Here is a 57,671-nt window from a genome sequence, read left to right as displayed (position 1 = left end):
GCAACGGCGGGCGTGTTCGGTAACGCCACCGGTGGACGCCGCGGGGCAATGATTGGCGCCTTTGCTAACGGCCTGCTGATCACCTTCCTGCCGGTCCTGCTGCTGCCTGTTCTGGGCGCAATTGGCTTTGCGAATACGACCTTCTCGGACGCTGATTTTGGTGCGGTCGGGATTGTGCTGGGCAACCTGGCACGCTTCCTGTCGCCGCTTGCCATCACCGGACTGGTTGTTGTGTTGTTCGCGCTGCTGGTGGCCTACAACGTCTTCGCTAAAAACAAACCTGCCAGCGGTAACGCGCAGGAAAACCCCGGAGCCAAATCATGAATGAGAATGAAATAACCGACCTGGCGCGTCAGATCCGCCTTGAGACGCTGAAATCCCTTACGCAGCTGGGTTTTGGTCACTACGGTGGCAGCATGTCAGTCGTTGAAACGCTGGCCGTTCTGTACGGCGCGGTGATGAAAATTGACCCGGCCGATCCGGACTGGCCAGAGCGCGATTACTTTGTGCTGTCGAAAGGCCATGCGGGGCCGGCGCTGTACAGCACGCTGGCGATTAAGGGCTACTTCCCGATTGAAGAGCTGAGCACGCTGAACCAGAACGGGACGCGTCTGCCAAGTCACCCGGATCGCCTGAAAACACGCGGCGTGGATGCCACCACCGGTTCACTGGGGCAGGGGATCTCTATCGCTGGCGGCATGGCGCTGTCGCACAAGCTGGCAGGAAGGCCAAACCGGGTGTTTTGCATCGTTGGCGACGGAGAACTGAATGAAGGACAGTGCTGGGAAGCCTTCCAGTTTATTGCTCACCATCGACTGAACAACCTGACGGTATTCGTGGACTGGAACAAACAGCAGCTCGACGGTGAACTGGACGAAATCATCAGCGCCTTCGACCTGGAAGGCAAATTCCGCGCCTTTGGTTTTGACGTCGTGACGGTGAAAGGGGATGACATTCCGGCGCTGCTGGAGGTGACCGCGCCGATCCCTGAGGCCGATGCGCGTCCGCGGGTGGTGATCCTCGACAGCATCAAAGGGCAGGGGGTGCCATATCTGGAACAGCTCAGCAACTCGCATCACCTGCGATTAACCGAGGAGAGCAAAGCGGCGCTTAACGAGACGATTCGCCAACTAGAGGCTTCACATGATTAAGGTTGCACCGACAGGACAGAAAGATGCCGTTGAGATGCGTAAGGTCTACGCGGGTTTTGTGGCAAAACAGATTGAGGCCGGGAGCGAGATCATTGCGCTCGAAGCGGATCTGATGAGTTCGATGGCGATGGACGGCGTAGCGCGTGATTATCCACAGCACGTCATCAACTGCGGAATTATGGAGGCCAACGTGATTGGGACGGCCGCCGGGCTGTCGCTCACCGGACGTAAGCCGTTCGTCCATACCTTTACCGCCTTTGCCAGCCGTCGCTGCTTCGACCAGCTGTTTATGTCCCTGGACTACCAGCGCAATAACGTGAAGGTGATTGCCTCGGATGCGGGCGTGACGGCCTGTCACAACGGCGGGACGCATATGTCGTTTGAGGATATGGGCATCGTGCGCGGTCTGGCGCATTCAGTGGTGCTGGAGGTGACCGATGCGGTGATGTTCGAAGATGTGCTGCGTCAGCTCATCGACCTGGAAGGCTTTTACTGGGTAAGGACCATCCGTAAACAGGCGCCGAGCGTGTATGCCCCGGGGTCAACCTTCACCATCGGCAAGGGCAACGTGCTGCGCGAGGGAACCGATATTACCCTGATTGCTAACGGCATTATGGTGGCGGAAGCGCTGGAGGCGGCGCGCCAGCTGGAGCAGGAGGGGGTAAGCGCAGCGGTCATCGACATGTTTACCCTGAAGCCCATCGATCGGATGCTGGTGAAAAACTATGCCGAGAAAACCGGGCGTATTGTGACCTGCGAAAATCACAGCATTCACAACGGGCTGGGGTCGGCGGTGGCGGAAGTGCTGGTGGAAACCTGTCCGGTGCCTATGCGGCGGGTGGGGGTGAAGGAACGGTATGGTCAGGTGGGTACGCAGGACTTCTTGCAGAAGGAGTATGGCCTGACGGCACATGACATTGTGTCGGCGGCGCGGGAGCTGCTGTAATAAAAAAGGCGACCATTTGTGGTCGCCTCTCTTGCCGGATGGCGCTTCGCTTATCCGGCCTATAAAACCGTAGGCCCGGTAAGCGCTAGCGCCACCGGGCTTTTTAGCTTACTGCTGCTGCGAAGACTGGATCGCGGTCAGCGCGATGGTGTAGACGATATCGTCAACCAGCGCACCACGGGACAGGTCGTTCACAGGTTTGCGCATGCCTTGCAGCATTGGCCCGATGGAGATCAGGTCTGCTGAACGCTGTACCGCTTTATAGGTGGTGTTTCCGGTGTTCAGATCCGGGAAGATGAACACGGTAGCGCGACCTGCAACCGGCGAGTTCGGCGCTTTGGATTTCGCCACGTCAGCCATTACCGCGGCATCGTACTGGAGCGGGCCGTCGATCATCAGATCCGGACGTTTTTCCTGTGCAATGCGGGTCGCTTCACGGACTTTCTCTACGTCACTACCTGCACCAGAGGTGCCGGTGGAGTAGGAGAGCATCGCGACGCGTGGTTCGATACCGAAGGCAATCGCGGAGTCCGCAGACTGGATAGCGATTTCTGCCAGCTGCTCTGCGGTTGGGTCCGGGTTGATCGCACAGTCGCCGTAAACGTAAACCTGTTCAGGCAGCAGCATGAAGAACACGGAGGAGACCAGAGAGCTGCCCGGTGCAGTTTTGATCAGCTGCAACGGTGGACGGATGGTGTTCGCGGTGGTGTGAACCGCACCGGAAACCAGACCGTCAACTTCGTCCTGCTCCAGCATCAGCGTACCCAGCACCACGTTGTCTTCCAGCTGCTCGCGCGCAACGGCTTCGGTCATGCCTTTGTTCTTACGCAGCTCAACCAGACGGGCAACGTAGCTTTCGCGGACCACGTCAGGATCAACGATTTCGATGCCCGCGCCGAGCTCAACGCCCTGAGACGCCGCAACGCGGTTGATCTCATCCGGGTTACCCAGCAGCACACAGGTCGCGATACCGCGCTCTGCACAGATGGCTGCCGCTTTAACGGTACGTGGTTCGTCGCCTTCTGGCAGAACCACGCGTTTGCCCGCTTTACGCGCCAGCTCGGTCAGCTGGTAACGGAAGGCTGGAGGAGACAGACGACGGCTGCGCTCGGAGGTCGCCGTCAGGGATTCGATCCAGTCTGCGTTGATGTAGCCCGCAACGTATTCCTGAACTTTCTCGATACGCTCGTGGTCATCAACCGGCACTTCGAGGTTGAAGCTTTGCAGGCTCAGGGAGGTCTGCCAGGTGTTAGTGTTCACCATGAAGACTGGCAGGCCAGTGGCGAACGCACGTTCGCACAGCTTGCTTACGCGTGGGTCCATCTCGTAGGCACCGGTCAGCAGGATCGCGCCGATCTCCACGCCGTTCATCGCGGCCAGACAGGCTGCAACCAGCACGTCCGGACGGTCTGCGGAGGTTACCAGCAGGGAACCTGCACGGAAGTGCTCCAGCATGTGTGGAATGCTACGTGCGCAGAAAGTTACGGACTTCACGCGGCGGGTGTTGATATCGCCTTCGTTGATCACGGTGGCGTTCAGGTGACGCGCCATATCGATTGCACGGGTGGCAATCAGATCGAAGCTCCATGGCACCGCGCCCAGAACAGGCAGCGGGCTGGAATCCTGCAACTTAGCCGGGTCAACTTTAATGACTTTCGCTTTGGAAGAGTCGTCAAAAATTTCGGACAGGTCAGGACGCGTACGGCCCTGCTCATCTACTGGCGCGTTCAGCTTGTTAACAATCACGCCGGTGATGCTGGTGTTTTTCGCACCGCCGAAGCTGCTGCGCGTCAGTTCGATACGCTCTTTCAGCTGCTCTGGGGTATCCGTGCCCTGAGACATCACGAAAACGATCTCTGCGTTCAGGGTTTTCGCGATTTCAAAGTTCAGAGACTGGGCAAACTGGTGTTTACGGGTTGGGACCAGGCCTTCAACCAGCACCACTTCCGCGTCCTGCGCGTTTGCGTGGTAGTTGGCAATGATCTCTTCCATCAGCACGTCTTTCTGGTTGCTGGAGAGCAGAGATTCAACGTGGCTCATCTTCAGCGGTTCAGCCGCTGGCAGATTGGAGTTCTTGCGAACGATGGTGGTGGTCTGGTCTGGCGCATCGCCACCGGCACGTGGCTGGGCGATAGGCTTAAAGACGCTCAGACGAACGCCTTTGCGTTCCATAGCGCGGATCACGCCGAGGCTGACGCTGGTCAGGCCGACGCTGGTTCCGGTAGGGATCAGCATAATAGTACGGGACACGGTTTATCCTCTTTCGTTACCGCCGCGTTGGGCGGGTTACAAAACAGCACCGCCAGCATTGCTGGCGGTGTGGAATCAGGCAGTCAGGCGGTGCGCGTCTTGCGCGATGACCAGCTCTTCGTTAGTTGGGATAACGATAGCAGGGCGGGTGCCTTCTTTGTTGATGAAGCCAGACTTGCCGAAGCGGGCAGCCAGGTTACGCTCATGATCAACTTCGAAGCCCAGAACGCCCAGTTTGCCCAGGGACAGTTCACGTACCATTGCCGCGTTCTCACCGATACCGCCGGTGAAGATAACAGCATCCAGACGGCCTTCCATCAGCGCGGTGTAAGAACCGATGTACTTCGCCAGACGGTGGCAATAAACGTCCATTGCACGTTTAGCGTCAGCTTTTTCTGCGTAGTTGTCTTCAACGTAACGGCAGTCGCTGGTGACCTCGGTCAGGCCCAGCAGGCCAGACTCTTTGGTCAGCATTTTGTTGATGTCGTCAACGCTCATGCCCAGGGTGTCGTGCAGGTGGAAGATGATCGCCGGGTCGATATCACCGGAACGGGTACCCATCACCAGACCTTCCAGCGGGGTCAGCCCCATAGAGGTGTCAACACACTTACCGTTGCGGATAGCGGAAACAGAACCACCGTTGCCCAGGTGGCAGGTGATGATGTTGACTTCTTCAACCGGCTTGTTCAGCACTTTTGCGGCTTCCTGAGTCACATAGAAGTGGCTGGTGCCGTGTGCGCCGTAACGACGGACGCCGTGCTCTTTGTACAGGCTGTATGGCAGGGCATAGAGGTAAGACTCTTCCGGCATGGTCTGATGGAACGCGGTATCGAACACGGCCACGTTTTTGTCTTTCAGACTCGGGAAGGATTTCAGTGCTTCAGCGATACCGATCAGGTGCGCCGGGTTATGCAGCGGTGCGAAAGACGCAGAGTCTTTGATACCCTGGATCACGGAGTCGTCGATTACCACGGAACTGGTGTATTTTTCGCCGCCGTGGACGATACGGTGACCAATTGCGGTCAGCTGAGCAGACAGTTCTGGTTTTTGTGCCAGAATAGTGTTAACGATAAAGTTCAGCGCTTCACTGTGAGCGGCGCCTGCACCTAAAGCCGCTTCTTGTTTGCTGCCGTCCATCTTCCACTTGATACGTGCTTCAGGCAGATGGAAACATTCGGCCAAACCAGAGAGGTACTCGTCACCGTTGAGCGCATCGATGATGGCGAATTTCAGTGAGGAGCTACCGCAGTTCAGAACCAGTACTAACTTACTCGACATGGAAGTACCTATTATTGATACGTGGCTAAAAAAACGTCAGTGAGTCTAAAAGCGTAACGCATGCTGACCCAGACATTTATGATTAACATCATGCCAAACAAACATTCTGGCAGGATGGAAGAAATACCTATGATTTTAAGCCATTTTGAACATTTTTCAGACAATGGCATAATATGCGATAATTTGACGAGTTAACGCTTATCGTCTACGGCCCTATCAGGCTGGCACAGGATACCCGATACGGGGTAGCGATGACAAAATATTTTGAACGTTGTCATAGCCTGTTGTGGTTTTGCACGAAAATTTTAATTTTTATATGTGAAGTTGAGGTACAGCCATGTCGACACCCGAAATCCCGTCCGTGAACTTTTTTAGTCTGTTTCGTCGGGGACAGCATTACGCAAAGACATGGCCGATGGAAAAGCGCCTCGCGCCCATGTTTATTGAAAATCGCACTATTCGCGCCACGCGCTATGCGATTCGCTTTATGCCCCCGATTGCCGTTTTTACCCTGTGCTGGCAGATAGCGTTAGGTGGACAGCTTGGCCCTGCCGTCGCGACGGCGCTTTTTGCGTTAAGCCTGCCGATGCAGGGGCTATGGTGGTTAGGCAAACGTTCCGTCACGCCACTTCCGCCTTCTGTTTTACACTGGTTTTATGAAGTGCGTGGAAAACTGGAGGAGGCGGGCCAGGCGCTGGCACCGGTTGAAGGCAAGCCAGACTATCAGGCGCTGGCGGATACCCTCAAGCGTGCGTTTAAACAGCTTGATAAAACATTCCTCGATGACTTGTGATTGATCATCGAAACGACGACCAAAAGAAGGCACAGTAACAATCAGTTACCGTGTCTTTTTTTTACAGTGCAATGCGCTACAGGAGTCGAAAGATGGAAATGACCCATGCTCAACGTCTGATTTTGTCTAACCAGTACAAGATGATGACTATGCTTGATCCCGATAACGCTGCGCGCTACAGCCGCCTGCAAACCATTGTTGAACGTGGTTTTGGCTTGCAGATGCGCGAACTGGATCGCGAATTTGGCGAACTGAAAGAGGAAACCTGCCGTATCGTTATCGACATCATGGAGATGTACCATGCGCTGCATGTGTCCTGGACCAATCTGAAGGACCAGCAGACCATTGACGAGCGCCGCGTGACGTTCCTGGGCTTTGATGCTGCGACGGAAGCGCGCTATCTGAGCTATGTACGCTTTATGGTGAATACCGAAGGGCGTTACACCCATTTTGATGCGGGTACGCACGGCTTCAACGCCCAGACCCCGATGTGGGATAAGTATCAACGTATGCTGAGCGCGTGGCACGCCTGTCCGCGTCAGTACCATTTAAGCAGCAACGAAATTCAACAAATCATTAATGCCTGACGGAGGTGTGTGTGCAGTGTAAAGGTTTTCTGTTTGATCTGGACGGTACGCTGGTGGATTCGCTACCGGTGGTGGAGCGCTCGTGGTGCCACTGGGCCGACCGGCATGGCATCGACCATCAGGACGTACTGAATTTCATCCATGGCAAACAGGCCATTACCTCATTGCGGCACTTCCTTGCGGGACGTTCTGAGGAAGAGATTCAGGCGGAGTTCCGCTATCTTGAGCAGATTGAAGCTACCGATACCGAAGGCATCACCGCGCTGCCCGGTGCGCGTGAACTGCTTGAGCACCTGAATGAAGCGCAGATCCCGTGGGCTATCGTCACCTCCGGCTCGGTTCCCGTCGCGCATGCCCGTCATAAGGCGGCAGGTTTACCGACGCCGGACGTCTTCATTACCGCTGAGCGCGTGAAGCGCGGCAAGCCTGAACCGGATGCGTTTCTGCTCGGCGCAGAACTGCTTGGCCTTGCGCCAGCGGAGTGCGTGGTGGTGGAAGACGCGGCGGCAGGCGTGCTGGCCGGGCTGAACGCCGGAAGCCACGTCATTGCCGTTAACGTCCCGGCGGGTTCCCCCCGGCTGGAAGAGGCGGATTTCGTGCTTAACACCCTGACCGCCATCGACGTCTCGAAGGCGTCAGACGGAGTTGTAACCGTCTCGCTAAAAATGTAATCCCATGATATAGCCCCGCATTACCGGGGCTTTTTTATGGCAGAATTGCTTCTCCTCCACTGACAAGGACATGTTGTGAACGGTGAACTGATTTGGGTCCTGAGCCTGCTGTTAATCGCCATCATTCTTTTTGCCACGGGCAAGGTGCGCATGGATGCCGTCGCCCTGTTTGTGATTGTCGCATTCGTTCTGAGCGGTACCCTTTCCCTGCCGGAAGCCTTTTCCGGGTTTAGCGATCCCAACGTTATTTTGATTGCCGCCCTGTTTATTATTGGCGACGGGCTGGTACGCACCGGCGTGGCGACGATGATGGGGTCGTGGTTGGTTAAGGTGGCGGGCAGCAGCGAAACCAAAATGCTGATTTACCTGATGCTGACGGTCGCCGGGCTGGGCGCGTTTATGAGCTCTACGGGCGTCGTGGCCATCTTTATTCCGGTCGTGCTGAGCGTCTGCATGAGGATGCAGATCTCCCCGTCGCGGCTGATGATGCCGTTGAGCTTCGCCGGGCTCATCAGCGGCATGATGACGCTGGTCGCAACGCCGCCGAACCTCGTCGTGAACAGCGAACTGATCCGTGAGGGGCTTGAGGGGTTTAGCTTTTTCAGCGTTACGCCGATCGGGCTGGTGGTACTGGTGATGGGCATTATCTATATGCTATTGACCCGTTTCGCGCTGAAAGGGGAGAAGCAGGATAAAGCCAAAGAGGGCTGGAAGCGGCGCTCTTTCCGCGATCTGATTAAAGAGTATCGTCTGACCGGGCGTGCCCGACGTCTGGCTATCCGCCCGGGATCGCCTATGGTGGGGCAGCGGCTGGATGACCTTAAGCTACGCGAACGCTATGGCGCGAACGTCATCGGGGTTGAGCGCTGGCGTCGTTTTCGTCGGGTGATCGTTAACGTGAACGGGGTGTCAGAGTTTCGCGCGCGTGACGTCCTGCTGATTGATATGTCCACCGCAGACGTGGATCTGCGGGAGTTTTGTAGCGAGCAGCTGCTGGAGCCGATGGTCCTGCGCGGCGAGTATTTCTCTGACCAGGCGCTGGATGTGGGAATGGCCGAGGTGTCGCTGATCCCGGAATCGGAGTTATTGGGCAAAACCGTGCGTGAAATCGGCTTTCGTACCCGCTATGGCCTCAACGTGGTGGGCCTGAAGCGCGATGGCGTAGCCCTTGAAGGGGCGGTGGTGGATGAGCCGATCCTGCTGGGGGATATCTTCCTCGTGGTCGGCAACTGGAAACTGATTAGCCAGCTCGGGCAGAAAGGCCGCGATTTTGTGGTGCTGAATATGCCGATTGAAGAGAACGATGCATCACCGGCGCACAGCCAGGCGCCTCATGCGATTTTTTGCCTGGTATTGATGGTCGCGCTGATGCTGACGGACGAGATCCCTAACCCGGTGGCGGCGATAATCGCCTGTCTGTTAATGGGCAAATTCCGCTGTATTGACGCCGAAAGCGCTTACAAAGCGATTCACTGGCCGAGCATCATTCTCATCGTCGGGATGATGCCCTTCGCCCTGGCGCTACAGAAAACCGGCGGGGTGGATTTGATCGTGAAAGGCTTAATGGACGCGGGCGGGGGATATGGTCCGTACCTGATGATGGTTTGCCTGTTCGTCATGTGCGCCACCATTGGTTTGTTCATCTCCAATACCGCAACGGCGGTGCTGATGGCGCCCATTGCGCTGGCGATGGCAAAATCGATGGGCGTTTCGCCGTATCCGTTTGCGATGATGGTTGCGATGGCGGCGTCCGCGGCATTTATGACGCCGGTCTCTTCCCCGGTCAATACGCTGGTGCTGGGGCCCGGGAATTATAGGTTCAGTGATTTCGTGAAGCTGGGTGTACCGTTCACCGTGCTGGTGATGGTGGTGTGCGTGGTATTGATACCGGTCCTGTTTCCGTTCTGAGCATTTTGCCGGGTGGCGGCAACGCCTTACCCGGCCTACAACCCCGTAGGCCCTGCAAGCGCAGCGCCGCTGGGCGAAAATCAGAGTGGCGAATCCTGGCTAATCTCATCCAGCGACAAATGGAAGCTCGGCACAAACACGCGCATAAAGTAGTCCATCTCTTCGCTGCGACGGGATTCCAGCGTTTTTTCCAGACGCGTTTTTGCCAGTAAAAATTCGTTATTCCCGGCGGATAACTCTTCCAGACACTTCAGGTAGGCGCACAGCGCATCGGCCTGCTTAACCAGGGATTTCTCCTCTTCCGTATACTGATGCTCATCGATCAGCGGCCCGAAGATATCGCGCAGCTCTTCAGGCACCATGTCGATCAGCTTCTGCTGGGCAATCTTCTCAATGGCCTTATATTCCTGGGCAATCTGCGAGTTGAAATATTTCACCGGCGTAGGCAGATCCCCGGTCAGCACTTCCGATGCATCGTGATACATCGCCAGCAGGGCGATACGTTCGGCATTCACCTGCCCGTTGAATTTGCGGTTTTTAATCGCGGCCAGCGCGTGCGCGACCATGGCAACCTGCAAACTGTGCTCAGACACATTTTCAGTACGCACATTGCGCATCAGCGGCCAGCGGTTGATGAGTTTCAGGCGGGAGAGGTGGGCAAAGAAATGACTCTGACTCATAGGTTACCTTATGTCTTCACTGCGACAGACTTCATTGTGCGGGGAGGGGAGGGAAGATGCAAATTTGCGGATGGTGAAGCCGGGTAAGCGCAGCGCTACCCGGCGGAAAGCCAGCGTTACTGATGGTACCCGGAGAGGAAGCGCCCGAAGCGGCTGATGGCCATCTCGAGATCGTCTTCGCGCGGCAGCGTCACGATACGCACGTGGTCCGGCCACGGCCAGTTAAACGCCGTCCCCTGAACCAGCAGCACTTTTTCTTGTAGCAGGAAGTCGAGCACCATTTTCTGATCGTCGTGAATATTGAAGCGCTTCGCGTCGATTTTCGGGAACATATACAGCGCGCCGTTAGGCTTCACGCAGGAGACGCCCGGAATATCATTAATCAATTCCCATGCGCGGTTGCGCTGTTCATACAGGCGGCCGCCTGGAACGATAAACTCGCTGATGCTTTGATAGCCGCCGAGAGCTGTCTGGATCGCATGTTGCGCCGGTACGTTGGCGCACAGACGCATGGATGCCAGCATCTCCAGCCCTTCAATGTAGCCTTTCGCATGTTTTTTCGGACCGTTCAGTACCATCCAGCCCTGACGGAAACCGGCAACGCGGTAAGTTTTAGACAGTCCGTTAAAGGTGACCGTCAGCAGATCGGGCGCCAGCGCGGCGATAGAGTGGTGCTGCGCCGCGTCGTACAGGATCTTGTCGTAAATCTCGTCGGCAAAGATGATCAGGTTGTGCTGGCGGGCGATCTCGACGATCTCCATCAGCAGCTCTTTTGAATAGACCGCACCCGTCGGGTTATTCGGGTTAATGATCACGATACCCCGGGTGCGCGGGGTAATTTTGGCGCGAATATCATCCAGATCCGGGAACCAGTCAGAGGATTCGTCGCACAGGTAGTGCACCGCTTTACCGCTGGACAGGGACACCGCAGCCGTCCACAGCGGATAATCCGGGGCAGGAACCAGCATTTCATCGCCGCTGTTCAGGAGCGCCTGCATCGCCTGAACGATCAGCTCCGAGACACCGTTGCCAATGTAGATATCTTCAACGGTGACGTCGCGCATACCGCGAGCCTGATAGTGCTGCATGATGGCTTTACGGGCGGAATAAAGCCCTTTTGAATCGCAGTAGCCTTGTGCAGTGGGCAGGTTACGGATCACATCCACCAGGATCTCATCCGGCGCTTCAAAACCAAATGGCGCGGGGTTGCCGATGTTGAGTTTCAGAACCTTATTGCCTTCCTCTTCAAGGCGTTTTGCCTCTTTGAGTACCGGGCCACGGATGTCGTAACAGACGTTGTCGAGCTTGCTGGATTTTTCGATAGGGGACATGAACCTTTAACCTTTTCGCTATTATTGCAACTTCCTGCCGTGGAAGTGAGCACGGAACAATGTACTCCCACCGCGCTTCGTTTTGAAGGGCGCACAGAAGAAGATTTCGTCCAACCGGGCAATGCCGCGGTGATCGCTTACTCTAACGACGGAGTGATTTTGTGCCTGAATTTATCGTGATAAAGAGGGAGGTTGGGTTGTTTGTGCTAAAAATTTCATATAAAGATGAATATTATTCTGGGATAAATAAAAAGACGATTCGGGCTGATGCATTAGTCCCCCTGAGTGACCATTCGTAAAACCTGAATGCTGAGATACCGATTGCCATATTAGCAAAGCCAGGTTAAAAGTTACTCATGTGAAATTAATGTTAAGGGTTATTAATGAATGGCCTGAATCTAAATTAAACTTTATTTATTATTAACGACGAAAATGCAACTTTCGTTAATTTTAATAAAAAGAGTGTAGTTGCTTATCATTGGCGGTAAATCCTTAATATTGCAATAAGACTTATAAATATAGTGGATTTGGGTTAAGATGTGTTTCGGGAATGCAGCATAGCGATAGGCCTGTTACGTATATCGGATACTGCTTTCCTGTATTAATCGATTGTTATTGTTAAAATTATCTCTGGCTGATTGGGTAAGTCACATCTTGCTACGTTGCCAACGCTGCGATATAGATGGCAGAAAACATGTCTTACTCTTTATGGTATTAACATCGACCTGCAAACAACGAAATATCCTGGACGCAAGAGAATAAAAATAACGTCATGAAACGTGATTTCTGACTGGTGATATACCGCAGTACAATAACTATCTGTCAGGCAGTCTGCCGGGCCGGGATGCGAGGGAAACTCTTCAGAAGGAATTGCTTAACTGTTACACACAGCTTCAACCCGGGCAGCTCCGCACGAGCAACCTGAAAGTGAAAAGATATGATAAATGCAAATCGTCCGATAATGAATCTCGACCTCGATCTGCTGAGAACGTTTGTTGCGGTCGCCGATCTCAACACTTTTGCAGCAGCTGCTGCCGCCGTTTGCCGTACCCAGTCCGCCGTGAGTCAGCAAATGCAGCGGCTGGAACAACTGGTTGGTAAAGAGCTTTTTGCGCGTCATGGACGTAATAAGCTTTTAACAGAACATGGTATTCAGCTTCTGGGTTATGCCAGAAAGATACTGCGCTTTAATGATGAAGCCTGTATGTCATTAATGTTTAGCAACCTTCAGGGAGTGTTAACATTAGGGGCGTCAGATGAATCAGCAGATACCATTTTACCCTTCCTTCTCAACCGAATTAGCTCGGTTTATCCGAAGCTTGCCCTGGACGTTAGCGTTAAACGCAATGCTTTCATGGTTGAGATGCTGAAAGAAAACGAGGTTGACCTGGTGGTCACCACGCATCGACCTGGCCAGTTTGACAGCCTGACGCTGCGTACTTCTCCAACGCACTGGTACTGTGCCGCGGAGTATGTATTGCAGAAAGGTGAGCCGATACCCCTGGTCCTGCTGGACGATCCGAGTCCGTTCCGCGATATGGTGCTGGCTGCGCTCAACGAAGCCGGTATTCCATGGCGCCTGGCGTACGTGGCGTCAACCTTGCCCGCAGTGCGAGCGGCGGTGAAGGCCGGGCTTGGCGTAACGGCCCGTCCGGTGGAGATGATGAGCCCCGATCTGCGTGTGCTGGGTCAATCCGAGGGACTCCCGTCGTTGCCGGATACGGAGTACCTGCTGTGCCATAACGCCGCCAGCAACAACGAGCTGGCAAAAGTGGTGTTCGAGGCAATGGAAAACTACCACAATCCATGGCAGTACGCGCCTGTTACTCCCGAAGGAGGGGACGACTCCCTGATCGTGGAAGGGGATTTTGAGTGATCATTCCCTCAAAATTCTCGTAACAAAATGTAAGTGCAAAAAAGAGCCACTCGCATGATTTTTTCCTGCGAGTGGTTTTTTTTGCTATTCATAACCGTGAACGGAGCAGGGATAAAGCAAATACCGCTTATTTATCAATGCAGAAATTGTTTTTGGTTAAGATGTAAACAATACCTGTTCTAACTTACCTCATACCCCGCCGATGTTAAAAAAACAGGAAATATGTTGCTGTTTTTTTGATTGAATTAACAAAAGCGTGTCTCAGATCAAGAAAATACTCCCATTTGGGGGGAGGAATCGTTGGCAAATCCTGTCAAAATAGGAGGGTTATTTTTTTTACTTCCAAAACGGACACGATTCAACAAGATGCATTTGACGGAAAGTCATGTACCCACCAGGGTTAAAGGGCACCAAATGTTAATGAGAATCGCACGTTGTAATTTAATGTGAAGAAACCTTTGTTAAAGTTGACAAAAGGTTATAGAAAGGAGTAAAAAACCCCATCATTTTGCTGTCTATGTCTCATTTCTGACAGTTAGTGTAAGGTTATTTTGTTCCTCCCCATGAATCGATGTGATGCCCATCTGCCAGCAAGAGCAGTGTCGTCGGTATCACTTTTGATGAGTAAGCAATGAGTATGTCAACATCCACAGAAGTCATCGCTCATCACTGGGCATTCGCAATCTTTCTTATTGTAGCCATTGGCCTGTGCTGCCTGATGTTAGTCGGCGGCTGGTTCCTGGGCGGTCGCGCCCGCGCAAGGCACAAAAACACACCTTTCGAATCAGGTATTGATTCAGTAGGTACCGCTCGCTTACGCCTGTCTGCCAAGTTCTACCTGGTAGCCATGTTCTTCGTCATTTTTGACGTGGAAGCGCTTTACCTCTTCGCGTGGTCTACCTCCATTCGCGAAAGTGGTTGGGTGGGCTTTGTCGAGGCCGCAATTTTCATTTTAGTGTTACTGGCCGGTCTGGTTTATCTGGTGCGTATTGGCGCGCTGGACTGGACACCTGTGCGTTCACGCCGTGAACACATCAACCCGGAAAACAGTATCTCTAATCGTCAGCAGTAACAGCGAGGCAATAAGATGGATTATACGCTCACCCGCATAGATCCTAACGGTGAGAATGACCGTTACCCCCTGCAAAAACAGGAGATCGTAACCGACCCCCTGGAGCAAGAAGTCAACAAAAGCGTGTACATGGGCAAGCTCGAACATGCCATGCACGACATGGTCAACTGGGGTCGTAAGAACTCCATCTGGCCATACAACTTTGGCCTTTCTTGCTGCTACGTTGAAATGGTGACGTCATTCACTGCGGTGCATGACGTTGCGCGTTTTGGGGCCGAGGTACTGCGTGCTTCTCCACGTCAGGCTGACCTGATGGTGGTGGCCGGGACCTGCTTTACCAAGATGGCACCGGTTATTCAGCGTCTTTATGACCAGATGCTGGAGCCAAAATGGGTTATCTCCATGGGCGCATGTGCAAACTCCGGCGGTATGTACGACATTTATTCCGTTGTGCAGGGCGTTGATAAGTTCATTCCGGTGGATGTGTACATCCCGGGCTGCCCGCCGCGTCCAGAGGCCTATATGCAGGCGCTGATGCTGCTCCAGGAGTCAATTGGTAAAGAACGCCGCCCGCTTTCATGGGTTGTTGGCGATCAGGGTGTCTATCGCGCGAACATGCAGTCTGAGCGCGAGCGTAAACGTGGTGAACGTATTGCCGTCACCAACCTGCGTACGCCTGACGAAATTTAATTTGCGCCTGTGGGCCTGGAGAACACCTTCGCATATCACTACTCAAATAGCGCGAAGCCAGGCTTAACAGTCACCACGGACCATTTGCAATGGTGAACAATATGACCGACTTAACCGCGCAAGAAGCCGCCTGGCAGACCCGGGATCATCTCGATGACCCCGTCATTGGCGAACTGCGCAACCGTTTTGGGCCGGATGCCTTTACTGTTCAGGCCACCCGCACCGGGGTACCCGTTGTTTGGGTGAAGCGTGAGCAATTACTGGAAGTTGTCGATTTCCTCAAGAAATTGCCAAAACCTTACGTCATGCTGTTTGACTTACACGGCATGGACGAACGTCTGAGAACGCACCGCCAGGGTCTCCCTGCTGCGGATTTTTCCGTTTTCTACCACCTGATCTCAATAGACCGCAACACGGATATCATGCTCAAGGTGGCATTGTCTGAAAACGACATGCATCTGCCGACGATCACCAAACTTTTCCCGAACGCCAACTGGTACGAGCGTGAAACCTGGGAAATGTTCGGCATGACCTTCGACGGTCACCCGCATCTGACGCGCATCATGATGCCGCAGACCTGGACCGGCCACCCGCTGCGTAAAGACTACCCGGCACGCGCCACCGAATTCGACCCGTTTGAGCTGACCAAAGCCAAGCAGGATCTGGAGATGGAAGCGCTGACCTTCAAGCCGGAAGACTGGGGCATGAAGCGCGGCACCGAAAACGAGGACTTCATGTTCCTCAACCTCGGTCCAAACCACCCGTCTGCGCACGGTGCATTCCGTATTATTCTTCAGCTTGACGGCGAAGAGATTGTCGACTGCGTGCCTGACATCGGCTATCACCACCGTGGTGCCGAGAAGATGGGCGAGCGTCAGTCCTGGCACAGCTACATTCCGTACACCGACCGTATCGAATACCTCGGCGGCTGCGTGAACGAAATGCCATACGTGCTGGCCGTTGAGAAGCTGGCAGGCATCACCGTCCCGGATCGCGTTAACGTGATTCGCGTGATGCTGTCTGAACTGTTCCGTATTAACAGCCACCTGCTGTACATCTCCACGTTCATTCAGGACGTCGGCGCGATGACGCCGGTCTTCTTCGCCTTTACCGATCGTCAGAAAATCTACGATCTGGTGGAAGCGATTACCGGTTTCCGTATGCACCCGGCCTGGTTCCGCATCGGCGGTGTGGCGCACGATCTGCCGCGCGGCTGGGACCGCCTGCTGCGTGAATTCCTCGACTGGATGCCGAAACGTCTGGCGTCTTACGAGAAAGCCGCGCTGCGTAACTCCATCCTGAAAGGCCGTTCTCAGGGCGTTGCTGCCTACGGCGCGAAAGAAGCGCTGGAGTGGGGAACCACAGGTGCAGGTCTGCGTGCGACGGGTATTGATTTCGACGTGCGTAAAGCCCGTCCTTACTCTGGTTACGAGAACTTCGACTTTGAAGTCCCGGTTGGCGGCGGCGTATCCGACTGCTATACCCGCGTGATGCTGAAAGTGGAAGAGCTGCGCCAGAGCCTGCGCATCCTTGAGCAGTGCCTCAACAACATGCCGGAAGGCCCGTTCAAGGCGGATCACCCGCTGACGACGCCGCCACCGAAAGAGCGCACGCTGCAACATATCGAAACCCTGATCACCCACTTCCTGCAAGTTTCCTGGGGCCCGGTCATGCCGGCACAGGAATCCTTCCAGATGATTGAAGCGACCAAGGGTATCAACAGCTACTACCTCACCAGCGACGGCAGCACCATGAGCTACCGCACCCGCGTGCGTACGCCAAGCTTCGCACACTTGCAGCAGATCCCGGCCGCCATTCGCGGCAGTCTGGTCTCCGACCTGATTGTGTATCTGGGTAGTATCGATTTTGTTATGTCAGATGTGGACCGCTAATTATGCACGAGAATCAACAACCACAAACCGAGGCTTTTGAGCTGAGTGAAGCAGAGCGTGCCGCCATTGAGCACGAGATGCACCACTACGAAGACCCGCGTGCGGCGTCCATTGAAGCGCTGAAAATCGTACAGAAACAGCGTGGTTGGGTGCCGGATGGGGCGATCTACGAGATCGCAAAAGTGCTGGGCATTCCGGCAAGTGACGTAGAAGGCGTAGCCACGTTCTACAGCCAGATCTTCCGTCAGCCGGTAGGCCGCCATGTGATCCGCTACTGTGACAGCGTGGTCTGCCACATCACCGGTTATCAGGGCATTCAGGCTGCGATTGAGAAGAAACTCAATATCAAGCCGGGCCAGACCACCTTCGACGGACGCTTTACTCTGCTGCCAACCTGCTGCCTGGGTAACTGCGACAAGGGGCCGACCATGATGATTGATGAGGACACTCACAGCCATCTGACGCCGGAAGCGATTCCCGACCTGCTGGAGCAGTACAAATGAAAACTGTAATTCGTACTGCTGAGACGCATCCGCTGACCTGGCGTCTGCGTGATGACAAACAGCCGGTCTGGCTCGACGAATATCAGAGCAAAAACGGCTATGCCGGCGCGCGTAAAGCCCTTGGCGGCATGGCGCCGGACGACATCGTTAACGCGGTGAAAGAGTCTGGCCTGAAAGGCCGCGGCGGCGCGGGCTTCTCCACCGGTCTGAAGTGGAGCCTGATGCCGAAAGATGAATCCATGAACATCCGTTACCTGCTGTGTAACGCCGATGAGATGGAGCCGGGTACCTATAAAGACCGCCTGCTGATGGAACAGCTGCCGCACCTGCTGGTGGAAGGCATGCTGATCTCCGCGTTCGCGCTGAAAGCGTACCGTGGCTACATCTTCCTGCGCGGTGAATACATCGAAGCGGCTGAAAACCTGCGTCGCGCGATTGCCGAAGCCACTGAAGCCGGTCTGCTGGGTAAAAACATCCTGGGCACTGGGTTTGACTTCGAGCTGTTCGTGCACACCGGTGCCGGGCGTTATATCTGCGGTGAAGAAACCGCGCTGATTAACTCCCTGGAAGGCCGCCGCGCGAACCCGCGCTCCAAGCCACCGTTCCCGGCAAGCTCCGGCGTGTGGGGTAAACCGACCTGCGTCAACAACGTCGAAACCCTGTGCAACGTCCCGGCGATCCTCGCGAACGGCGTGGAGTGGTATCAGGGCATCTCCTCAAGCAAAGATGCCGGTACCAAGCTGATGGGCTTCTCCGGTCGCGTGAAGAACCCTGGCGTCTGGGAGCTGCCGTTCGGCACCACCGCACGCGAAATTCTTGAAGACTACGCCGGCGGCATGCGCGATGGCCTGAAATTCAAAGCCTGGCAGCCGGGTGGGGCAGGGACGGACTTCCTGACCGAAGCCCATCTTGACCTGCCAATGGAGTTCGAAAGCATTGGTAAAGCAGGCAGCCGTCTGGGTACCGCGCTGGCGATGGCCGTCGACCACGAGATCGGCATGGTATCCCTGGTGCGTAACCTGGAAGAGTTCTTCGCCCGCGAGTCCTGCGGCTGGTGTACACCGTGCCGTGATGGTCTGCCGTGGAGCGTGAAGATCCTGCGTGCTATCGAACGTGGCGAAGGCCAGCCTGGCGATATCGAGACACTTGAGCAACTGTGTCGATTCTTAGGGCCGGGTAAAACCTTCTGTGCCCACGCACCGGGCGCCGTCGAGCCGCTGCAAAGCGCGATTAAATATTTCCGCGACGAATTCGAAGCAGGCATCAAGCAGCCGTTCAGCAATACCCATTCGATCAATGGTATTCAGCCGAACCTGCTGAAAGCGCGCTGGTAAAAACAGAATTTTGATTAACGCTCGGTTTCGGCCGAGCCAACTGGAAGCATGCTAATGGCTACGATTCATGTAGACGGCAAAGAATACGAAGTCAACGGGGCGGACAACCTGCTGGAAGCTTGTCTGTCTCTTGGCCTCGATATTCCGTACTTTTGCTGGCATCCGGCGCTGGGCAGCGTCGGTGCTTGCCGCCAGTGTGCGGTGAAGCAATATCAAAACGCGGAAGACACGCGTGGTCGCCTGGTGATGTCCTGTATGACGCCAGCCGCCGAAGGCACCTTTATTTCGATTGATGACGAAGAAGCCAAACAGTTCCGTGAAAGCGTGGTGGAGTGGTTGATGACCAACCACCCGCACGACTGTCCGGTGTGTGAGGAGGGCGGTAACTGCCACCTTCAGGATATGACCGTCATGACCGGTCACAGCTTCCGTCGCTATCGCTTTACCAAGCGTACCCACCGTAACCAGGATCTGGGGCCGTTCATCTCTCACGAAATGAACCGCTGCATCGCCTGCTACCGCTGCGTGCGTTATTACAAAGATTATGCAGACGGACAGGATCTGGGCGTATATGGCGCGCATGACAACGTCTACTTCGGTCGTCCGGAAGACGGTACGCTGGAAAGCGAATTCTCCGGTAACCTGGTAGAAATCTGTCCGACCGGCGTATTCACGGATAAAACCCACTCTGAACGTTACAACCGTAAATGGGACATGCAGTTTGCGCCAAGCATCTGCCAGCAGTGTTCCCTTGGCTGTAACACCAGCCCGGGCGAGCGCTACGGCGAACTACGTCGTATCGAAAACCGTTACAACGGTACCGTTAACCACTACTTCCTCTGCGACCGCGGTCGTTTCGGCTATGGCTATGTGAACCTGAAAGACCGTCCGCGTCAGCCGGTTCAGCGCCGTGGCGATGACGTCATTACCCTCAACGCTGAGCAGGCGATGCAGGGCGCGGCGGATATTCTGCGTCAGTCGAAGAAAGTGATCGGCATCGGCTCCCCGCGCGCCAGCATCGAAAGCAACTTCGCGCTGCGCGAGCTGGTTGGGGCGGAAAACTTCTACACCGGTATCGCCCAGGGCGAGCAGGAACGTCTCCAGCTGGTGCTGAAAGTGCTGCGTGAAGGCGGCATTCATACGCCTGCGCTGCGCGAAATCGAATCCTATGATGCGGTTCTGGTGCTCGGTGAAGACCTGACGCAGACTGGCGCACGCGCGGCTCTGGCGGTTCGTCAGGCGGTGAAAGGCAAAGCACGTGAAATGGCAGCGGCGCAGAAAGTGGCTGACTGGCAGATTGCGGCCATCCTGAACATCGGCCAGCGCGCGAAGCATCCTCTGTTTGTGACTAACGTTGACAACACCCGTCTGGACGATATCGCCGCGTGGACCTACTGCGCGCCGGTTGAAGATCAGGCGCGTCTCGGCTTTGCCATTGCCCACGCGCTGGACAGCAGCTCGCCGGCCGTTGAACTGGATCGCGACCTGCAAAACAAGGTCGACGTGATTGTTCAGGCGCTGGCGGGGGCGAAGAAACCTCTGATTATTTCCGGTACCAACGCCGGTAGCGCTGAAATCATTCAGGCCGCAGCGAACGTTGCCAAAGCCCTGAAGGGCCGTGGCGCTGACGTCGGTGTGACTATGATTGCCCGTGCGGTGAACAGCATCGGTCTGGGTATGATTGGCGGCGGCTCGCTGGAAGACGCGTTAAGCGAACTGGAATCCGGTGCCGCTGACGCCGTTGTGGTGCTGGAAAACGACCTGCATCGCCATGCTTCTGCCGCTCGCGTTGACGCCGCGCTCTCCAGAGCGCCGCTGGTGATGGTTATCGACCATCAGCGCACCGCGATCATGGACAAAGCGCACCTCGTGCTCTCTGCGGCAAGCTTCGCAGAAAGCGACGGGACGGTGATCAACAACGAAGGCCGCGCCCAGCGTTTCTTCCAGGTTTATGACCCGGCCTACTACGACAGCAACACTGTGATGCTGGAAAGCTGGCGCTGGCTGCACTCTCTGCACAGCACCGTGCAGAGCCGTGAAGTGGACTGGACGCAGCTCGACCACGTTATCGACGCGGTTGTTGAGAAACTGCCTCAGCTGGCGGGTATTAAAGACGCCGCGCCTGACGCAAGCTTCCGCATTCGCGGCCAGAAACTGGCGCGTGAGCCGCACCGCTACAGCGGTCGTACCGCGATACGCGCCAACATCAGCGTGCACGAACCGCGTCAGCCGCAGGACAAAGACACCATGTTTGCCTTCTCGATGGAAGGGAACAACCAGCCGTCTGCGCCGCGTTCGCAAATCCCGTTTGCATGGGCACCGGGCTGGAACTCCCCGCAGGCATGGAACAAGTTCCAGGCTGAAGTGGGCGGTCACCTGCGCCACGGCGATCCGGGCGTGCGTCTGATTGAAGCCTCCGAAACCGGTCTGGACTTCTTCACCACCGTTCCGGCGAGCTTCCAGGCGCAGGACGGTAGCTGGCGTATTGCCCCGTACTACCACCTGTTCGGTAGCGACGAGCTGTCCCAGCGTTCACCGGTCTTCCAGACCCGCATGCCGCAGCCGTACATCAAGCTCAACCCGGCGGACGCTGCGAAGCTTGGCGTTAACGCGGGCGCGAACATTGCCTTTAGCTATGACGGCCAGACCATCAGCCTGCCGCTGATTATTTCTGAAAGTCTGACAGCAGGGCAGGTCGGTCTGCCGATGGGTATGCCTGGCATCGCGCCGGTTCTGGCGGGTGCGCGTCTTGATAATCTGCAGGAGGCAAAAGCATGAGTTGGTTAACGCCGGATCTTATCGACATCCTGCTGAGCATTCTGAAAGCGATTGTTATCCTGCTGGTGGTGGTCACCTGCGGCGCGTTCATGAGCTTTGGTGAACGTCGTCTGCTCGGTCTGTTCCAGAACCGTTACGGACCGAACCGCGTGGGCTGGGGTGGTTCACTCCAGCTGGTGGCGGACATGATCAAGATGTTCTTTAAAGAGGACTGGATCCCGCGCTTCTCCGATCGCGTGATCTTTACTCTGGCACCGATGATCGCCTTCACCTCGCTGCTGCTGGCGTTTGCTATCGTTCCGGTCAGCCCGACCTGGGTGGTCGCTGACCTGAACATCGGCATTCTGTTCTTCCTGATGATGGCAGGCCTCGCGGTTTACGCGGTGCTGTTCGCAGGCTGGTCCAGTAACAACAAATACTCGCTGCTGGGTGCGATGCGTGCGTCTGCGCAGACCCTGAGCTACGAAGTGTTCCTGGGTCTCTCCCTGATGGGCGTAGTGGCGCAGGCCGGTTCATTCAACATGACCGACATCGTCAACAACCAGGCCGACATCTGGAACGTGATTCCGCAGTTCTTTGGGTTTATTACCTTTGCCATCGCGGGCGTGGCCGTGTGTCACCGTCACCCGTTTGACCAGCCGGAAGCCGAACAGGAACTGGCCGACGGTTACCACATCGAATATTCCGGTATGAAATTCGGTCTGTTCTTCGTGGGCGAGTACATCGGTATCGTCACCATTTCCGCGTTGATGGTAACGCTGTTCTTCGGTGGCTGGCATGGCCCGTTCTTACCGCCGTTCATCTGGTTCGCGCTGAAAACCGCGTTCTTCATGATGATGTTCATTTTGATTCGCGCAGCGTTACCGCGTCCGCGTTATGACCAGGTAATGTCCTTCGGCTGGAAAGTGTGCCTGCCGCTGACGCTCGTCAACTTGTTGGTAACGGCCGCTGTCATTCTCTGGCAGCAGCCATAAGGGGCTATAGACCATGACCTTAAAAGAATTACTGGTAGGCTTCGGGACCCAGGTACGCAGTATCTGGATGATCGGCCTGCACGCGTTTGCCAAACGCGAAACCCGGATGTACCCGGAAGAGCCGGTATATCTGCCGCCGCGCTACCGTGGACGTATCGTGCTGACGCGCGACCCGGACGGTTCCGAGCGCTGCGTTGCCTGTAACCTGTGTGCGGTAGCGTGCCCGGTCGGCTGTATCTCTCTGCAGAAAGCCGAGACGGTAGACGGCCGCTGGTACCCTGAGTTCTTCCGCATCAACTTCTCACGCTGCATTTTCTGCGGTCTGTGTGAAGAAGCGTGCCCAACCACGGCGATTCAGCTCACCCCAGACTTCGAATTGGGTGAGTACAAGCGTCAGGATCTGGTGTACGAGAAAGAGGATCTGCTGATTTCCGGTCCGGGCAAATACCCGGAATATAACTTCTACCGGATGGCGGGTATGGCAATCGACGGCAAAGATAAGGGCGAAGCGGAGAACGAAGCCAAGCCTATCGACGTCAAGAGCCTGTTACCGTAAGGAGAGGGCAATGGAATTCGCTTTTTATATCTGTGGCCTTATCGCCATCCTGGCTACGCTGCGAGTGATCACGCACACCAATCCGGTGCATGCGCTGCTGTATTTAATCATCTCGCTGCTGGCTATTTCCGGGGTGTTCTTTGCGCTTGGCGCGCACTTCGCTGGTGCGCTGGAAATCATCGTCTACGCCGGGGCCATCATGGTGCTGTTTGTGTTCGTGGTGATGATGCTGAACCTGGGCGGCTCTGAAATTGAGCAGGAACGTCAGTGGTTAAAACCGCAGGTGTGGATTGGTCCGGCAATTTTGTCGGCCATCATGCTGGCGGTGATTGTTTACGCCATTCTGGGCGTCAACGACCAGGGTATCGACGGGACGCCAATCAGCGCGAAAGCCGTGGGTATCACCCTGTTTGGTCCGTACGTTCTGGCGGTTGAGCTGGCCTCAATGCTGCTGCTGGCGGGTCTGGTTGTGGCCTTCCACGTTGGCCGCGAAGAGCGTGTCGGCGAGGTGCTGAGCAACCGCACTGACGACCGCGCGAAAAGAAAAACGGAGGAACGCGCATGATCCCCTTAACACATGGACTGATCCTCGCTGCGATTTTATTCGTTCTGGGCTTAACCGGTCTGGTTATCCGCCGCAATCTGCTGTTTATGCTGATCGGTCTGGAAATCATGATCAACGCTTCCGCGCTGGCCTTTGTGGTCGCCGGCAGCTACTGGGGCCAGACCGATGGTCAGGTGATGTACATTCTCGCCATCAGCCTCGCGGCTGCTGAAGCGAGTATTGGCCTGGCGCTGTTGCTACAGCTCCATCGTCGCCGCCAGAACCTGAACATCGATTCAGTAAGTGAGTTGCGTGGATGAACATGCTTGCCTTAACCATTATTTTTCCGCTGATTGGCTTCGTGCTGCTGGCGTTTTCTCGCGGCCGCTGGTCTGAGAATCTGTCTGCCACCGTGGGCATTGGCTCTATCGGCCTGGCTGCGCTGGTCACAGCGTATGCGGGTATCGACTTCTTTAACAATGGACGTCAGGCCTACAGCGTACCGCTGTGGAACTGGATGTCGGTCGGTAACTTCAACATCGGTTTCAACCTGGTGCTGGATGGTCTGTCTCTGACCATGCTCTCCGTAGTTACCGGCGTCGGCTTCCTGATCCACATGTTCGCCTCCTGGTACATGCGCGGTGAAGAGGGATACTCCCGCTTCTTCGCCTACACCAACCTGTTTATCGCCAGCATGGTGGTTCTGGTGCTGGCCGATAACCTGCTGCTGATGTATCTGGGCTGGGAAGGCGTGGGTCTGTGTTCTTACCTGCTGATCGGTTTCTACTACACCGATCCGAAGAATGGCGCAGCGGCCATGAAAGCGTTCGTCGTGACCCGTGTGGGTGACGTGTTCCTCGCTTTCGCGCTGTTCATTCTCTACAACGAACTGGGCACGCTGAACTTCCGCGAAATGGTGGAACTGGCGCCGGCGCACTTCGAAGCAGGCAACAACATGCTGTGGTGGGCAACGCTGATGCTGCTGGGTGGCGCTGTGGGTAAATCCGCGCAGCTGCCGTTGCAGACATGGCTGGCCGACGCGATGGCGGGTCCAACCCCTGTCTCCGCGCTGATCCACGCCGCGACCATGGTCACCGCCGGTGTCTACCTGATTGCGCGTACCCATGGCCTGTTCCTGATGACCCCGGAAATTCTGCATCTGGTGGGTATCGTCGGTGCGGTTACGCTGGTGCTGGCTGGCTTTGCCGCGCTGGTGCAGACCGACATCAAACGCGTGCTCGCGTACTCCACCATGAGCCAGATTGGTTACATGTTCCTGGCGCTGGGCGTTCAGGCGTGGGACGCGGCCATTTTCCACCTGATGACGCACGCGTTCTTTAAAGCGCTGCTGTTCCTCTCATCCGGTTCGGTGATTCTGGCCTGCCACCACGAGCAGAACATCTTCAAAATGGGCGGACTGCGTAAGTCTATCCCGCTGGTGTATGTCTGCTTCCTGGTAGGCGGCGCGGCGCTGGCGGCACTGCCGCTGATCACCGCAGGCTTCTTCAGTAAGGACGAAATCCTGGCGGGCGCCATGGCGAATGGTCATATCAATCTGATGGTTGCGGGTCTGGTCGGTGCGTTTATGACCTCCCTGTACACCTTCCGTATGATTTTCATCGTCTTCCACGGTAAAGAACAAATTCACGCTCACGCAGGGAAGGGGATTACCCACCACCTGCCGCTGATTGTGCTGCTGGTCCTGTCCACCTTCGTTGGCGCGATGATTGTGCCACCGTTGCAGGGCGTACTGCCGGCGACAACCGAGCTTGAGCACGGTCGCGTTCTGACGCTTGAAATCACCTCCGGCGTAGTGGCTATCGCGGGCATCCTGATTGCCGCATGGCTGTGGCTGGGCAAACGCACGCTGGTGACTGCCGTTGCCAACAGCGCGCCGGGCCGTCTGCTGGGCACCTGGTGGTACAACGCATGGGGCTTCGACTGGCTGTACGACATGATCTTCGTGAAGCCGTTCCTGGGCATTGCGTGGCTGCTGAAGCGCGATCCACTGAACAGCCTGATGAATATCCCGGCGATCCTCTCTCGCTTTGCAGGTAAAGGCCTGCTGTTCAGCGAGAACGGTTATCTGCGCTGGTATGTGGCGTCCATGAGCATCGGTGCGGTTGTCGTACTGGCGCTGCTGATGGTGTTGCGTTGATTTTGAGTTAACGGGGATTGTCGGGTGGCGCTAGCGCTTACCCGACCTACGGACCGTAGGCCCGGTAAGCGAAGCGCCACCGGGCAAAAGGCCCCGCACTCAAACGTGAATTTTGTCGAATTCGTTGAAAATCGGTCCCTGAGGGACTTTAACAAGGAATAAAAATCGCCATGTTACTACCCTGGCTAATATTAATTCCCTTCATCGGCGGCTTCCTGTGCTGGCAGACCGAACGCTTTGGCGTGAAGATGCCGCGCTGGATCGCGCTGATCACCATGGGATTGACGCTCGCGCTTGGTCTGCAACTCTGGTTGCAGGGTGGCTACTCACTGACCCAGTCCGCGGGCCTTCCGCAGTGGCAGTCTGAGTTCATTCTGCCGTGGATCCCACGTTTCGGTATTACGATCCACCTCGCGATTGACGGTCTGTCGCTGCTGATGGTGGTGCTGACCGGTCTGCTCGGCGTTCTGGCGGTACTCTGCTCCTGGCGAGAAATCGAAAAATATCAGGGCTTCTTCCACCTGAACCTGATGTGGATCCTGGGCGGCGTGATCGGCGTGTTCCTGGCCATCGACATGTTCCTGTTCTTCTTCTTCTGGGAGATGATGCTGGTGCCGATGTACTTCCTGATCGCGCTGTGGGGCCACAAGGCATCCGACGGTAAAACGCGTATCACGGCGGCCACCAAGTTCTTCATCTACACCCAGGCGAGTGGTCTGGTGATGTTGATTGCCATCCTGGCGCTGGTATTTGTGCATTACAATGCGACCGGCGTCTGGACCTTCAACTACGAAGACCTGCTGAAGACCCCGATGTCTCACGGTGTGGAATACCTGCTGATGCTCGGCTTCTTCATCGCCTTCGCGGTGAAAATGCCGGTCGTACCGCTGCACGGCTGGCTGCCGGACGCGCACTCTCAGGCGCCAACGGCGGGTTCCGTTGACCTGGCGGGTATCTTGCTGAAAACGGCGGCCTACGGTCTGCTGCGTTTCTCCCTGCCGCTGTTCCCGAACGCCTCCGCAGAGTTCGCGCCGATTGCCATGTGGCTTGGCGTGATCGGTATCTTCTACGGTGCATGGATGGCCTTCACGCAGTACGACATCAAACGTCTGATTGCTTACACCTCCGTTTCCCACATGGGCTTCGTGCTGATTGCCATCTACACCGGCAGCCAGCTGGCGTACCAGGGGGCGGTGATCCAGATGATTGCGCACGGCCTGTCTGCTGCCGGTCTCTTCATCCTGTGTGGTCAGCTGTACGAACGTCTGCATACCCGCGACATGCGTATGATGGGCGGCCTGTGGGGCAAAATGAAATGGCTGCCGGCGCTCTCCATGTTCTTCGCGGTGGCGACTCTGGGTATGCCGGGTACCGGTAACTTCGTCGGCGAGTTTATGATCCTGTTCGGCAGCTTCAACGTGGTACCGACGATCACCGTCATCTCCACCTTTGGTCTGGTATTTGCCTCCGTGTACTCGCTGGCGATGCTGCACCGCGCTTACTTCGGTAAAGCGAAGAGTGAAATTGCTGCACAAGAACTGCCGGGGATGTCGCTGCGTGAGCTGTTCATCATCCTGCTGCTGGTCGTACTGCTGGTGCTGCTGGGCTTCTATCCGCAGCCGATTCTGGATACCTCGCACTCCGCGATGGGTAACATCCAGCAGTGGTTTGTTAATTCTGCTTCTACTACAAGGCCGTAATTCGCCATGACAATAACTCCACAACAACTGATCGCGCTGCTACCGCTGCTGATCGTCGGATTGACGGTGGTGGTTGTGATGCTCTCCATTGCGTGGCGACGCAATCACTTCCTGAATGCGACCCTGTCCGTTCTGGGTCTGAACGCTGCGTTAGTTTCCCTCTGGTTTGTTGGCCAGGCGGGAGCGATGGACGTCACGCCGCTGATGCGCGTTGACGGTTACGCCATGCTCTACACCGGTCTGGTGCTGCTGGCGAGCCTGGCAACCTGTACCTTTGCGTACCCGTGGCTCGAAGGTTACAACGACAACAAAGAAGAGTTTTACCTGCTGGTACTGATTGCCGCACTGGGCGGTATTCTGCTGGCGAACGCGAACCACCTGGCCGCGCTGTTCCTCGGTATTGAGCTGATCTCACTCCCGCTGTTCGGCCTGATTGGTTACGCTTTCCGCCAGAAGCGCTCTCTGGAAGCGGCAATCAAGTACACGATCCTGTCTGCTGCCGCGTCGTCGTTCCTGCTGTTTGGTATCGCGCTGCTGTACGCACAGACGGGTAATCTCTCCTTCATGGCGCTCGGTAAGAGCCTTGGCGACGGCATGATGCATGAGCCGCTGCTGCTGGCTGGTCTGGGCATGATGATTGTTGGCCTTGGCTTTAAACTTTCACTGGTTCCGTTCCACCTGTGGACGCCAGACGTATACCAGGGTGCCCCTGCACCGGTCTCGACCTTCCTGGCGACGGCGAGCAAAATCGCTATCTTCGGTGTGGTCATGCGTCTGTTCCTGTACGCCCCGGTGGGTGACAGCGAAGCGGTCCGCGTGGTGCTGGGCATTATCGCGTTCGTGTCCATCATCTTCGGTAACCTGATGGCGCTGAGCCAGACCAACATCAAGCGTCTGCTGGGCTACTCCTCTATCTCCCATCTGGGTTACCTGCTGGTGGCGCTGATTGCGCTGCAAAGCGGTGAGATGTCGATGGAAACTGTGGGCGTCTATCTGGCCGGTTACCTGTTTAGCAGCCTCGGCGCGTTCGGCGTGGTGAGCCTGATGTCCAGCCCGTACCGTGGCCCGGATGCGGATTCCCTGTTCTCCTACCGTGGTCTGTTCTGGCACCGTCCGATTCTGTCTGCGGTAATGACCGTGATGATGCTCTCTCTGGCGGGTATCCCGATGACGCTGGGCTTTATCGGTAAGTTCTACGTGCTGGCCGTCGGTGTGCAGGCGGGTCTGTGGTGGCTGACGGCGGGTGTCGTTATCGGCTCCGCGATTGGTCTCTACTACTACCTGCGCGTAGCGGTGAGCCTGTACCTGAGCGCGCCTCAGCAGCTCAACCGCGATGCGCCAACCAACTGGCAGTACAGCGCCGGCGGGATTGTGGTTCTCATCTCCGCGCTGCTGGTGCTGATCTTCGGTATCTATCCGCAGCCGCTGATTGAGATTGTGCAGCGCGCGATGCCGCTGATGTAAGGTGAAAGCAAAAAGGCAACGAAAGTTGCCTTTTTTATTGCCCAGCGGCGCTACGCTTGCAGGGCCTACGGGTTTTGTAGGTCGGGTAAGCGTAGCGCCACCCGACTAAGCTAACTGCTTCCTGCTTATAAGCGGCCCTTCAATCTTCTTCATCGAGCGGTCCAGCACCTCTTCAATCACCGACGACAGCTCATTCAGCTCAAACTTCGCCACGTAGCCGTCGGCCTTCACCTTGCGAATATGGTCTTCGTTCGCGTTGCCGGACAGGGACGAGTGGATCACCACCGGAATATCTTTCAGTACCGGGTCGGTTTTGATTTTGCGCGTCAGCGTAAAGCCGTCCATCTCTGGCATTTCGAGGTCGGTCAGCACCAGCGCGATCTTATCGGTGATCGGCACGCCCTCAGCCTGCGCCTGTGCCGCCAGCACGCCAATTTTCTCCCACGCGTCTTTGCCGGTGATATGCAGCTGAGCCGGGATCTCCATCGCCTGCAATCCCTTCTCCAGCATTGAGCGCGCTACTTTTGAATCTTCTGCAACAATCGCGACAGAGCCAGGCTTGATGTTGAATTTGGTGGTTTCCAGATGGGTGGCGTGCAGATCGTGGTTCGCCGGGGTGATGTCATACAGGATCTGCTCCACGTCCAGCACCATCGCCAGATCGTTGGTATCGGTCTTCTCATCCAGACAGGCAATGCTGGTGATGTAGCGACCGCTGACGGCGGTTTCCGCGGCGTGCACCTGCTTCCAGTCCAGACGCATGATGTTTTCCACCGATTCCACGGCAAACGCCTGCACGCTGCGGGCATATTCGGTGATCAGCAGGATGTTCAGCCCGGTGGCTGGTTTGCAGCCGGCGACGGCGGCCAGATCGATCACCGGGATCACCTGGTCACGAATGTTCACCATCCCCATCAGCGGAGACTTCATTCCCGCCGGTTTGGTGAAGGTCGGCATCGGCACAATTTCGCGCAATTTGAATACGTTGATGCCGAACAGCTCGGATTTATTTTCGTTCAGAGAGGTGCCAAGACGGAACAGCAACAGTTCAAAACGGTTGGACAGGGTCAGGTTTGCCCTGTCATCAATATCTTTCTGGAAATTATCCATTCTACCCTCAAGAGAAATGCTGGCCTTTTAATCGTTATCGGCACGCTGAGGGAAAAATGAAGGACTAAACGCTGACCTGAGCAAAATCTTCCGCCAGCTCGCATGCCGGAAATACTTCCCGGCACTCTGCCAGCAGGCTTTCAGCGCCGCGGACGTCATAGCGTGAGCTGACGTGAGTAACAATCAGTTTCCGGACGCCAGCCTCACGTGCCAGCTGCGCCGCCTGACGCGTAGAGCTGTGCCCCCGGCTGTTGGCTTTTTCTTCCATCGCCGCTTCCAGCGTAGCCTCATGCACCATCACATCTACACCTCTGGCAAGCCTGAGCGCCGAAGGGCAGGGGGCGGTATCCCCAAAAATAGCCAGTTTTTTGCCCGGCTGCGGTGGGGCGAGGTAATCCTGACCGTTGATGACGCGCCCGTCTTCCAGCGTGACGGTCTCGCCGTGCTTCAGACGCTGGAACAGCGGGCCTGGTTTCACCCCCTCGGCCTGCAACGCGGCGGCGTTCAGCGCCCCGGGCTTGTCATGCTCCTCAACGCGATAGCCGTAGCATTCCACCGGATGGTTAAGCGGGTAAGCGCGCACCAGGTAATCTCCGTCATCGAACACCAGACCCTCGCCGATCTCTAACACCTCCAGCGGATAATCGGTCCACGAGCCGCTCAGGCGCAGCGTGGTTTCAACGAATTCCTGAATACCCGCGGGGCCATAAATGGTCAGCGGGTTAGCGTTACCGGCCATCGAACGGCTGCACAGCAGGCCCGGCAGGCCAAACAGATGGTCGCCGTGCAGATGGGTGATAAATATTTTATCCACTTTCCCCGGGTGGTATGAGGTATGCAGCAGCTGATGCTGCGTACCCTCACCGCAGTCAAACAGCCACAGCCCACCGCGGGTAGGATGCTTAAGATCCAGCAGAATCGCCGTCACGTTTCGTGAGCGGGTTGGCACCCCGGCGGACGTACCCAGAAAAATCAGTTCCATAACGCAATCAGCCCTTTGCCGAATGGGAAGGGGTTTAGTATAACGTGATGAACACCAGGAAGGAGAAACACATGATCCAGTGGCAAGATCTACACCACAGCGAACTGACCGTGCATTCACTCTACGCCCTGCTCAAGCTGCGCTGCGAAGTCTTTGTGGTTGAACAAACCTGCCCGTATCAGGATATCGACGGCGATGACCTGATCGGCGAGAACCGGCACATCCTCGGCTGGCGCGATAACGAGCTGGTGGCGTATGCGAGGATTCTGAAAAGCGAAGAGGATTTTGACCCTGTCGTCATTGGCCGCGTCATTATCAGCGGCCGCGCGCGCGGTGAAAAGCTGGGCTATCAGCTGATGGAAAAAACGCTGGGCGCATGCCAGAAACAGTGGCCGGACAAGGCGTTATACCTGGGCGCGCAGGCGCATTTGCAATCATTCTATGGCCATTTTGGTTTTACCCCGGTCACGGACATTTACGACGAAGACGGCATCCCACACATCGGCATGGCACGCGAAGCGAAACAGGCGCAATAGCAATACGTTGTCTATAGTTACCGGACTGGTGTACTAACATGGAGAAAAATATGTCATTTCAATCCTGGGATACCCGAGTCGACGACGACCTGACGCTGCTAAGCGAAACGCTGGAAGAAGTGCTGCGCTCTTCAGGCGATCCTGCCGATCAGAAGTACATTGAGCTCAAAGCCCGCGCCGAGCAGGCGCTGCATGACGTGAAAAACCGCGTCAGTAACGCATCCGACAATTACTACTACCGCGCCAAGCAGGCGGTTTATCGTGCCGACGATTATGTGCATGAAAAACCGTGGCAGGGCATTGGGGTCGGTGCGGCCGTAGGGCTGGTGCTGGGTCTGCTGTTAGCCCGTCGTTAAGCCGGTAAACCACTCCCTACACGTGGGTACTGCTATTTATCGTCAGTACCCCGTATAATATAAGGCTTTAACAGGGAGAGGTTCGCGTGCACTCGATTTTCCTCGCGCTGCAAAGCCTGCGTACTCAGCTTGCGCAAGCATTGCCAGCTACACCCGGTTTACGCCATTTCGATGTCTCTTTCCCGTTAAACGACGCCTTCGATCCGCTGGCCTGGCTCGGTGTGCAGCGATGCTATCCTCAGTTTTACTGGCAACAGCGCAGCGGTGATGAAGAACTTGCCGCGCTCGGAAGCCTCGCCCATTTTGATTCTCTGGCCTCGGCCTCGCGGTTTTTGCACACCCACGACGTAGCCAATGACACCCGTATCTGCGGCCTGAACGCCTTCAACCCGGCGCAGGGCAAGCTGTTTTTACCGCGCCTTCTCTGGCGACGGTCTGGCGGGGTCGCCACGCTGCGTCTGCAACTGTGGAGCGAAACGTCGCTGCGGGAAGATGCCCGTGAGGCGCTGAATTTTGTCGATAACCTGCGCGACGCCGCGCCGATCCGCCCGTTGTCCGTGCAGATTGTGCAGGAAACCCATCATCCGGAAAAACCGGAATGGCTGGCGTTGATTCGTCAGGCGACGGATACCCTTGCTCGCGGCGATTTTGAGAAAGTGGTCCTCGCACGTGCTACAGACGTGCATTGCCAGCAGCCCGTGAACGCCATCGCGCTGATGGCTGCCAGCCGCGCGCTAAACCTCAACTGCTATCATTTTTGTATGGTCTTTGACGCCAGCAACGCGTTCCTCGGCTCGACGCCTGAACGCCTGTGGCGGCGACGCGGCACGCTGCTGCGCACTGAAGCGCTGGCAGGCACCGTCGCCAGCCACTCTGACGATAAGCAGGCTCAGCGTCTGGGCGACTGGCTGATGAACGACGACAAAAATCAGCGGGAAAATATGCTGGTGGTGGAAGATATCTGCCAGCGTCTTCAGCACCATACCCGGACGCTGGAGATCCTGCCTGCGCAGGTGCTGCGTCTGCGCAAGGTGCAGCATTTACGTCGCTGTATCTGGACCGAACTTAAACAGCCTGACGACGAGCAGTGCCTGCATATTCTGCAACCGACGGCGGCGGTGGCCGGGCTGCCGCGACAGGCGGCGCGAGAATTTATTGCGAAAGTGGAGCCGTTTGACCGGGAGTGGTACGCCGGGTCGGCGGGCTATTTATCGCGCGATCAAAGCGAATTCTGTGTGGCATTACGCTCCGCCCGCGTTCACGACGCTGCGCTGCGTCTTTATGCGGGGGCGGGCATCGTCAGCGGCTCCGATCCGGAGCAGGAGTGGCAGGAGATCGAAAACAAGGCCGCCGGGCTGCGTTCCCTTCTCCTAAGGGATTAATACTGATTCGTGCAATCCCGATTCATATCAAAATTCTGACTTTTTCTATTATTTATACTGTGTCGCATTCTTGATACTGGACAATCTCATGTCAGTAAGTTCTTTTAACCGACGCTGGGCGGCGGTGATCCTTGAAGCCCTGACCCGTCATGGTGTCAGGCATGTGTGTATTGCCCCGGGCTCTCGCTCCACGCCGCTCACCCTTGCTGCCGCGGAAAACCGGGCTTTTATTCACCACACCCATTTTGATGAGCGGGGTCTGGGCCATCTGGCGCTCGGGCTGGCGAAAGTCAGCAAAGCGCCCGTGGCGGTGATAGTCACCTCCGGCACGGCGGTGGCGAACCTGTATCCGGCGCTGATAGAAGCGGGATTAACCGGCGAAAAGCTGATTTTACTCACTGCCGACCGTCCCCCGGAACTTATTGACTGCGGTGCTAATCAGGCGATTCGTCAGCCTGGCATTTTTGCCTCGCATCCTTCACAGACGGTCTCGTTGCCGCGCCCCACCCAGGATATTCCCGCCAGCTGGCTGGTCTCAACCCTTGACCACGCCATGAACGCACTGCGCAGCGGCGGGCTGCACATTAACTGCCCGTTTGCCGAGCCGCTGTACGGTGAAATGAACGATACTGGCCTCGTCTGGCAACAGCAGCTGGGAGACTGGTGGGAGAGCGAAAAACCCTGGCTGCGCGAGCAGACGCATCTGGAAAGCGAAAAACAGCGCGACTGGTTCTTCTGGCGCCAGAAGCGCGGCGTGGTGATTGCCGGGCGGATGAGTGCGGCGGAAGGCAAGCTGGCGGCGGAGTGGGCACAAACGCTTGGCTGGCCGCTGATTGGTGACGTGCTTTCCCAGACGGGCCAGCCGCTGCCCTGCGCCGACCTCTGGCTGGGTAACGCGAAAGCGGTTACCGAGCTGGCGCAGGCGCAGATTGTCGTCCAGCTGGGATCGAGCCTGACGGGGAAGCGTCTGCTCCAGTGGCAGGCCACCTGTACCCCAGAAGAGTACTGGCTGGTGGATCCGCTCGAAGGACGCCTTGACCCGGCGCACCATCGCGGCCGCCGCCTGGTGAGCAACATTGACAGCTGGCTGGAATTGCATCCGGCGGAAAAACGCAAACCCTGGGCGGTGGAGATCCCGGCGCTGTCACGTCAGGCGTGGGAACTCACCAAAACGCAGTGCGAGGCGTTCAGTGAAGCCGGGCTGGCGCACCGTATCCGCAAATATCTTCCCGAGCAGGGACAACTTTTTGTCGGTAACAGCCTGGTGGTGCGCCTGATTGACGCCTTTTCGCAGCAGCCGGCGGGTTATCCGGTGTACAGCAACCGGGGCGCGAGCGGCATTGACGGCCTGATCTCCACCGCCGCTGGCGTACAGCGGGCCAGCGCGAAATCCACGCTGGCGATTGTGGGGGATCTCTCAGCCCTCTACGATCTCAACGCGCTGGCGCTCCTGCGTCAGGCGTCGGCCCCGTTCGTGCTGATTGTTGTGAACAATAACGGCGGGCAGATTTTCTCGTTGCTGCCGACGCCGCAAAGCGAGCGTGAGCGCTTCTATCTGATGCCGCAAAACGTGCAGTTCGAACACGCCGCCGCCATGTTCAGCCTGAAGTACCATCGCCCGGAAAACTGGGACGCGCTGGAGACGGCGCTGAACACCGCCTGGCGGCAGCCTGGCGCGACGCTGATTGAGCTGGTGGTAAACGATGCTGACGGCGCGCAGAAGCTGCAACATCTGCTTGCGCAGGTGAGTCACCTGTGATCCTCGCAGGCCTCTCCCAGCCAGGAAAACCAGGCTACCCCTGGCTGGTTTTCCTGCACGGTTTTTCCGGCGACTGTCGCGAGTGGCAGGCTGTCGGGGCGTCGCTGTATGACTACCCCCGGCTCTACATTGACCTGCCCGGGCACGGTGGTTCAGCGGATACGGGCGTGACGGGGTTTGCAGAGGTAAGTGAATTGCTCTCGCATACCCTTATTAGTTACAACATACTAAGATACTGGCTCGTGGGGTACTCCCTCGGCGGCCGCATTGCGATGTTCCATGCCTGTCAGCATCCTGCGGGGTTAGACGGGGTGATTGTGGAAGGTGGGCACCCGGGCCTGCAAGACGCCGATGCGCGCCAGGCCCGGCTGATCTCTGACCGCCGCTGGGCGTCACGGTTTCGCAGTGAGCCGCTGGAGGCCGTCTTTGCCGACTGGTATCAACAGCCGGTCTTTGCCTCACTTACGGATGATCAGCGCAGGGCGCTGATCGCGCTGCGCAGCCGGAACAACGGCCCGAGGCTGGCAGAGATGCTGGAGGCCACCTCGCTTGCCGTTCAGCCTGATTTACGTCCCGCGCTCATCGCGCGTGATTTTTCTTTTGACTATCTCTATGGCAAACGTGACGGGAAGTTTGCAGCCATCGCTGCTGAACTCAACGCCACACGTCATGCTATCCCTCACGCCGGACACAACGCCCACCGGGACAACCCGGACGCGGTTGCCGCGAGTCTGGCTCAGATACTGCGTTATCGAACAAAGGACACGCTATGATCTATCCTGATGAACACATGCTTTACGCGCCGGTTGAATGGCAGGACTGCTCCGAAGGCTACACCGACATTCGTTACCACAAATCCGCCGATGGTATCGCCAAAATCACCATCAACCGTCCACAGGTGCGCAACGCGTTTCGTCCGCTGACCGTAAAAGAGATGATCCAGGCGCTGGCGGATGCCCGCTACGATGACACTATCGGCGTCATCATCCTCACCGGGGAAGGGGAGAAAGCCTTCTGCTCCGGCGGCGATCAGAAAGTCCGCGGTGACTACGGCGGATACCAGGATGATGCGGGCACGCACCACCTGAACGTGCTGGATTTCCAGCGCCAGATCCGCACCTGTCCAAAACCGGTGGTCGCGATGGTGGCAGGGTATTCCATCGGCGGCGGTCACGTGCTGCACATGATGTGTGACCTGACGATCGCGGCGGAAAATGCCATTTTCGGTCAGACTGGCCCGAAAGTCGGCTCTTTCGACGGCGGCTGGGGCGCGTCCTATATGGCGCGCATTGTCGGTCAGAAAAAAGCCCGCGAAATCTGGTTCCTGTGCCGTCAGTACAACGCCCAGGAAGCGCTGGATATGGGGCTGGTTAACACCGTGGTGCCGATCGCCGATCTGGAAAAAGAGACCGTGCGCTGGTGTCGCGAAATGCTGCAAAACAGCCCAATGGCGCTGCGCTGCCTGAAAGCGGCCCTCAACGCCGACTGTGACGGTCAGGCGGGCCTTCAGGAGCTGGCAGGTAACGCCACCATGCTGTTCTATATGACCGAAGAGGGTCAGGAAGGGCGCAACGCGTTCAACGAAAAACGCCAGCCAGACTTCAGCAAATACAAACGGAACCCGTAATGCGTTGCGCGCAGGTTTACCGCTGGCAGATACCGATGGACGCGGGCGTGGTGCTGCGTGAACGGCGGTTAAAAACCCGTGACGGCTTTTGCGTGCATCTCCGGCAGGGCGAGCGGGAAGGGTGGGGCGAAATCGCCCCGCTTCCGGGTTTTAGCCTGGAAACGCTGGACGAGGCGCAGGCTGCGCTGATGGCCTGGACGTACGAATGGCGTGAGGGAGCAGATCCGGCGCTGCCGGACGTTCCTTCCACCGCGTTCGGCATCAGCTGTGCGCTGGCAGAGCTGGACGGCAGTTTACCGGACGCGGCGAACTATTGCGCCGCGCCGCTCTGTACCGGCGATCCGGATGAACTTTTCGCGCTCCTTTCCGCGATGCCTGGCGAGAAGGTGGCGAAAATAAAGGTTGGCCTGTACGAAGCAGTGCGCGACGGAATGGTGGTTAACCTGTTACTGGAAGCCATTCCCGATCTACACCTGCGCCTGGACGCCAACCGCGCCTGGACGCCGCTCAGGGCGCAACAGTTCGCGAAGTACGTCAACCCGGCGTACCGCAGCCGCATCGCGTTTCTCGAAGAGCCGTGCAAAACGCGCGACGACTCGCGCGCCTTCGCCCGGGAAACCGGCATTGCCATTGCCTGGGATGAGAGCCTGCGCGAAGCCGATTTCGCGTTTGCCGCCGAGCCGGGCGTCAGGGCCGTGGTGATTAAGCCAACGCTGACCGGCAGCCTCGACAAGGTGCGCGAGCAGGTTGCGGCGGCCCATGCCGCAGGGCTGACGGCGGTGATCAGTTCATCCATCGAATCCAGCCTCGGCCTGACGCAGCTGGCGCGCATCGCTGCATGGTTAACGCCGGACACCGTTCCCGGTCTCGATACGCTAAACCTGATGCAGGCCCAGCTGATTCGTCAGTGGCCTGGCAGCACCTTGCCGTGCCTCGGCGTCGGGGCGCTGGAGCCACTGCGATGAGTTTTACCGACTGGCCGTGGCGGCACTGGCGCACCCGGAGTGCCAATAAACCCGCGCTGCGTTTAGACGATATAACGCTCAGCTGGTCTCAGCTGGGCGAGCGTATCGATCGTCTCGCAGCCGGTTTTCAGTCTCAGGGCGTTACGGACGGTGACGGCGTCATGCTGCTCGCCCACAACCACCCGCAGACCCTGCTGGCCTGGCTGGCGCTGCTTCAGTGCGGCGCCCGCATTTTGCCGGTGAACCCTCAGCTTCCCCGTCCGCTGCTGGACGTCCTCCTGCCGCAGATGACCCTGCGCTTTGCGCTGGTGCTTAACGGTGAGTATGACGGTCTGCCCGGTCTGGTATTAAGAGAGGGCGAGGGGCAGGGCGGCGTCACGTGGCGGGCAGAACGGCTGGCCTCAATGACGCTCACCTCTGGCTCCACCGGCTTGCCGAAAGCGGCGGTGCACACCTGTGCCGCCCACCTTGCCAGCGCAAAGGGCGTGCTGGCGCTGATGCCTTACGGCGGTAGCGACGACTGGCTGCTCTCTCTGCCGCTGTTTCACGTCTCCGGTCAGGGGATTTTGTGGCGCTGGTTGCAGGGCGGAGGCCGTCTCACCGTGCGTGAAAAACAGCCGCTGGAGCAGGCGCTACAGGGCTGTACCCACGCCTCGCTGGTGCCAACGCAGCTGTGGCGGCTGCTTAATTCACACCATCCCGTCGCGCTGAAAGCCGTGCTGCTCGGCGGGGCGGAAATCCCCGTTGCGCTGACCGAACAGGCGCGCGAGCAGGGGATCCGTACGTTCTGCGGCTACGGTCTGACCGAGTTCGCCTCCACCGTCTGCGCCAAAGAGGCCGACGGCGCGCCGGACGTGGGCAGCGCGCTGCCGGGCAGAGACGTTCAGGTGGTGAACGGTGAAGTCTGGATCCGGGCGGAAAGCATGGCGGCGGGCTACTGGCGAGACGGCGCATTATTGCCTCTGGTCAATGAGCAGGGCTGGTTCGCCACCCGCGATCGCGGCGAGTGGCATGACGGACGCCTGACCATTCTGGGCCGAATGGACAATCTCTTTTTCAGCGGTGGAGAAGGGATCCAGCCCGAAGCGCTGGAGCGCGTTATCGCCACGCATCCGCAGGTAAGCCAGGCGTTTGTCGTTCCGCTGGATGATGCCGAGTACGGGCAACGTCCGGTGGCGGTAGTGGAATGCGAGCCGGGCACGGATATCACGCTGCTGCCGGAGTGGGTTCAGGGCAGGCTGGCGCGCTTTGAGCAGCCGGTACACTGGCTGGCGCTGCCGTCAGAACTGAAAAATGGCGGGATTAAAATCTCCCGCCAGGCGTTAAAGCAGTGGGTCAATGCCCTGTTGAGGGGCTAATCAACCGATATCCGGCTGCGGTTTGTGCTGGCGTCGGCGGACCCAGCGCAGCACCGGCGGCACGACAATCACCATAATCGCCATTGCCAGCAGGATCTTCGTCACGCTGCTCTCCCACAGGATCCCCATATTGCCATTGCTGATGGAGAGGGCGCGGCGCAGGTTCTGCTCCAGCATTTCCCCCAGCACAAACCCTAAAATCAGCGGCGACATCGGGAAGTGCATCTTGCGCAGAATGTAGCCCAGCACGCCGAGCAGCACCATCAACACCAGGTCGAAGGTGGTGCTGTGCACCGCGTACACCCCAACCGCCGAGACGGCTGCGATGGCCGGGACCAGGAACCACAGGGGAATGGTCAGCATGCGGGTGAACAGGCCGATCAGCGGGATGTTCATTACCAGCAACATCACGTTGGCGATCAGCAGGGCGGCAATTAAACCCCAGACGATATCGGGCTGCTCGGTAAACATCGCCGGACCCGGGGTGATGTTATAGAGCGTCAGCGCGCCCATCATTACCGCCGTGGTGCCGGAGCCCGGCACGCCGAGGGTCAGCATCGGGATAAACGAGCCGCAGGCCGAGGCGTTATTCGCCGCCTCCGGCGCCGCCACGCCGCGGATATCGCCTTTGCCGAAGCTGTCGCTGTTACCGCTCAGCTTTTTCTCGGTCATGTAGGTGATAGCGCTGGCGATAGTAGCCCCCGCGCCGGGCAGAATGCCGACGAAGAAACCGATCACCGACGAACGCAGGGTGGCGCCAATACACTGCGCCCCCTCTTTGGCATTAAAGAGCATACGTCCGGTTTTACGCACCAGCGTCTGCCCGCTGCTGGTATGCTCCAGCATCAGTAAGATTTCTGAGACAGAGAACAGACCAATCACCACGACGATAAACTGCACGCCGTCGGAGAGATGAACGCTGTCGAAGGTAAAACGATAAACCCCGGTGTTGGCATCCACGCCGACGGTGGCCAGACTGAGGCCAATCAACGCAGACAAAAACGACTTCAGCGGATTCTGCGCCATCATGCTGCCGAGACAGGCGATGGCGAACACCATCAGGGCAAAATACTCGGCCGGACCAAACGCCAGCGACCACTGGGCCAGCGCCGGGGCGAAGAGGATGATGCCGCCAATGGCGATCATGGAGCCAAAGAACGAGCTGACGGCAGAAATAGAGAGCGCCACGCCGCCGCGCCCCTGCTGCGCCATCGGGTAGCCATCCAGCGCGGTCATAATGGCGGCGGCATCACCGGGCACGTTAAGCAGAATCGAGGAAATACGCCCCCCGTATTCGCAGCCGATATAGACCGTCGCCAGCAGGATCAGCGCCGATTCCGCAGGCAGGTGCAGCGCAAAGGCCAGCGGCAGTAAAATCGCCACGCCGTTGATAGGGCCAAGGCCCGGCAGCAGGCCGACGATGGTCCCGACGAAACAGCCGATCAGGGCGATCACCAGGTTTTCCGGGGTCATCGCTACCGCGAACCCCTGAGAGAGATAGATCCAGGTATCCATAGCGTGCTCCGTTAGTTAAACCATGCGCCGAGCGGCAGGGTCACGTCCAGCAGGCGGTCGAAGGCGTACCAGAGTAAAATGCCCAGTACGACGCCGGAGATCCCCGCCGCAGGCAGCGAGGCGTTAAACAGTATGCCAATCACCATCGTCAGCAGGGCGGTGGCAATCGGGAAGCCGAGCCACTCAAAGCCCCACGCATACGTCAGCAGGACAATTACCATTACCAGCAGACGTTGCAGCGTACGGCGTGGCGGCCACTCCACGGTATCCGGATGGCGCAGCAGCAGCGCCACCGAGCAGAGCAGCATCAGGCCGACTATGCCGACGGGGAAGGGGCGTGGCCCCACGGGTTCATAGCTGTATTCGCTGTGGATCTGCCAGGCGACGAACATGCCGCCAATGCAGAGCAGCAGCCATATCCCGGCAAAAATGCGATCGCTCATAGCGCCTCCGGTTATTTCGCCAGACCAAAGGCTTTCGCCTGTTCTCGGTAGTCATTCACCTGTTTTTTGACATACTCGTCCAGCTGCTTGCCGTTCAGGTTGAACTCAAACAGCCCGCGCAGATCGCGCTGTTTTTTGAACTCCTCGGTTTGCTGAAGTTTTGCGAAGGTATCCACCCACCACTGGTACTCGGCGTCGGTCACTTTTGGCCCGACGAAGAAGCCGCGGATGATCGGCCAGACCAGGTTATAACCCTGCTCTTTAGCGGTTGGGACGTCTGCCAGCTGGCCCGGCAGACGGTTTTCCGAGAAGACCGCCAGCACGCGGATCTTATCCCCGCTCAGGTAGGGCACCATTTCGCTGAGATCGCCCGATACCGCCTGGACGTGATTGCCCATCAGCGCCGTCACCGGCTCGCCGCCGCCTTCAAAGGCCACGTAACGCATCTTGTGCGGATCCACTTTGGCCTGCTGCGCCAGCAGCGCGGCTTTCATCCAGTCCTGGCTGCCGATAGAGGCGCCCGCGCCAATGACCACGCTGTTCGGATCTTTTTCCATGGCGGTCAGCAGATCTTTCAGGGATTTCCATGGGGAGTCCGCGCGCACGGCGATCATGCCGTAATCGGTGCCTACGGTGGCGAGCCAGCGCACGTCATTCACGTCATAACGACCAAATTTCCCCTGCGACAGGTTCAGCAACGAACCGCCGGAGAAGGCCACCACGGTGCCCGCTTCGGCAGGGCGCTGCGCGACGATGGCGTTATAGGCTACCGCGCCCACGCCGCCGGGCATGTAGGTGACGCGCATCGGTTTTTCAATGGCCTTCGTCTCCAGCAGGCTGACCTGAATCAGCTTACAGGTCAGGTCGAAGCCGCCGCCGGGTTTGGCCGGGGCGATACATTCGGTACGGGATGGCGCGTCCTGCGCCTGGACGACAGAGGCACTCAACAGCAATACGCTTGCAGCAAGGGTAGAAAGTAATTGTTTTTTCATCGTTTATCCTCACGCCGGAGAACCGGGAGTAGGGGTACGGGTGTATTTTTTCTGATTATGTGAACCACCTTGTAGCGGTTCCGTTGCGTGATTGTTAAAACAATAACCTTTCATTTCCCTTTCACTGCGACACCAACTTTACAGGATGTGATATGCGTCTCTTACTCGCGGAAGATAATCGTGAGCTGGCTCACTGGCTGGAAAAAGCGCTGGTACAAAACGGATTTGCCGTGGATTGCGTCAATGATGGACGGGCGGCCGATCATCTTTTGCAGGGAGAAAACTATGCCGTCGCGATCCTTGATATCGGTATGCCCGGCTTCGACGGGCTGGAGGTGGTGCATCGCCTGAGAAAGCGCGGGCAGACGCTGCCGGTGCTGTTTCTTACCGCCCGCAGCAACGTGGCAGACAGGGTGAAGGGGCTGAATGCCGGGGCGGATGACTACCTGCCGAAACCGTTCGAGCTGGAGGAGCTTGATGCCCGCCTGCGCGCGCTGCTGCGCCGCAGCGAAGGACGAACCCAGGAGCGCCAGCGGCTGGGAGAGCTGGAGTACGATGATGAAGGCTTTTTTCTGCTGCGCGATGAACCCCTTTCCCTCACGCCGCGCGAACTCTCTTTGCTGAAGGTGCTGATGCACCGCCGGACCCGTCCCGTCTCCCGGCAACAGCTTTTCGACCAGGTATTCAGCCTGAACGACGACGTCAGCCCCGAGAGCATCGATCTCTATATTCACCGCCTGCGTAAGAAGCTGACCGGCAGCGGGGTGCGGATCATTACCCTCCGGGGGCTGGGCTACGTGCTGGAGTGCGGCGATGAGGTGGGTTAAGCCGCAGTCGCTTTACCTGCAACTTTTGCTTTTTCTGGGTTTGCCGCTGCTGCTGTTATGGGGGCTGTCAGCCTTTAACAGCTACGTTAGCGCGTTACAGGCGGCGACGCAGGCCTATGACCGCACGCTGTTATCCTCGGCGCGCACGGTGTCAGAGCGGCTGGTGGTGCACAACGGCAAGCTCCAGGTGAACGTGCCCTGGGTCGTGCTCGACAGCTTCGAGCTGAACATGAACGATCGCCTCTATTACAAGGTCGTGGACCCTGACGGGCGGACGATCTCCGGCTACGACGATCTGCCGAATATGCCTCCCTCCACGTCGCGCACTACACACTATCCGGCGCTGGCGTGGTTTTATCATACCGAGTATCGCGGGCAGGCGATCCGCGTGGCTAAGCTGCTCCAGCCGGTTAACGAGGACAGTGTGTTCGGGATGGCGGAGATCTACGTCGCCGAAACGTTGCAGTCGCGGCGCTATCTGGCCACTCAGCTGTTGTTTTCCTCGCTCGTGTCGCAGGGGCTGCTGGTGCTGCTGACGCTGGTCCTGACCGCGTGGCTGCTGCGTCGTGTGCTGCGCCCGATGCGGCAGCTCTCGTCCCTGATGGTGCGCCGTGAGCCCGGGCTGCTGGCTCCGCTGCCGGAGCTGCTGCCCTGGTCGGAAACGCGGCTGCTGATTGTGGCATTTAACCGCTATATCGACAGGTTGCGCGGCGTACTTTCGCGGCAGGCGCGCTTTAACGCCGACGCCTCACACCAGCTCAAAACGCCGCTGGCGGTGCTGAAAACCCAGGTATCGGTTGCCCTGACGCGTAACGATCCGGCGCTGTGGCAGGAGAGCTTACGGGCGATGAACGTCACGCTGGATAACACCATCGTGCTGACGGAAAGGCTGTTGCAGCTTTCGGCGGTGAAGCGAAAAGAGCAGGGGGAGCGACAGTTTGCGCCTGTCGATCTGGTACAGGTGGTGCAAAACTGCTGCTTTTCCCGGCTGGCGCAGGCGCGCAGCAAGGGTATCGATCTCGGTTATGACGGCGTACAGCAGCCGGTAATGATTGAGGGGGATGACGTGTTGCTGGGCGAACTTTGCGCCAACCTGCTGGAGAACGCGATCAAATACACACCGGAGCAGGGCGTTGTGACGGTGTACCTGCGCACGGCTAACGATGCCGTTGAGTTGAGCGTGGAGGACAGCGGACCGGGCATTGCTGAAGACCAGATCTCCCAGGCCATGCTGCCGTTTCATCGGCTGGATAACGTGGGCGATGCCGCCGGGTCCGGCATTGGCCTGGCGCTGGCTAACGATATTGCCCGCCTGCACCGCAGCCATCTTCAGCTGATGCCCAGTGAAAATCTGGGTGGGCTGAGCGTGAAAATGCGCTTTCTGATGCTGGTATAAATGCCGATATTATCAAATCGTTACAAACTAATTGCCCGCCGCACGCGGAGTCCATTGATCACACAGGCAGTCAGGTTAAAATCTCGCGGTTTTTGGACATCTCTGAATAAATTGTGCGGGATCACGACAATGAAAAAAGTGGCATTAATGGGCTTAAGCGGCCTGATGTTTGTTTCAGCAGCGGCAAACGCAATTTCCTTCAACGGCTCGGCGGGACAAGATTATACCCATCTGGGCTTTGGTCTTGGCACGGATAGCGCAGGCCTGGCAATGACCGGCGGCTGGACGCACAACGACGACGATGGGGATGCGGCAAGCCTGGGCCTCGGCTTCAACGTGCCGTTGGGTCCCTTCCTGGCGACCGTCGGCGGTAAAGGCATTTACACCAACCCGAACGACGGCGACGAAGGCTACGCGGCGGCAGTGGGTGGCGGCTTGCAGTGGAAAATTGGCGACAGCTTTGGCCTGTTCGGTGAGTACTACTACTCCCCGGATTCCCTCTCCAGCGGTATCGACAGCTATCAGGAAGCTAATGCCGGCGCGCGCTGGACCATCATGCGTCCGATCACCATCGAAGCGGGCTATCGCTATCTGAACCTGGCCGGTAAAGACGGCAACCGCGACAACGCCCTGGCAGACGGCCCATACGTTGGCGTGAGCGCCGGTTTCTAATCCTCTCGGCGCGGCGTTCAGTCGCGCCAGTTTCTCTCTTCCCCCGGTCTTCGATTGCGCTATAGTGTTTTGACCATTGAAATGGGAGAACACAATGATAAATGTGGAAATGTTATCCACTGGCGACGAAGTGCTGCATGGGCAAATCATTGATACCAATGCCGCCTGGCTCGCCGATCTCTTCTTTGAGCAAGGATTACCGTTAACGCGCCGCAACACCGTAGGTGACAATCTTGAGTCGCTGGTCAACGTTCTGCGCGAGCGCAGCGAACGCTGCGACGTGCTGATTGTGAACGGCGGGCTGGGACCCACCAGCGACGATCTCAGCGCGCTGGCCGCCGCCACGGCCAAAGGCGAAGGCCTGGTTCTGCACGAGGCGTGGCTGGCACAGATGGAGCGCTTTTTCTCCGGGCGTGGCCGCGTGATGGCCCCCAGCAACCGCAAGCAGGCTGAAATTCCCGCCAGCGCGGAACTGATTGATAACCCGGTCGGCACCGCCTGCGGGTTTGCCGTTCAGCTGAACCGCTGCCTGATGTTCTTCACCCCGGGCGTGCCGTCGGAATTTAAAGTGATGGTCGAGCAGCAGATCCTGCCGCGCCTGCGCGCGCGCTTTACGCTGCCTGAACCGCCGCTGTGCCTGCGTCTGACCACCTTTGGTCGCTCGGAAAGCGATCTGGCCCAGAGCCTCGATCACCTGCAACTGCCTCCCGGCGTGTCGATGGGCTATCGCTCCTCCATGCCGATTATTGAACTGAAGCTGACCGGACCGGCGTCAGAGAAAGCCGCCATGCTGGCGCTGTGGCCGGAAGTGCAGCGCGTCGCCGGGGAAAGCCTGATTTTCGAAGGAACGGAAGGGCTGCCGGCGCAGATCGCAGCGCATTTGCAGTCCCGCCAGCTGAGCGTGACGTTAAGCGAGCAGTTTACCGGTGGGCTTCTGGCGCTTCAGCTTACCCGGGCGGGTGCGCCGCTGCTGGCCAGTGAAGTGGTGCCGTTCCAGCAGGAGACGCTGGCGCAGACCGCGCGCTGGGCGTCCGAGCGCAGAGTGAAGCATTTCGCCGGGCTGGCGCTGTTTGTGGGCGGGCTGGATGAGGAGCATCTCAACTTTGCCCTTGCAACGCCGGAAGGGACGCACGCCCTGCGGGTCAGGATGAGCATTACCCGCCACAGCCTGGCCGTGCGTCAGGAGGTGTGCGCGATGATGGCACTGAACATGCTGCGCCGCTGGCTGAACGGGAAAGAGGTCGCCAGCGAGCACGGCTGGATCAACGTCGTCGAATCGCTGTTCGTGGAGTGAGAGTGTGCCGGGGCCGTGTCCCCGGCAACGGTTACGCCAGCGCTTTTGCCAGCAAGGTAATGGGATGTTCACAGCGTTTGCTGGTGGACATCTCGATCTGCCACTTGCAGGTTTCGCAGTCCGTCACCACGATATCTGCGCCGCTCTCTTCAATCTGCCGGAACAGTGGCGCGCCAATGGCCTGTGACGTTGGGTAGTTTTCACGCTTGAAGCCGTACGTGCCTGCGATGCCGCAGCAGCGTGAGTCCAGCACCGTCAGCTCCAGCCCGGGGATCAGCCGCAGCAGCTCAAGCGTATAGATCGACCAGCCCATCTTCTCCATATGACATGGCGTGTGATACACCACCTTCAGCGGCAATTTGCCCAGCGGTAACGTCTGCCCGCTGTCCAGTTTGCGCCAGAGAAAACGGGTCGCCAGCTCAATGTGCTCGGGCAGGCCGGTGTTATCCACCTCCAGCAGATGCGGATATTCATCGCGCAGCGTGAAGGTACAGGTTGACGACGTCGCCAGTACCGGTATCCCTTTGTCGACGATCGCCTCACGTAAAGAGGTGACGTTGCTGCTCGCCTGCTTGCGCGCTTTGTCGATGAAGCCGTTGGCAATCAGCGGAACGCCGCAGCACTTTTCTTTGCTCAGCAGCTGAACGCCCGTTCCCATGGCGTTCAGGACTTTCAGCAGGTCTTTCCCCAGCTGCGGATGGTTGTAGTTCACGTAGCAGCCGTGGAAGAAGGCAACCTGCTCAGCGAACTGCGCCTGTTCTGCCGCCACGGATTTAAACCAGCGGCGGAAGGTGCCGTGAGAATATTTCGGCAGACTGCGGTGATGGTCGATTTTGAGCGTCGCATCCAGCAGCCTGCGCACCGGCTTCAGGGCGGTGGCGGCATTGACGACCGGCGCGAAAGGCGTCGAGAGGCTACCCATCAGGTCGGTGTGGCTCAGTATCGCGTCACGCAGCGTCGGTTTTTGCGTACTGTAGCGGGCGCGGGCGCGCTGGATGATATCGCCTATTTTCACGTCCGACGGGCAGGCAACTTCGCAGCGTTTACAGTTGATACAGTATTTCAGCGCCTCGTCGTAGAGCGCGCCATCCTTCAGGCGCAGACGCTCCCCGTCGGGACCGGCCTGTTTCGGGCCGGGATAGCGCGGATCGACGCCGCTGACCGGGCAAACCGTGGTGCAGACCGTGCATTTGATACAGCTTTCAAATCGGGTGTCGTTCATTGTGCTCCCTCCCTGCGCTGGATAATCTGCTCCGCGACATGCAGCGCAGTGACGGCGCAGACGCCGCCACCGCAGCCCTGCGCCACGGGATCGTACCCGCCCAGAACCGAGCCGATGGCGTAAAGATTTTCAACCGGTTCCCCGCCCAGCCGCGGGCGCAGTTGGCTGTCGACGATCACGCCGAACTGCTGCCAGGGCTGCGGGGTGAAGAAATCGCTTTGATACCAGTCCGCGCGGGAAGCGCTTTGCCGGACGTCCAGACCGAGGATCGCCTCACGCACGCCATCCCGGCTGCTCAGCAGACCGTTACTGAAGAAACTGCCGCTTGCCAGCACCGTAAAGCGTGCGCGAAGCGGGATGTCGCCGTGGTTGCGGGTCCAGATTTCGCTTACCGCGCCCTCAGCCAGGATGATTTTTTTCACCTCGTCGCCTGCCATCCAGACGCCACCCTGGGCAACAAACTGACGCTGAAGCTGGGTGTGCAGACGAATGCCGGGCACGGAAGGGGGGAGCGTCGGCAGTAAACCGAGCGTACAGGGCAGGCGCGCCGAGAGCCAGCGCCAGAGCCGGTTGTCCGTTAAGCCAAAACAGGCGGGCATAAACAGGGCGTCGCAGGTCTCGCCGAGCGGTTGAAGCGCCGCGTACAGCTGCGGCCAGTAACTTTCATTATCCAGCAGGCGGGCAATGTTCACCGCACGAAACTCGCTGGGGTTTTCGCGCAGCACGTCGAGTTCGGGGAGATCAATCTCCGCCGTATCCACCTGAACACCCTGCTGTCTGAGAGACGCGGCGGCCAGATGCGGCTGGAAATCGAGGAAGCCGCTGATCCCCACCACCCGCACGCGCTCGGCAGCGATGGGGGCGACAGGCACCTCTTCCGGGCTAAGCCAGGCGGCGCGCAGGGTGCCGAGCGGCGTGACGCGCTGATGATTTTGCTCGGCGTCACCCTGCATGCGTGCGCCGCAGGTGGTGAGCAGGTGTTCGGTTTCGCAGGCAAAGCGGGCCATATTCTCTGCGCCCGTCAGGCGGTAGGGATGTTCAGGCGGCAGATCGGCGAACGATAGCGCGCCCAGTAAATCCAGCGAGCCGGAAGAGAAGTGCAGGGCACTCTGACCGCGAGTGACAATGGCGCAGCGCAGACCCCGCTGCGTCAGTTTGAGGCCGCACAGCAGGCCCGCCAGTCCCCCACCCACAATCACGGTATCAAATTTCATGGTTGTGCTCCTTCTCCAGACCGCAAAGCCCCTGATAGACCCAGCGGGTAAACTCGCTTTCGCGCAGGGCATCGCCCCAGGCGACGGGCTGAATGCCTTTCCAGCGCTCGTTTAAAAAATCGCTGAGCTGGGCAAGCGACTGGGTTGACGTGGTGGCGTGAAAACGTTGCAGCAGCCCGGCGGCACGGCAGGCGCACAGCTCCCCCTGACAGGTGCCCATCCCGACGCGCGTGCGGCGGCGTAAATCGAGCAGGTTGTTCACCGTCAGGTTTTCCACGGCATACTGCACCTCGCCTGCGGTCACGGCTTCGCATTCGCACACCAGGCTGCGGCTGAGTCGCCCTTCACCGAGCCAGGTTGGGGTGCGGTCGCCGTGACGGTAAATCGCCGAACCGCGAAGCGGGGCAGGGAGTGAAATGATTTTGTGCAGCGTTTTTTCTGTCGATTGCTGCGAGCCGGGCAGAGCCTGTTCCGCCGTCACGCACGGTGCGGTGTTGCCGAGCTTACGGCAGACGGCATCGGTGGCCCACTGGGCCATCAGCCGGTAGGTCATCAGCTTGCCGCCGGTAATGGTGATAAACCCGTCCATGCCGTCACGTTCGGCGTGATCGAGCAGCACGATGCCGCGGCTGACGTTACGCCCGCTCGGATCGTTATCGCTGGCGACAAGGGGACGCACGCCCGCGTAGGCACGCAGAATACGCGTCTGCGCCATCACCGGGGCCAGCTTTTCCCCTTCGCGCAGCAGGATATCCACCTCTTCAGCGGTGATGCGGTTGTAATCAATTTCACTGTAGTCCACATGCATTGAGGTCGTGCCGATTAACGAAATGGTGTCCCCCGGCACGAGGATATCGGCGTCAGACGGTTTACGGCAGCGGTTGATGACATGGTTATTGATGCGGTGGTCGAGGATCAGCAGCGAGCCTTTCGCCGGGAACATGCGCACCGACAGGTCCGCGTATTCCGCGATGCGCTGGCCCCAGATCCCCGCCGCGTTGACCACGACGGCGGCATACAGCTCGCGGTGTTCGTTGTACTGCGCATCAAACACGCGCACCCCGCGCACGGTATTACCTTCACGAATAAGCCCGGTGACGTGATGCCCGGTCAGGATCCGGGCGCCATGTTCCCGTGCGTCGAGCATATTGGCGGCGGTCAGGCGGAAAGGATCAACGGTTCCGTCCGGTACTTTTACCGCGCCCAGTAACGCCGGGTTTACCGAGGGTTCAAGACGGCGCGCCTGCGCAGGATCGATCGCCTCGGCCTGAATGCCTGCCGCCGTGCAGGCGGTGATAAAGGTTTGCTGAAAGCCGAGGTCATCTTCTGGAAGGGTGATAAAAAGACCGTTGGTCGGTTCAACGCAGTGGCGGGCGATGCGCCTGAGGATCTGGTTTTCAGCGATACACTCGCGTGCTGACTCAGCGTCAGTGACCGCATAGCGGGCGCCGCTGTGCAACAGACCGTGATTACGTCCCGTCGCGCCGGTGGCGATATCGTGGCGTTCCAGAAGCGTGACGCTCAATCCCCGCAGGGCGCAGTCGCGTGCGATGCCGGCACCCGTCGCGCCACCGCCAATGATAATCACATCGCTGAAGCGTGGATCGTGAATTGTCATTGCCTTTCCTCTATGTTCGTTTTTTAGCATTTAGCCACATTGATCGTGTGGTTTGTTTGATTTCGAACATAAACGCGCGAAATTCGAAAGTGAAACGTGATTTCATGCGCTTTTTTGCGCATTCTGTCATATTTCTGTAACAATCTGTGCGTTGATTCACAGTAACATTCACCGTGATTTCTTAACATCGCCGCCTCTGTAGCCGGGCGCGAGATGCCCGGTCATTTTTTGAAAGGCCACGGAGGCTGTTATGCTCAGTATCTTTAAACCTGCGCCACATCGGGCGCGACTGCCAGAGGCAGAGATTGATCCTCTCTACCGCCGTCTGCGTTGGCAAATCTTCCTCGGGATCTTCTTCGGGTATGCGGCGTACTATCTGGTACGTAAAAACTTTGCGCTCGCCATGCCGTACCTGGTGGAGCAGGGCTTCTCTCGCGGCGATCTGGGATTTGCGCTGTCGGGGATCTCCATCGCGTACGGTTTTTCGAAGTTCATTATGGGGTCGGTGTCGGATCGTTCGAATCCGCGCGTGTTCCTGCCCGCCGGTCTGATCCTCGCGGCAGCGGTGATGCTGTTCATGGGCTTTGTGCCGTGGGCGACCTCCAGCATTGCCATCATGTTCGTGCTGCTGTTCCTCTGCGGCTGGTTCCAGGGGATGGGATGGCCGCCATGCGGACGCACCATGGTTCACTGGTGGTCACAGAAAGAGCGTGGTGGAATTGTTTCGGTCTGGAACTGTGCGCATAACGTCGGGGGCGGGCTTCCGCCGCTGCTGTTCCTGCTGGGGATGGCCTGGTTCAACGACTGGCATGCCGCGCTCTATATGCCAGCCTTTGGCGCCATTCTGGTGGCGATTATCGCCTTCGCTCTGATGCGCGACACCCCACAGTCCTGCGGCCTGCCGCCGATTGAAGAGTACAAAAACGACTACCCGGATGATTACAGCGAGAAGCACGAAGAAGAGCTGACGGCAAAGCAGATCTTCATGAAGTACGTGCTGCCGAACAAGCTGCTGTGGTACATCGCGGTGGCAAACGTATTTGTCTACCTGCTGCGCTACGGCATCCTCGACTGGTCGCCAACCTACCTGAAAGAGGTGAAGCACTTCGCGCTGGATAAATCCTCCTGGGCCTATTTCCTGTATGAATACGCGGGCATTCCCGGCACGCTGATCTGCGGCTGGATGTCGGACAAAGTGTTTAAGGGCAACCGTGGGGCGACGGGCGTGTTCTTTATGACGCTGGTCACCATCGCGACGGTCGTTTACTGGCTTAACCCGCCGGGGAATCCGGGTGTGGATATGGCCTGTATGATCGTCATCGGCTTCCTGATTTATGGTCCGGTTATGCTGATTGGTCTGCATGCCCTGGAGCTGGCGCCGAAGAAAGCGGCAGGCACGGCGGCAGGCTTTACCGGTCTGTTTGGCTACCTCGGCGGTTCGGTCGCTGCGAGCGCCATCGTCGGCTACACCGTCGACTTCTTCGGCTGGGATGGCGGCTTTATGGTGATGATTGGCGGCAGCGTGCTGGCTGTTCTGCTGCTGGTTGTTGTGATGATTGGTGAAAAACGTCACCACGCCGAAGTGCTGGCGCGTCGTCAATAAGGAGCATTGCGATGAAATTAACTCAGTTAGCGACAGGTCTGCTGCTGGCGGGCCTGATGACAGGCTCCGCGCTGGCGGCGGATAAGATCGTGATCGCCCACCGTGGCGCCAGCGGTTATCTGCCGGAGCATACGCTGCCGGCAAAAGCGATGGCCTATGCCCAGGGCGCGGATTATCTGGAGCAGGATCTGGTGATGACGAAGGACGACCAGCTGGTCGTTCTGCATGACCACTATCTTGACCGCGTGACGGACGTGGCGGAGCGTTTCCCGGATCGCGCCCGTAAAGATGGTCGCTACTACGCCATCGACTTCACGCTGGCGGAGATCCGCTCGCTGAAGTTTACCGAGGGCTTCGAGATTGAAAACGGTAAGAAGGTACAGGTCTATCCGGGACGTTTCCCGATGGGCAAGTCTGACTTCCGTATTCACACCTTCGAAGAGGAGATCGAGTTTGTTCAGGGGCTGAACCACTCGACAGGAAAAAATATCGGTATCTACCCGGAAATCAAAGCGCCGTGGTTCCACCATCAGGAAGGGAAGGACATTGCCGCGAAGACGCTGGAGGTACTGAAAAAGTACGGCTACACCAGCAAGCAGGATAAGGTTTTCCTGCAATGTTTCGACGCCGCGGAACTGAAGCGCATCAAAACCGAGCTGGAGCCGAAAATGGGGATGGATCTCAATCTGGTGCAGCTGATTGCGTATACCGACTGGAATGAAACCCAGGAAAAACAGCCGGACGGGAAGTGGGTGAACTACAGCTATGACTGGATGTTTAAGCCGGGCGCGATGAAGCAGATTGCGCAGTACGCCGACGGCATCGGGCCGGATTACCACATGCTGGTGGCGGAAGGCTCAACGCCGGGTCACGTGAAGCTGACGGCGATGGTGAAAGAGGCGCATGCGAGCAAGATGCAGGTGCATCCGTATACCGTACGCGCAGACCAGCTGCCGGAGTATGCGACGGACGTGAATCAGCTTTACGACGTGCTGTATAACCAGGCGGATGTGGACGGGTTGTTTACGGATTTCCCGGATAAAGCGGTCGAATTCATTCACCGGAAATAGGTTTGGTAGGTCGGGTAAGGCGAAGCCGCCACCCGACAATCAGGCTCTGCGGCCTGATGCCCTCACCCTAACCCTCTCCCAAGGGGAGAGGGAACAAGGGTAATCACATCTCGATCTCAATATCGCCTTTTGCCCGGCAGCAGCAGGGCAAAATCTCCCCTTCACTGATAAAGGCCAGCGGTTCGGTCAGCCAGTCTACCTGGCCTGCGACCAGACGGCAGCGGCAGGAGCCGCAGTAGCCTTCACGACACTGGTACTCTACTTCTACCTGATGCGCTTCAAGCGCCACCAGCAGAGAAGGGTGCTCTTCCTGGCACAACACCTCTGTACCAGAAAGGCTCAGCGTTACGCGGCTCATCAGAGCTGGAAATCGCTCAGGTCGTCGGTGTTGACTTCAGAATCAATCTGACCGACCAGATAAGAACTCACTTCCACTTCCTGCGGCGCAACCTGCACGTTATCGGACACCAGCCAGGTGTTGATCCACGGAATCGGGTTAGAGCGCGTCTGGAATGGCAGATCGAGACCCACAGCCTGCATGCGGATGTTAGTGATGTACTCCACGTACTGGCACAGAATGTCTTTGTTCAGGCCAATCATGGAGCCGTCGCGGAACAGGTAGTCTGCCCACTCTTTCTCCTGCTGGGCGGCCAGCACGAACAGATCGTAGCATTCCTGCTTGCACTCTTCGGCAATCGCAGCCATTTCCGGGTCGTCCGCGCCGCTGCGCAGCAGGTTCAGCATATGCTGGGTGCCGGTCAGGTGCAGGGCTTCGTCACGGGCGATCAGGCGGATAATTTTGGCGTTACCTTCCATCAGCTTGCGCTCGGCAAAAGCGAAGGAGCAGGCGAAGCTTACGTAGAAGCGGATTGCTTCCAGCGCGTTGACGCTCATCAGGCACAGGTATAGCTGCTTTTTCAGGGCCCGCAGGTTTACGGTAATGGTTTTGCCGTTCACGTTATGCGTGCCTTCGCCCAGCAGATGCCAGTAGCTGGTCATCTCGATCAGCTCATCGTAGTAGTGCGCAATGCCTTCCGCGCGCTTCTGGATCTGCTCGTTGGTGACGATATCGTCAAACACCACCGCCGGATCGTTCACGATGTTGCGGATGATGTGGGTGTAAGAGCGGGAGTGGATCGTCTCGGAGAACGCCCAGGTCTCTACCCAGGTTTCCAGCTCAGGAATGGAGATCAGCGGCAGCAGCGCCACGTTCGGACTACGGCCCTGGATGGAGTCCAGCAGCGTCTGGTACTTCAGGTTGCTGAGGAAGATGTGCTTTTCGTGTTCCGGTAGCGCCTGGAAATCGATACGGTCGCGAGAAACGTCAACTTCTTCCGGACGCCAGAAGAAGGAGAGTTGCTTTTCAATCAGCTTTTCGAAGATGTCATATTTTTGCTGATCGTAGCGTGCCACGTTGACCGGCTGGCCGAAGAACATCGGCTCTTTGAGCTGGTCGTTTTTCGTCTGTGAAAAGGTGGTATATGCCATTGCGGTGAGTCCTGTTGAGATTTTATTGCCCGGCGGCACTGCGTTTGCCGGGCCTACAAAACCGTAGGCCGGGTAAGCGTAGCGCCACCCGGCGAAGTGCTTAGATCTTACATGCGCCGCTTTCGCAGCCATCGTCCTGAATTGACGGCACCAGGTCGTCCTGGGCGTCTTCCGCACCATCACGGGTGTTGTGATAGTACAGCGTTTTCACGCCAAATTTGTAGGCGGTGAGCAGGTCTTTCAGCAGTTGCTGCATCGGAACCTTGCCAGACGGGAAGCGCGTCGGGTCGTAGTTGGTATTGGCAGAGATCGACTGGTCGATAAACTTCTGCATGATACCCACCAGTTGCAGATAGCCGTCGTTGTTTGGCATTTCCCACAGCAGCTCGTAGTTGTCACCCAGCGTTTCGTAATCCGGCACCACCTGACGCAGCACGCCGTCTTTCGACGCTTTGATGCTGACGTGGCCGCGCGGTGGCTCAATACCGTTGGTGGCGTTGGAGATCTGCGAAGAGGTCTCGGACGGCATCAGGGCAGAGAGCGTGGAGTTACGCAGACCGTGAGTTTTAATGGACTCGCGCATGCCTTCCCAGTCGAGGTGCAGCGGCTCGCTGACGATCGCATCCAGGTCTTTTTTGTAGGTGTCGATCGGCAGAATGCCTTTCGCGTAGGTGGTTTCGTTGAACCACGGGCACGCGCCTTGCTCTTTCGCCAGCTCGTTAGAGGCTTTCATCAGGTAGTATTGGATCGCTTCGAACGTCTGGTGCGTCAGATTGTTGGCGCTGCCGTCGGAGTAACGCTTGCCGTTTTTCGCCAGCCAGTAGGCGAAGTTGATCACGCCGATACCTAAAGTGCGACGGCCCATTGCGCCGCGTTTTGCCGCCGGGATTGGGTAATCCTGGTAATCCAGCAGGGCGTCGAGCGCACGAACCGCCAGCACCGCCAGCTCTTCCAGCTCGTCCAGGCTCTTAATCGCACCCAGGTTGAACGCGGACAGCGTACAAAGCGCGATTTCACCGTTTTCGTCGTTCACGTCTTCCAGCGGTTTAGTCGGCAGGGCGATCTCCAGGCACAGGTTGGACTGGCGCACTGGTGCAACCACCGGATCGAACGGGCTGTGGGTGTTGCAGTGGTCAACGTTCTGGATGTAGATACGGCCGGTAGAAGCACGTTCCTGCATCATCAGGGAGAACAGATCGACCGCTTTCACGCGCTGCTTGCGGATGCTGTCGTCTTTTTCATATTTGGTGTACAGACGCTCGAACTCGTCCTGATCGGCGAAGAAGGCGTCGTACAGACCCGGGACGTCGGACGGGCTGAACAGGGTGATGTCTTCCCCTTTCAGCAGACGGGTGTACATCAGCTTGTTGATCTGCACGCCGTAGTCCATGTGACGCACGCGGTTGCCTTCCACGCCGCGGTTGTTCTTCAGAACCAGCAGACTTTCCACTTCCAGGTGCCACATCGGGTAGAACAGGGTCGCTGCACCACCACGCACGCCGCCCTGAGAGCAGGATTTTACTGCCGTCTGGAAGTGCTTGTAGAACGGAATACAGCCGGTGTGGAACGCTTCACCGCCGCGGATCGGGCTGCCCAGTGCACGGATACGGCCGGCGTTGATGCCGATACCGGCACGCTGGGAGACGTATTTCACGATGGCGCTGGAGGTCGCGTTGATGGAATCCAGGCTGTCACCACACTCGATCAGTACGCAGGAGCTGAACTGACGGGTAGGGGTACGCACGCCAGACATGATTGGCGTAGGCAGAGAAATCTTGAACGTAGAGACCGCATCGTAGAAACGCTTCACGTAGTCCAGACGGGTTTCACGCGGGTAATTAGAGAACAGGCAGGCGGCCACCAGAATATAGAGGAACTGGGCACTCTCGTAGATTTCGCCCGTCACACGGTTCTGAACCAGGTATTTACCTTCGAGCTGCTTCACCGCCGCGTAGGAGAAGTTCATGTCGCGCCAGTGATCGATAAACCCGTTCATCTGCTCGAACTCTTCTTCCGTATAGTCTTCCAGCAGATGCGTGTCGTATTTGCCCAGCTCGACCATTTTCACTACGTGATCGTAAAGCTTCGGCGGCTCGAACTGGCCGTAGGCTTTTTTACGCAGGTGGAAAATCGCCAGACGCGCAGCGAGGTACTGATAATCCGGTGCGTCGCGGGAGATCAGATCTGCCGCGGCTTTGATAATGGTTTCGTGGATATCAGACGTTTTGATGCCGTCGTAGAACTGAATGTGAGAACGCAGTTCAACCTGGGAGATAGATACGTTGTTCAGTCCTTCTGCTGCCCAGTCGAGAACTCGATGGATTTTGTCCAGATTGATACGCTCGGTGGTACCGTCGCGCTTTGTCACCAGCAGACTCTGATTCATGTGGGTTTTTACCTGTCCGTGAAATAAAAAAATATCCCCCGCTTATCCACAGAACCGTCTTGTGACTAACTCTGTGGATAAATACTACATATAGGGGTTTTGCGATAAGAAGAACGCTATATGGTGAGTATTCTAGTATCGAATCTTTTCAGCACAAGGGTTGATTTTGACGTTAAATTGAGGTTGTGAAAGGGTAAAAAAGGCTAAGTCCTCGTGCCGTAAGGCCTGGAAGAGATGTCAATAATTAAGAAAAAAAATTCAAAATTTGATCGAGTGCTGATTTCTTCAACGGGAGGTCAGAATTGCGCAACATGATGTCGCGCAATCATTATAAGAATAACGGATGACGTTAGTCGTTTTTGGCGGTTGTGTGCAACATATAGTTAACATCCACACCTGGGGCAAGTTTGAATTTATCCGTCAGCGGATTGTAGTGCAGGCCCGTCATGTGCTGCTCCTTAAGCCATGTCTGGTCAACCCAGCCCAGCAGTTCTGCAGGCTTGATGAACTTCTTCACGTCGTGCGTCCCTTTCGGCACCATGCGCAGCACGTATTCCGCGCCTACCACGGCCATCAGCCAGGCTTTGCCGTTGCGGTTGATGGTCGAGAAGAAGACCTGTCCACCCGGTTTCACCAGTTTTGCACAGGCGCTGACCACAGACTGCGGATCGGGAACGTGCTCCAGCATCTCCATGCAGGTCACCACGTCATACTGGTGCG

At 57.6% G+C, this 57,671-nt stretch carries 51 protein-coding genes (2 of these 51 running past the window's edge); 35 read left to right on the top strand and 16 right to left on the bottom strand.

Annotation, left to right across the window (positions count from 1 at the left end):
• The 3 genes in view from L379_RS07840 to L379_RS07850 are tightly spaced (each overlapping or abutting the next) and all read left to right on the top strand, a layout consistent with a single transcriptional unit that may run on beyond the window.
• A protein-coding gene (locus L379_RS07840; RefSeq protein WP_017383437.1) for a PTS ascorbate transporter subunit IIC crosses the window boundary here: on the top strand, positions 1–324 show its end. 1,068 nt of this gene lie to the left of the window's left edge; the window shows 324 of its 1,392 coding nt (coding positions 1,069–1,392); the start codon falls outside the window, past its left edge; the stop codon is at positions 322–324.
• A complete protein-coding gene (locus tag L379_RS07845; RefSeq protein ID WP_015572264.1) occupies positions 321–1,151 on the top strand; it encodes a transketolase in 831 nt (276 codons plus the stop codon). Before L379_RS07840 ends, L379_RS07845 begins: the two co-directional genes overlap by 4 nt.
• Positions 1,144–2,097 (top strand): transketolase family protein, encoded by a 954-nt coding sequence (locus L379_RS07850; protein WP_015572265.1) that lies wholly within the window; start codon positions 1,144–1,146, stop codon positions 2,095–2,097. Before L379_RS07845 ends, L379_RS07850 begins: the two co-directional genes overlap by 8 nt.
• Before the next feature lie 108 nt (positions 2,098–2,205).
• Here L379_RS07850 and pta read toward each other — a convergent pair whose 3' ends face one another.
• Together pta and ackA are read right to left on the bottom strand one after the other, a co-directional pair.
• Positions 2,206–4,347: a phosphate acetyltransferase gene (gene pta / locus L379_RS07855; RefSeq protein WP_017383435.1), complete on the bottom strand. Its 2,142-nt coding sequence runs from the start codon at positions 4,345–4,347 to the stop codon at positions 2,206–2,208.
• A gap of 75 nt (positions 4,348–4,422) precedes the next feature.
• Positions 4,423–5,625: an acetate kinase gene (ackA, locus tag L379_RS07860; RefSeq protein ID WP_015572267.1), complete on the bottom strand. Its 1,203-nt coding sequence runs from the start codon at positions 5,623–5,625 to the stop codon at positions 4,423–4,425.
• Positions 5,626–5,962: 337 nt separating this feature from the next.
• On the opposite strand from ackA, the gene yfbV reads away from it, so the two are divergent.
• The 4 genes from yfbV to L379_RS07880 all read left to right on the top strand — a co-directional run bounded on the left by yfbV (position 5,963) and on the right by L379_RS07880 (position 9,584).
• Positions 5,963–6,418 (top strand): terminus macrodomain insulation protein YfbV, encoded by a 456-nt coding sequence (yfbV, locus tag L379_RS07865; RefSeq protein WP_017383434.1) that lies wholly within the window; start codon positions 5,963–5,965, stop codon positions 6,416–6,418.
• 92 nt (positions 6,419–6,510) lie between these two features.
• The gene (locus tag L379_RS07870; protein WP_003861461.1) at positions 6,511–7,005 is read left to right on the top strand and encodes a YfbU family protein; all 495 of its coding nucleotides are present in this window, start codon (positions 6,511–6,513) and stop codon (positions 7,003–7,005) included.
• Positions 7,006–7,016: 11 nt separating this feature from the next.
• The gene (locus L379_RS07875; RefSeq protein WP_003861463.1) at positions 7,017–7,676 is read left to right on the top strand and encodes a sugar phosphatase; all 660 of its coding nucleotides are present in this window, start codon (positions 7,017–7,019) and stop codon (positions 7,674–7,676) included.
• Positions 7,677–7,751: 75 nt separating this feature from the next.
• Positions 7,752–9,584, top strand: coding sequence for an SLC13 family permease (locus L379_RS07880; protein ID WP_017693001.1), 1,833 nt, complete (start codon positions 7,752–7,754; stop codon positions 9,582–9,584).
• Between the two features lie 80 nt (positions 9,585–9,664).
• On the opposite strand, the gene yfbR is transcribed toward L379_RS07880, so the two are convergent.
• Entirely contained in the window at positions 9,665–10,264 is a 600-nt protein-coding gene (yfbR, locus tag L379_RS07885) for a 5'-deoxynucleotidase (protein WP_003861468.1), read from the bottom strand.
• A gap of 116 nt (positions 10,265–10,380) precedes the next feature.
• The gene (gene alaA, locus L379_RS07890) at positions 10,381–11,595 is read right to left on the bottom strand and encodes an alanine transaminase AlaA (RefSeq protein ID WP_003861471.1); all 1,215 of its coding nucleotides are present in this window, start codon (positions 11,593–11,595) and stop codon (positions 10,381–10,383) included.
• A gap of 937 nt (positions 11,596–12,532) precedes the next feature.
• Here alaA and lrhA point away from each other — a divergent pair.
• The 14 genes from lrhA (at position 12,533) to nuoN (ending at position 29,136) form a co-directional block, all read left to right on the top strand.
• A complete protein-coding gene (gene lrhA / locus L379_RS07895; RefSeq protein ID WP_017693002.1) occupies positions 12,533–13,471 on the top strand; it encodes a transcriptional regulator LrhA in 939 nt (312 codons plus the stop codon).
• 631 nt (positions 13,472–14,102) lie between these two features.
• Positions 14,103–14,543, top strand: coding sequence for an NADH-quinone oxidoreductase subunit NuoA (nuoA, locus tag L379_RS07900; protein WP_003861475.1), 441 nt, complete (start codon positions 14,103–14,105; stop codon positions 14,541–14,543).
• Between the two features lie 15 nt (positions 14,544–14,558).
• On the top strand, positions 14,559–15,233 hold the full coding sequence (nuoB, locus tag L379_RS07905) for an NADH-quinone oxidoreductase subunit NuoB (RefSeq protein ID WP_003861482.1): 675 nt from the start codon (positions 14,559–14,561) through the stop codon (positions 15,231–15,233).
• An 89-nt stretch (positions 15,234–15,322) separates the two neighbouring features.
• A complete protein-coding gene (gene nuoC / locus L379_RS07910; protein ID WP_003861484.1) occupies positions 15,323–17,125 on the top strand; it encodes an NADH-quinone oxidoreductase subunit C/D in 1,803 nt (600 codons plus the stop codon).
• Positions 17,126–17,127: 2 nt separating this feature from the next.
• Complete coding sequence (gene nuoE / locus L379_RS07915; protein WP_006176513.1) at positions 17,128–17,628, top strand: NADH-quinone oxidoreductase subunit NuoE; 501 nt, start codon at positions 17,128–17,130, stop codon at positions 17,626–17,628.
• Entirely contained in the window at positions 17,625–18,962 is a 1,338-nt protein-coding gene (gene nuoF / locus L379_RS07920; RefSeq protein WP_003861487.1) for an NADH-quinone oxidoreductase subunit NuoF, read from the top strand. Before nuoE ends, nuoF begins: the two co-directional genes overlap by 4 nt.
• A 54-nt stretch (positions 18,963–19,016) precedes the next feature.
• On the top strand, positions 19,017–21,740 hold the full coding sequence (gene nuoG / locus L379_RS07925) for an NADH-quinone oxidoreductase subunit NuoG (RefSeq protein WP_032654346.1): 2,724 nt from the start codon (positions 19,017–19,019) through the stop codon (positions 21,738–21,740).
• On the top strand, positions 21,737–22,714 hold the full coding sequence (nuoH, locus tag L379_RS07930; RefSeq protein WP_008500211.1) for an NADH-quinone oxidoreductase subunit NuoH: 978 nt from the start codon (positions 21,737–21,739) through the stop codon (positions 22,712–22,714). The genes nuoG and nuoH overlap by 4 nt, the downstream gene beginning before the upstream one ends.
• 13 nt (positions 22,715–22,727) lie before the next feature.
• Entirely contained in the window at positions 22,728–23,270 is a 543-nt protein-coding gene (nuoI, locus tag L379_RS07935; protein WP_003861491.1) for an NADH-quinone oxidoreductase subunit NuoI, read from the top strand.
• Positions 23,271–23,280: 10 nt separating this feature from the next.
• Positions 23,281–23,835: an NADH-quinone oxidoreductase subunit J gene (gene nuoJ, locus L379_RS07940; protein ID WP_003861493.1), complete on the top strand. Its 555-nt coding sequence runs from the start codon at positions 23,281–23,283 to the stop codon at positions 23,833–23,835.
• Positions 23,832–24,134 (top strand): NADH-quinone oxidoreductase subunit NuoK, encoded by a 303-nt coding sequence (gene nuoK / locus L379_RS07945; protein ID WP_003861496.1) that lies wholly within the window; start codon positions 23,832–23,834, stop codon positions 24,132–24,134. The genes nuoJ and nuoK overlap by 4 nt, the downstream gene beginning before the upstream one ends.
• Positions 24,131–25,972: an NADH-quinone oxidoreductase subunit L gene (gene nuoL / locus L379_RS07950; RefSeq protein ID WP_003861497.1), complete on the top strand. Its 1,842-nt coding sequence runs from the start codon at positions 24,131–24,133 to the stop codon at positions 25,970–25,972. Before nuoK ends, nuoL begins: the two co-directional genes overlap by 4 nt.
• Before the next feature lie 170 nt (positions 25,973–26,142).
• Positions 26,143–27,672 (top strand): NADH-quinone oxidoreductase subunit M, encoded by a 1,530-nt coding sequence (gene nuoM, locus L379_RS07955; protein WP_003861498.1) that lies wholly within the window; start codon positions 26,143–26,145, stop codon positions 27,670–27,672.
• Positions 27,673–27,678: 6 nt separating this feature from the next.
• A complete protein-coding gene (gene nuoN, locus L379_RS07960; RefSeq protein WP_032654343.1) occupies positions 27,679–29,136 on the top strand; it encodes an NADH-quinone oxidoreductase subunit NuoN in 1,458 nt (485 codons plus the stop codon).
• Between the two features lie 105 nt (positions 29,137–29,241).
• On the opposite strand, the gene L379_RS07965 is transcribed toward nuoN, so the two are convergent.
• Both L379_RS07965 and rbn read right to left on the bottom strand, forming a co-directional pair.
• A complete protein-coding gene (locus L379_RS07965) occupies positions 29,242–30,246 on the bottom strand; it encodes a chemotaxis protein (protein WP_032654340.1) in 1,005 nt (334 codons plus the stop codon).
• Between the two features lie 64 nt (positions 30,247–30,310).
• On the bottom strand, positions 30,311–31,228 hold the full coding sequence (gene rbn, locus L379_RS07970) for a ribonuclease BN (RefSeq protein ID WP_032654338.1): 918 nt from the start codon (positions 31,226–31,228) through the stop codon (positions 30,311–30,313).
• Positions 31,229–31,299: 71 nt separating this feature from the next.
• Between rbn and L379_RS07975 the strand changes: the two genes are divergently transcribed.
• The 8 genes from L379_RS07975 (at position 31,300) to menE (ending at position 39,211) form a co-directional block, all read left to right on the top strand.
• Positions 31,300–31,764 carry a GNAT family N-acetyltransferase gene (locus tag L379_RS07975; protein ID WP_017693005.1) on the top strand — a complete coding sequence of 155 codons (465 nt, stop codon included), beginning with the start codon at positions 31,300–31,302 and terminating at the stop codon, positions 31,762–31,764.
• 50 nt (positions 31,765–31,814) lie between these two features.
• Positions 31,815–32,120: a stress response protein ElaB gene (elaB, locus tag L379_RS07980; protein WP_017693006.1), complete on the top strand. Its 306-nt coding sequence runs from the start codon at positions 31,815–31,817 to the stop codon at positions 32,118–32,120.
• An 86-nt stretch (positions 32,121–32,206) separates the two neighbouring features.
• Complete coding sequence (menF, locus tag L379_RS07985; protein ID WP_017693007.1) at positions 32,207–33,502, top strand: isochorismate synthase MenF; 1,296 nt, start codon at positions 32,207–32,209, stop codon at positions 33,500–33,502.
• An 88-nt stretch (positions 33,503–33,590) separates the two neighbouring features.
• Entirely contained in the window at positions 33,591–35,261 is a 1,671-nt protein-coding gene (gene menD / locus L379_RS07990; RefSeq protein ID WP_032654335.1) for a 2-succinyl-5-enolpyruvyl-6-hydroxy-3-cyclohexene-1-carboxylic-acid synthase, read from the top strand.
• The gene (gene menH, locus L379_RS07995) at positions 35,258–36,034 is read left to right on the top strand and encodes a 2-succinyl-6-hydroxy-2,4-cyclohexadiene-1-carboxylate synthase (RefSeq protein ID WP_032654332.1); all 777 of its coding nucleotides are present in this window, start codon (positions 35,258–35,260) and stop codon (positions 36,032–36,034) included. Before menD ends, menH begins: the two co-directional genes overlap by 4 nt.
• Complete coding sequence (gene menB / locus L379_RS08000; RefSeq protein ID WP_003859452.1) at positions 36,031–36,888, top strand: 1,4-dihydroxy-2-naphthoyl-CoA synthase; 858 nt, start codon at positions 36,031–36,033, stop codon at positions 36,886–36,888. Before menH ends, menB begins: the two co-directional genes overlap by 4 nt.
• Positions 36,888–37,853 (top strand): o-succinylbenzoate synthase, encoded by a 966-nt coding sequence (gene menC, locus L379_RS08005; protein ID WP_032654329.1) that lies wholly within the window; start codon positions 36,888–36,890, stop codon positions 37,851–37,853. The genes menB and menC overlap by 1 nt, the downstream gene beginning before the upstream one ends.
• The gene (gene menE, locus L379_RS08010) at positions 37,850–39,211 is read left to right on the top strand and encodes an o-succinylbenzoate--CoA ligase (protein ID WP_032654327.1); all 1,362 of its coding nucleotides are present in this window, start codon (positions 37,850–37,852) and stop codon (positions 39,209–39,211) included. The genes menC and menE overlap by 4 nt, the downstream gene beginning before the upstream one ends.
• Here menE and L379_RS08015 read toward each other — a convergent pair whose 3' ends face one another.
• Genes L379_RS08015 through L379_RS08025 form a run of 3 tightly spaced genes read right to left on the bottom strand, consistent with a single transcriptional unit; the run spans position 39,212 to position 42,161 of the window.
• Positions 39,212–40,726 (bottom strand): tripartite tricarboxylate transporter permease, encoded by a 1,515-nt coding sequence (locus tag L379_RS08015; protein WP_006811365.1) that lies wholly within the window; start codon positions 40,724–40,726, stop codon positions 39,212–39,214.
• 11 nt (positions 40,727–40,737) lie between these two features.
• Positions 40,738–41,169, bottom strand: a complete 432-nt coding sequence (locus L379_RS08020) for a tripartite tricarboxylate transporter TctB family protein (RefSeq protein WP_032654325.1) — start codon at positions 41,167–41,169, stop codon at positions 40,738–40,740.
• Positions 41,170–41,180: 11 nt separating this feature from the next.
• The gene (locus L379_RS08025; protein WP_006811363.1) at positions 41,181–42,161 is read right to left on the bottom strand and encodes a Bug family tripartite tricarboxylate transporter substrate binding protein; all 981 of its coding nucleotides are present in this window, start codon (positions 42,159–42,161) and stop codon (positions 41,181–41,183) included.
• A gap of 152 nt (positions 42,162–42,313) precedes the next feature.
• Between L379_RS08025 and tctD the strand changes: the two genes are divergently transcribed.
• The 4 genes from tctD (at position 42,314) to L379_RS08045 (ending at position 46,350) form a co-directional block, all read left to right on the top strand.
• The gene (gene tctD / locus L379_RS08030) at positions 42,314–42,988 is read left to right on the top strand and encodes a transcriptional regulator TctD (protein WP_006811361.1); all 675 of its coding nucleotides are present in this window, start codon (positions 42,314–42,316) and stop codon (positions 42,986–42,988) included.
• Positions 42,975–44,384, top strand: coding sequence for a sensor histidine kinase (locus L379_RS08035; RefSeq protein WP_032654323.1), 1,410 nt, complete (start codon positions 42,975–42,977; stop codon positions 44,382–44,384). Before tctD ends, L379_RS08035 begins: the two co-directional genes overlap by 14 nt.
• Before the next feature lie 129 nt (positions 44,385–44,513).
• Positions 44,514–45,056 (top strand): YfaZ family outer membrane protein, encoded by a 543-nt coding sequence (locus tag L379_RS08040; protein ID WP_003859436.1) that lies wholly within the window; start codon positions 44,514–44,516, stop codon positions 45,054–45,056.
• A gap of 94 nt (positions 45,057–45,150) precedes the next feature.
• Positions 45,151–46,350, top strand: a complete 1,200-nt coding sequence (locus L379_RS08045) for a nicotinamide mononucleotide deamidase-related protein YfaY (RefSeq protein ID WP_017693016.1) — start codon at positions 45,151–45,153, stop codon at positions 46,348–46,350.
• A 31-nt stretch (positions 46,351–46,381) separates the two neighbouring features.
• Here the strand turns inward: L379_RS08045 and glpC are convergent, their stop codons facing one another.
• Genes glpC through glpA form a run of 3 tightly spaced genes read right to left on the bottom strand, consistent with a single transcriptional unit; the run spans position 46,382 to position 50,404 of the window.
• On the bottom strand, positions 46,382–47,572 hold the full coding sequence (glpC, locus tag L379_RS08050) for an anaerobic glycerol-3-phosphate dehydrogenase subunit GlpC (RefSeq protein ID WP_032654319.1): 1,191 nt from the start codon (positions 47,570–47,572) through the stop codon (positions 46,382–46,384).
• Positions 47,569–48,786: a glycerol-3-phosphate dehydrogenase subunit GlpB gene (glpB, locus tag L379_RS08055; RefSeq protein WP_017693018.1), complete on the bottom strand. Its 1,218-nt coding sequence runs from the start codon at positions 48,784–48,786 to the stop codon at positions 47,569–47,571. Before glpB ends, glpC begins: the two co-directional genes overlap by 4 nt.
• Positions 48,776–50,404, bottom strand: a complete 1,629-nt coding sequence (glpA, locus tag L379_RS08060; protein ID WP_032654316.1) for an anaerobic glycerol-3-phosphate dehydrogenase subunit A — start codon at positions 50,402–50,404, stop codon at positions 48,776–48,778. Before glpA ends, glpB begins: the two co-directional genes overlap by 11 nt.
• A 250-nt stretch (positions 50,405–50,654) precedes the next feature.
• Between glpA and glpT the strand changes: the two genes are divergently transcribed.
• The gene (gene glpT, locus L379_RS08065; RefSeq protein WP_003859423.1) at positions 50,655–52,007 is read left to right on the top strand and encodes a glycerol-3-phosphate transporter; all 1,353 of its coding nucleotides are present in this window, start codon (positions 50,655–50,657) and stop codon (positions 52,005–52,007) included.
• A gap of 11 nt (positions 52,008–52,018) precedes the next feature.
• A complete protein-coding gene (gene glpQ, locus L379_RS08070) occupies positions 52,019–53,077 on the top strand; it encodes a glycerophosphodiester phosphodiesterase (protein ID WP_032654313.1) in 1,059 nt (352 codons plus the stop codon).
• Between the two features lie 103 nt (positions 53,078–53,180).
• On the opposite strand, the gene yfaE is transcribed toward glpQ, so the two are convergent.
• The 4 genes from yfaE to ubiG form a co-directional block, all read right to left on the bottom strand.
• Positions 53,181–53,435, bottom strand: coding sequence for a class I ribonucleotide reductase maintenance protein YfaE (gene yfaE / locus L379_RS08075; protein ID WP_003859419.1), 255 nt, complete (start codon positions 53,433–53,435; stop codon positions 53,181–53,183).
• Positions 53,435–54,565 carry a class Ia ribonucleoside-diphosphate reductase subunit beta gene (nrdB, locus tag L379_RS08080; RefSeq protein ID WP_026080618.1) on the bottom strand — a complete coding sequence of 377 codons (1,131 nt, stop codon included), beginning with the start codon at positions 54,563–54,565 and terminating at the stop codon, positions 53,435–53,437. The genes yfaE and nrdB overlap by 1 nt, the downstream gene beginning before the upstream one ends.
• A gap of 100 nt (positions 54,566–54,665) precedes the next feature.
• A complete protein-coding gene (gene nrdA, locus L379_RS08085; RefSeq protein WP_032654310.1) occupies positions 54,666–56,951 on the bottom strand; it encodes a class 1a ribonucleoside-diphosphate reductase subunit alpha in 2,286 nt (761 codons plus the stop codon).
• A gap of 349 nt (positions 56,952–57,300) precedes the next feature.
• A protein-coding gene (gene ubiG, locus L379_RS08090; protein ID WP_006811346.1) for a bifunctional 2-polyprenyl-6-hydroxyphenol methylase/3-demethylubiquinol 3-O-methyltransferase UbiG crosses the window boundary here: on the bottom strand, positions 57,301–57,671 show its 3' portion. It continues 358 nt past the right edge of the window; 371 of the gene's 729 nt are visible here — the last part of the coding sequence; its start codon lies off the right edge, out of view; it ends in the stop codon at positions 57,301–57,303.

The sequence above is a fragment of the Enterobacter sp. MGH 33 genome (genome assembly GCF_000534535.1).
Classification (GTDB): Bacteria; Pseudomonadota; Gammaproteobacteria; order Enterobacterales; family Enterobacteriaceae; genus Enterobacter; species Enterobacter hormaechei_C.
This window is presented reverse-complemented; position numbering and strand designations above follow the sequence as displayed.

What these genes read in the sequence shown, in the direction of transcription:
- L379_RS07845 (WP_015572264.1), top strand. Translation starts at nt 321, where the DNA reads ATGAATGAGAATGAAATAACCGACCTGGCGCGTCAGATCCGCCTTGAG.
- L379_RS07850 (WP_015572265.1), top strand. Translation starts at nt 1,144, where the DNA reads ATGATTAAGGTTGCACCGACAGGACAGAAAGATGCCGTTGAGATGCGT.
- ackA (WP_015572267.1), bottom strand. Translation starts at nt 5,625, where the DNA reads ATGTCGAGTAAGTTAGTACTGGTTCTGAACTGCGGTAGCTCCTCACTG.
- yfbV (WP_017383434.1), top strand. Translation starts at nt 5,963, where the DNA reads ATGTCGACACCCGAAATCCCGTCCGTGAACTTTTTTAGTCTGTTTCGT.
- L379_RS07870 (WP_003861461.1), top strand. Translation starts at nt 6,511, where the DNA reads ATGGAAATGACCCATGCTCAACGTCTGATTTTGTCTAACCAGTACAAG.
- yfbR (WP_003861468.1), bottom strand. Translation starts at nt 10,264, where the DNA reads ATGAGTCAGAGTCATTTCTTTGCCCACCTCTCCCGCCTGAAACTCATC.
- alaA (WP_003861471.1), bottom strand. Translation starts at nt 11,595, where the DNA reads ATGTCCCCTATCGAAAAATCCAGCAAGCTCGACAACGTCTGTTACGAC.
- lrhA (WP_017693002.1), top strand. Translation starts at nt 12,533, where the DNA reads ATGATAAATGCAAATCGTCCGATAATGAATCTCGACCTCGATCTGCTG.
- nuoA (WP_003861475.1), top strand. Translation starts at nt 14,103, where the DNA reads ATGAGTATGTCAACATCCACAGAAGTCATCGCTCATCACTGGGCATTC.
- nuoB (WP_003861482.1), top strand. Translation starts at nt 14,559, where the DNA reads ATGGATTATACGCTCACCCGCATAGATCCTAACGGTGAGAATGACCGT.
- nuoC (WP_003861484.1), top strand. Translation starts at nt 15,323, where the DNA reads ATGGTGAACAATATGACCGACTTAACCGCGCAAGAAGCCGCCTGGCAG.
- nuoE (WP_006176513.1), top strand. Translation starts at nt 17,128, where the DNA reads ATGCACGAGAATCAACAACCACAAACCGAGGCTTTTGAGCTGAGTGAA.
- nuoF (WP_003861487.1), top strand. Translation starts at nt 17,625, where the DNA reads ATGAAAACTGTAATTCGTACTGCTGAGACGCATCCGCTGACCTGGCGT.
- nuoG (WP_032654346.1), top strand. Translation starts at nt 19,017, where the DNA reads ATGGCTACGATTCATGTAGACGGCAAAGAATACGAAGTCAACGGGGCG.
- nuoH (WP_008500211.1), top strand. Translation starts at nt 21,737, where the DNA reads ATGAGTTGGTTAACGCCGGATCTTATCGACATCCTGCTGAGCATTCTG.
- nuoI (WP_003861491.1), top strand. Translation starts at nt 22,728, where the DNA reads ATGACCTTAAAAGAATTACTGGTAGGCTTCGGGACCCAGGTACGCAGT.
- nuoJ (WP_003861493.1), top strand. Translation starts at nt 23,281, where the DNA reads ATGGAATTCGCTTTTTATATCTGTGGCCTTATCGCCATCCTGGCTACG.
- nuoK (WP_003861496.1), top strand. Translation starts at nt 23,832, where the DNA reads ATGATCCCCTTAACACATGGACTGATCCTCGCTGCGATTTTATTCGTT.
- nuoL (WP_003861497.1), top strand. Translation starts at nt 24,131, where the DNA reads ATGAACATGCTTGCCTTAACCATTATTTTTCCGCTGATTGGCTTCGTG.
- nuoM (WP_003861498.1), top strand. Translation starts at nt 26,143, where the DNA reads ATGTTACTACCCTGGCTAATATTAATTCCCTTCATCGGCGGCTTCCTG.
- nuoN (WP_032654343.1), top strand. Translation starts at nt 27,679, where the DNA reads ATGACAATAACTCCACAACAACTGATCGCGCTGCTACCGCTGCTGATC.
- L379_RS07965 (WP_032654340.1), bottom strand. Translation starts at nt 30,246, where the DNA reads ATGGATAATTTCCAGAAAGATATTGATGACAGGGCAAACCTGACCCTG.
- rbn (WP_032654338.1), bottom strand. Translation starts at nt 31,228, where the DNA reads ATGGAACTGATTTTTCTGGGTACGTCCGCCGGGGTGCCAACCCGCTCA.
- L379_RS07975 (WP_017693005.1), top strand. Translation starts at nt 31,300, where the DNA reads ATGATCCAGTGGCAAGATCTACACCACAGCGAACTGACCGTGCATTCA.
- elaB (WP_017693006.1), top strand. Translation starts at nt 31,815, where the DNA reads ATGTCATTTCAATCCTGGGATACCCGAGTCGACGACGACCTGACGCTG.
- menD (WP_032654335.1), top strand. Translation starts at nt 33,591, where the DNA reads ATGTCAGTAAGTTCTTTTAACCGACGCTGGGCGGCGGTGATCCTTGAA.
- menB (WP_003859452.1), top strand. Translation starts at nt 36,031, where the DNA reads ATGATCTATCCTGATGAACACATGCTTTACGCGCCGGTTGAATGGCAG.
- menC (WP_032654329.1), top strand. Translation starts at nt 36,888, where the DNA reads ATGCGTTGCGCGCAGGTTTACCGCTGGCAGATACCGATGGACGCGGGC.
- menE (WP_032654327.1), top strand. Translation starts at nt 37,850, where the DNA reads ATGAGTTTTACCGACTGGCCGTGGCGGCACTGGCGCACCCGGAGTGCC.
- L379_RS08015 (WP_006811365.1), bottom strand. Translation starts at nt 40,726, where the DNA reads ATGGATACCTGGATCTATCTCTCTCAGGGGTTCGCGGTAGCGATGACC.
- L379_RS08020 (WP_032654325.1), bottom strand. Translation starts at nt 41,169, where the DNA reads ATGAGCGATCGCATTTTTGCCGGGATATGGCTGCTGCTCTGCATTGGC.
- L379_RS08025 (WP_006811363.1), bottom strand. Translation starts at nt 42,161, where the DNA reads ATGAAAAAACAATTACTTTCTACCCTTGCTGCAAGCGTATTGCTGTTG.
- tctD (WP_006811361.1), top strand. Translation starts at nt 42,314, where the DNA reads ATGCGTCTCTTACTCGCGGAAGATAATCGTGAGCTGGCTCACTGGCTG.
- L379_RS08035 (WP_032654323.1), top strand. Translation starts at nt 42,975, where the DNA reads ATGAGGTGGGTTAAGCCGCAGTCGCTTTACCTGCAACTTTTGCTTTTT.
- L379_RS08040 (WP_003859436.1), top strand. Translation starts at nt 44,514, where the DNA reads ATGAAAAAAGTGGCATTAATGGGCTTAAGCGGCCTGATGTTTGTTTCA.
- L379_RS08045 (WP_017693016.1), top strand. Translation starts at nt 45,151, where the DNA reads ATGATAAATGTGGAAATGTTATCCACTGGCGACGAAGTGCTGCATGGG.
- glpC (WP_032654319.1), bottom strand. Translation starts at nt 47,572, where the DNA reads ATGAACGACACCCGATTTGAAAGCTGTATCAAATGCACGGTCTGCACC.
- glpB (WP_017693018.1), bottom strand. Translation starts at nt 48,786, where the DNA reads ATGAAATTTGATACCGTGATTGTGGGTGGGGGACTGGCGGGCCTGCTG.
- glpA (WP_032654316.1), bottom strand. Translation starts at nt 50,404, where the DNA reads ATGACAATTCACGATCCACGCTTCAGCGATGTGATTATCATTGGCGGT.
- glpT (WP_003859423.1), top strand. Translation starts at nt 50,655, where the DNA reads ATGCTCAGTATCTTTAAACCTGCGCCACATCGGGCGCGACTGCCAGAG.
- glpQ (WP_032654313.1), top strand. Translation starts at nt 52,019, where the DNA reads ATGAAATTAACTCAGTTAGCGACAGGTCTGCTGCTGGCGGGCCTGATG.
- yfaE (WP_003859419.1), bottom strand. Translation starts at nt 53,435, where the DNA reads ATGAGCCGCGTAACGCTGAGCCTTTCTGGTACAGAGGTGTTGTGCCAG.
- nrdB (WP_026080618.1), bottom strand. Translation starts at nt 54,565, where the DNA reads ATGGCATATACCACCTTTTCACAGACGAAAAACGACCAGCTCAAAGAG.
- nrdA (WP_032654310.1), bottom strand. Translation starts at nt 56,951, where the DNA reads ATGAATCAGAGTCTGCTGGTGACAAAGCGCGACGGTACCACCGAGCGT.